This is a genomic window from Pseudomonas sp. NFPP12 (assembly GCF_900103205.1).
Classification (GTDB): domain Bacteria; phylum Pseudomonadota; class Gammaproteobacteria; order Pseudomonadales; family Pseudomonadaceae; genus Aquipseudomonas; species Aquipseudomonas protegens.
The window spans coordinates 224,096-281,766 of sequence record NZ_FMWW01000004.1; the positions used below are offsets into that span (position 1 = coordinate 224,096).

Consider the following 57,671-nt stretch of genomic DNA (forward strand, 5'->3'; position numbering starts at 1 on the left):
AAGATCCTCGACCTGATCCGCGAGCACCAGGTCACGCACCTGTGCGGCGCGCCCATCGTGCTCAATGCCCTGGTGAACATGCCCGACACCGCCAAGGCGGCCATCGACCACCCGGTCAACGCCATGGTGGCCGGGGCCGCGCCGCCGGCCAAGGTGATCGGCGCGGTGGAGGAAATGGGCATCAAGGTGACCCACGTCTACGGCCTGACCGAGGTCTATGGCCCGGTGACCCTGTGCGCCTGGCACGCCGCCTGGGATGAACTGCCCCTGGAACAGCGGGCGCAGATCAAGTCGCGCCAGGGCGTGCGCTACCCGACCCTGGAAGGGGTGATGGTGGCCGACCCGAAAACCCTCGAACCCACGCCCCGGGACGGCCAGACCATCGGCGAGATCTTCATGCGCGGCAACACCGTGATGAAGGGCTACCTGAAGAACCCCACGGCCACCGCCGAAGCCTTCGAGGGCGGCTGGTTCCACACCGGCGACCTGGGGGTGACCCACCCGGACGGCTACGTGGAGATCCGCGACCGGCTCAAGGACATCATCATTTCCGGGGGCGAGAACATTTCCACCATCGAACTGGAAGGCGTGCTCTATCGCCACCCGGCGGTGCTGGAAGCGGCGGTGGTGGCCCGGCCCGATGAAAAATGGGGTGAGACGCCCTGTGCCTTCATCACCCTCAAGGCCGACCACCAGCAGGTGCGCGAAGCCGAGATCATCGCCTTCTGTCGCGAGCACCTGGCAGGCTTCAAGGTGCCGCGTACCGTGGTATTCAGCCCGTTGCCCAAGACCTCCACCGGCAAGATCCAGAAGTTCGTCCTGCGCGACATGGCGAAAAACCTCTAGCCTGAATACACCGACCCAGCCCTTGTAGGAGCTGGCCGGGCGACGCTTCGCTTGCCAGCGAAGGCGTCAGCCAGGGCGATGCATGGCTTGCGGGCCTCTTCGCCGGCAAGCCGGCTCCTACATGGTGGCGGGGTTTTCGTTGTCGATTCATGCGGCCGAGGCCGCTCAACCTCCACTTTTGCCCGAGGTTCCTGCAATGCCCGAATTCAACGCTCCGCTGCGCGACATGCGCTTTGTCCTGCATGAAGTGTTCAACGCACCCAAGCTCTGGGCCCGCCTGCCGGCCCTGGCCGATACCGTGGACGGCGACACCGCCGACGCCATTCTCGAAGAAGCGGCCAAGGTCACCGGCAACCTGATCGCCCCGCTCAACCGCAGCGGCGACGAGGAAGGCGCCAGCTGGCACGCCGGGCAGGTGCGCACCCCGGCCGGTTTCAAGGAGGCCTACAGCACCTATATCCAGGGCGGCTGGGTCGGCCTGAGCGGCAACCCGGCCTACGGCGGCATGGGCATGCCGAAGATGCTCGCGGTGCAGTTCGAGGAAATGCTCTACGCCGCCAATTCCAGTTTCGCCCTGTACTCGGCCCTGAGTTCCGGGGCCTGCCTGGCCATCGATGCCCACGCCAGCGAAGCGCTGAAACAGCTGTACCTGCCGCCGATGTACGAAGGCCGCTGGGCCGGTTCCATGTGCCTCACCGAGGCCCACGCCGGCACCGACCTGGGGATCATCCGCACCCGCGCCGAGCCCCAGGCCGACGGCAGCTACCGCATCAGCGGCAGCAAGATCTTCATCACCGGCGGCGAGCAGGACCTGACCGAGAACATCATCCACCTGGTGCTGGCCAAGCTGCCGGACGCCCCGGCCGGGCCCAAGGGCATCTCGCTGTTCCTGGTGCCGAAGATCCATGTGGACGCCAACGGCAATCTCGGTGCGGCCAACGCGGTGAGCTGTGGTTCCATCGAGCACAAGATGGGCATCAAGGCCTCGGCCACCTGCGTGCTGAACTTCGACGGCGCCAGCGGCTGGCTGATCGGCGAGGCCAACAAGGGCCTGGCGGCGATGTTCACCATGATGAACTACGAGCGCCTGTCCATCGGCATCCAGGGTATCGGCTGCGCCGAGAACTCCTACCAGAACGCCCGCACCTACGCCCGCGAGCGCATCCAGAGCCGCTCCCCCGCAGGCCCGGTGGCCAAGGACAAGATCGCCGACCCGATCATCGTCCACCCCGATGTGCGGCGCATGCTGCTGTCGATGAAATCCATGACCGAGGGCGGCCGGGCCTTCGCCAGCTATGTCGGCCAGCAACTGGACCTGGCCAAGTTCGCCGACCAGCCCCATGAGCGGCACAACGCCGAGGCCCTGGTGGCGCTGCTGACCCCCGTGGCCAAGGCGTTCTTCACCGACACCGGCCTGGACAGTTGCGTGCTGGGCCAGCAGATCTTCGGCGGCCACGGCTACATCCGCGAATGGGGCCAGGAGCAACTGGTGCGGGATGTGCGCATCGCCCAGATCTACGAGGGCACCAACGGCATCCAGGCCCTGGACCTGTTGGGGCGCAAGGTGGTGGGCAACGGCGGCGTGGCCCTGCGCCTGTTCACCGGCGAGATCCGCGACTACGCCTACCTGCCCGGCGCCGCCTACGCCGCCGAGCTGCTGGATGCGGTGCAGCGCCTGGAAGACCTCAGCGACTGGCTGCGTGAACAGGCGGCGCAGAACCCCAACGCGGTGGGCAGCGCCTGCGTCGAATACCTGCAACTGTTCGGCTACGTGGCCTATGCCTATCTGTGGGCGCGCATGGCCCAGGTGGCCGAGCACAAGCGTTCCGAGGACGACGGTTTCTACGGTGCCAAGCTGGCCACCGCGCGCTTCTACTTCAGCCGCATGCTGCCGCGCATCCTCAGCCTGGAGCAGAGCATCCGCGCCGGCAGCGCCTCCTTGTTCGGCCTCGACGCCGAGCACTTCTGAGCCCCTGGGCAGGGCGCCCGGCGCCCTGCCCCGTGCCGGTAAAAAAACCGCCGCCCGCAGGTGCAAAACCCCGGGCGGCCCGGCATACTCCGCGCACCCGAGCACCGCCCAAGGAAGAAACGTGTTGGCCCCCGCCCTGATCATCGCCAGCTCAGCCATCGTGCTGCTGCTCGGCACCCTGCACCTGATCTACACCTTCGCCACCGACAAATTCCAGCCCCGTGACCCGGCCCTGGCCGAACGCATGCGCCAGGTGTCACCGATGATCACCCGCCAGACCAGCCTGTGGCGGGCCTGGGTCGGCTTCAACGCCAGCCACAGCCTGGGCGCCATGCTGTTCGGCCTGGTCTATGGCTACCTCGCCTGGCTGCACTCGGCCCTGCTGCTGGAGGCCCGTGGCTTGCTGCTGATCGGCCTGGGGTTTCTCGCCAGCCTGTGGGTGCTGGCCATCCGTTACTGGTTTCGCATTCCCCTGGCGGGCATCAGCATCGCCCTGGCGCTGTTCGCGGTTGCCTGCGGTTTGCCGTTGGTTTGAACCCAGCCCACCACACACTCTCATCGGCCCTGTTTTTTTCGAGTCTCTGCATGTCGCCCCTGCACACCTTCTGGTCCCGGCTCTACTACCTCCTGTGCTGGATCGCCGTGGCCGCACAATTGGCCACCATGATCCGTTGCAACCTGCACCTGATCGTCCCCCGGGAAGTCGGCGGCACGCTGTTCGGCGGCTCCATGGGTTTCATGCTGTACCTGGGCGGCTGGGCCTTCAGCGTCATCGGCCTGGGCCTGGCCGTGCTGACCCGGGTGCCCGGTGCCCGCCTGGCCTGGATCATCGGTGGGCTGGTGCAGTTGCTGCTGGGCCTGTGGTGGCGGATCCACTACCCGGATGATTTCGACGGCAACCTGATCTTCAGCATCCAGGCCCGGGAGCTGGACTATGTGATGGTCTTCGGTTTCGCCCTGGTCTACAGCGGCATCTACCTGATGCACCAGCAGCGGCTCAAGCCGAGAGCCCCCGCCACCCTCCGTGAGCTGTCGTTGCGGATTGCATGGGCGGTGTTGCTGGGGGGCTTCTTCATCCCCCCCTTGGTCAATGCCAGCAAGGCGCCCCTGCCGTACTGCGCCTTCAACCGGGCCGGCGAACAGTTGAGCCTATGCCTGGGCCCTGGCACCCGGGTCATTGTCGACTGACCGTCAACCCCGCCTCTTTCTTGCTTCACCAAACCTCGATGAGTGTGCCCATGTCTCGCCTGTTTACCCTGTGGTTGTGGCTCTACCGCCCTCTGTGCTGGATCGTCGTTGCCGCGCCCTTGTCGCTGATGCTGCTGTGCGACGTGCAGATGATGCAGCCGCGGGATGTCAGCAGCACGCTGTTCGGTGGAGCCATGGGCTTTCAGCTGTACCTTTTTGTCTGGGTGCTGTGCCTGATCGGCCTGGCCGTGACCCTGCTGACCCGGATGCCCGGCGCGCGCCTGGCCTGGCTCCTGGCCGGGCTGGTGCCGCTGCTGCTGGGCGCCTGGTGGCGGCTCGACTACCCGGATGACCAGGACGGCAGCCTGGCCATCAGCCCCCAGAAGTGGGAGCTGGAGTACATGATGGGCATCACCTGTGTGTTCGTGGTCAGCGGCCTGTACTTCTACTGGCGCCGCCGCCTCGCCCCGCGGCCCGCCGCCGACAACGCCGATGAGCTGTTTCTGCAGACCCTGTGGGCACTGGCCCTGGCTGCAGCCTTCATCCTCCCGCTGCTGAGTTTCATGCAGCCGTAATTGCGCCCCGCTGCGCCCTCGCCCCGTCCGGCCATGCCCCCGGCCGGGCATAAAAAAGCCCCGAACCGGTCGGGGCTTTTTTCCTGCCTGGGCGCTAGCCACCGGTGGCGGCCGGTCGTTGCCTGCGCGCCGGCAGGGCGGCGGCAAAGGCCATGGCCTCTTCCCGGGTGCCGAAGGTAGCAAGCCGGTCACCCGGCGTGCAGACCTTCCAGGGCCCGTGGTTGACGCTCAAGACCTGATAGCCGTTGATCTGCAGTTTGTTCAGCAGCGGCGTGCTCATGGACACCTCCTTTTTCCTCGGCGAGCCTGGGGCTTGGGCGTTTTACCTTACACCCGCCACACCGCCCGGCGACTGCCGCATGTCGGCGCGCCGGGTCATTTCTTCAGGTTGGCCAGGGGATCGTAGGCCCGCGAGCGCTTGCGCCGGTGCTCGGGTTCAGGGCGGTCCAGGGGTGCCCTGGCCGGGCCTACCGGGTCTACCTGGGGGTCGGCCAGGTCTGGCGAATCGGGGTCGAAACCCGGGTCATGATGATTCGAGGCATGCTCGGACGAGCGCGGCCCCGTGGGGTTCTTGGCAGTCATGGGCAGCTCCTGTGCCAGCCTGGAAAAGACCGGATACAGGGGTTGGATCACGATTCGTGGCCAGGGTGCCGCCGAGCGGACCAGCGGCCAGCGGCAAATTGCATTGTGCTGCCGGGCGTCGCAGGATGGCGCCTGGCCCATAACCGCTCAAAAGGACGTGTTCATGACGATTCGTGCCGTGGTTTTCGATTTTGGTGGCGTGCTGTTCGACTGGAGCCCGCACCACCTGTACCGCCAGCTGATCCCCGACGATGAGCGTCGCCAGTGGTTCCTCGACACCATCTGCACCCAGGCCTGGAATACCCGGCAGGACGCCGGCCGCAGCCTGGCCGAGGCGACCCGCAGCCTGGTGGCCGAGTACCCCGACCATGCCCCCTTGATCGAGGCCTATTACGGGCGCTGGCCGGAAATGCTCAAGGGTCCACTGGATCAGGGCGTGGCCCTGCTAGAAGAACTGCACCAGGCGCAGGTGCCCCTGTTCGGGCTGACCAACTGGTCCCGGGAAACCTTTCCCTATGCCTGGGACAATTACCCGTTTCTGCAGCGCTTTCGCGACATCGTCGTGTCGGGGCAAGAGCGCCAGATCAAGCCGGATGCCGAGATCTATCACACGACCCTGGGGCGCATTCGTGCGCATTTGCCGGGGGTGGCCCCCGAGGAACTGGTGTTCATTGACGACCATGCGCCCAATATCGTCGCCGCAACGGCGCTGGGGTGGCATGCGATTCATCATGTGACGGCGGCTGAGACGCGGCGCCGGCTGGAGGAGTTGGGGGTGGTCCGAGCGCACTGACACCCCGTAGGGGCTGGCTTGCCAGCGAAGGCGCCGGCCAGGGCGATGCATGGCTGTCGAGGGCCTCTTCGCCGGCAGCCGGTGCCTACGCTCGCCCCCCTTTCTCACCCTCTCCTATCGCCATCCGCAATCACCTCCCGCCTGCATATCGCCCTTTGGAATGTCTCCAAAATCAACCCTTTACCGACCGTGAATCCACCGGTCGGAAACCCACAAAATCAATGTGCCATTACCCTGCCAATTCCACCCGCGCTGCTTAACTGCAAAAGCTGCCGAGTAGCGCAGCACCCCATCCACACCCACGGAAGGCAAACGCCATGAGCAATGCATCCCAACATGTGATCCCCCCCTACGGAGTCGCAATCCAGTCGGCCATCAGCGAAGGCAAGCTGCCGGAGATGAAAGCCCTGCTGGCCAAGCGCGATCCGGCCAGGAACGAACCCAAGGATCTGCACAACGCCTACGAACAGCTGGCCAAGGAAGTCGCCCGCCTGGAACGCCGCTGATCGCGGTTCCCCTGTCATTGAATGGAGGCAAAGCAAATGTCCGGCAACTACTCGCAAGCCGAAGGCCTGTTCCCCCTGAGCTACCGCATCGGCACCTCGCAACCCGGCGCACCCACCCTGATCCTCAACCTGCTGGTCTATACCCCGGAACACAGTGTGCGCGGCACTTCCAGCATCACCCAGGCGGTCAACCCGCCCCTGGACCTGCACAGCGATGTCTGGGGCCAGTACACCTACCTCACCGTCATGCCGCCCAGCACCAGCAAGATCCTCATCACGGCCCAGGGCAACCAGGGCGGCCCGGGGTCGAACTCGGTGATCAACTTCAAGCTGCACCTGGTGGTCAGCGACGACTGGAAGGAAGGCGTGGCCAACTATCAGTACTACAACGGCCACAGCTGGGTGACGGTCAACCAGGTGCCCGCCCACCTGCAGGAAACCGTGCAGTCCAGCACCCTGTCGGCCCCTCTGCACCGCGGCCAGCCCAACCACCCGCTGCCGCCGATCTCGGCGCTGTACGGGGCGCCGATCCACGGTGCCATCGCCAGCGGTGACCTGGCGCAGATGAAGAGCCTGCACAAGGTCGCCACCCAGCAACTGGAACAGCTGCCGCTGATCCGCACCGCACTGGTGGCCGCCAAGGCCGAGATCAGCCAGCAGGAGCGGCGCTGAGCCCGGCCGTCCATCGAACCTGATGTCTTCAAGAAGATAAGGAGTTGCAGCATGACAATCGGACTGTTCCATACCCGCCTCATCGTCGCCAACCCCGTGATCGGTGGGCCGGTGCTGACCCTCGACCTGCTGGTCGATACCCCGAAGAAACGCGTCAGCGGCGTTGCCCGCGTGACCCAGAGCACCTCGCCACCGGTGCAGTTCCATGCCGACGTGTGGGGCGACTACTCCCAGGTCAAGCTCGACCCCTCCAGCGAGGGGCACATCATCCTCAGCCTGGCCGGCAACCCCAGCGGCCCCACCAGCCAGATCGCCGAGACCTTCCATCTGCAGGGCATCCTCGGCCTGGACTGGGCCAGCGGTTTCGCCAGCTACAAGTACCAGTTCCAGGGGCACTGGCACGTGGTGCAACACGCCGCCGTGAGCCCGGCCCCGGTGGAGCAGGCACAGACGGCGGACTACGCCAGCCAGGCCGGCCCGGCCGCCGAAGTGCGCCACCCGCTGTATGCCGTGGCGCTGCAGCAGGCCCAGGCCAGCGGCGACCTGGCGCGGCTCAAGGCACTGGTGGCCCAGGGCGAGCAGCAACTGGCCAACGCTGACAGCCTGACCCAGGCGGTGCAGCAGTTGCAGGCAGAAATCAGCCGCCTGGAACAGCGCTGACCACCAGCCCCCGGGGCCGCCCGCCGCGGCCCCGGGGGCTGCCACAAAACGACCGCGCCATTGCGACACAAGGAAGGCGCGCCTATTTCGATGGGTTGGTGCCGCGCACCGCCGGGTGCGCAAGGAACTCTCATGTCAGACCGTCTCCCCGCCCGCTACCTCAGCGAAACCGACCTCAAGCGCTTTGTCCCGGTGCATGTGGTCTGGGAAATCACCCTCGCCTGCGACCTCAAGTGCCTGCATTGCGGCTCCCGCGCCGGGCATCGGCGCCCGGGCGAACTCAATACCCAGGAATGCCTGTCGGTGATCGATTCGATCGCCGCCCTGGGCACCCGGGAAGTCACCCTGATCGGTGGCGAAGCCTATCTGCGCAAGGACTGGACGCGGCTGATCCAGGCCATCCACGTCCACGGCATGTACGTGGCGATCCAGACCGGCGGGCGCAACCTGACCCCGGCCAAGATGCAGGCCGCGGTGGACGCCGGGCTCAATGGCGTCGGCGTCTCCCTGGATGGCCTGGCGCCGCTGCATGACGCGGTGCGCAATGTCCCCGGCTCCTTCGACAAGGCCCTGGATACCCTGCGCCGGGCCAAGCAGGCCGGGCTCAAGGTCAGCGTCAACACGCAGATCGGCGCCGCCACCCTGCCCGACCTGCCGGCCCTGATGGAGCTGATCATCGATGCCGGCGCCAGCCACTGGCAGATCCAGCTGACCGTGGCCATGGGCAACGCCGTGGATCACCCCGAGCTGCTGCTGCAGCCCTACCAGTTGCTGGAGGTGATGCCGCTGCTGGCGCGCCTGTACCGCGAAGGCGCCGAGCGCGGGCTACTGATGAATGTGGGCAACAACATCGGCTACTACGGCCCCTACGAGCACATGTGGCGCGGCTTCGGCGACGACCGCGTGCACTGGAGCGGCTGCGCCGCCGGGCAGACGGTCCTGGCCCTGGAGGCCGACGGCACGGTCAAGGGCTGCCCGTCCCTGGCCACCGTGGGTTTCTCCGGTGGCAACGTGCGCAGCATGAGCCTGCACGACATCTGGCACTACAGCGAAGGCATCCACTTCGGCCGCCTGCGCTCGGTGGACGACCTGTGGGGCTACTGCCGCACCTGTTACTACAACGATGTCTGCCGCGGCGGCTGCACCTGGACCTCGCACTCGCTGCTGGGCAAGCCGGGGAACAATCCCTACTGCCACTACCGGACCCTGGACCTGGCGAAAAAGGGCCTGCGCGAACGCATCGTCAAGCTCGAAGACGCCGGCCCGGCGTCGTTCTCGGTGGGCCGTTTCGACCTGATCACCGAACGCATCGACACCGGCGAGGCGGTATCGAGCGTCAACGACAGCGGCCAGGTGATCAAGCTGGCCTGGGTCAACCAGGGCCAGGCGTCGCCCGAGGAAGGCCGCATACCGCCGCGCCTGGCCCTGTGTCGCAGTTGCCTGGAGTACATCCACGCCCATGAAAGCACCTGCCCGCACTGCAACGCCGATGTCGCCGCCGCCGAAGCCCGGCACCAGGAAGACCGGCTGCGCCAGCAGGCGCTGATCAACACCCTGCACCAGTTGCTCGGCACGCCCCAGGAGCAGCCACGCCTGTAACCCCCGCCCGCACCGCCGCCGCGCCCCCAATGGCGCGGCGACGGTTATATCGCCACGGGCGAGCATGGAAAAACCATCTATAAAAAAACCTCCGCGCAGGGCCGATAGCGGCTTTGCTATGGAAGTTCGTCCACAGGCCCGCGTGCCTGCCCGTTACCTGCGACCGGAGCACAGCATGAAAATCAACCCCTACCTGGTGTTCAACGGCACCTGCAAGGCCGCCTTCACCTTCTATGCCCAATGCCTGAACGGCACCCTGGAAATGATGATGACCTTCGGTGAAAGCCCGGCCCGTGATCACATCTCTGCCGACTGTCACGAACGCATCATGCACACCCGCCTGAGCGTCGGCGACCAGGTGCTGATGGGCTCGGACACCACCCCTGAGCTGCCCTACCTGGGCATCCACGGCTGCTCGATCTCGCTGAACATCGACAACGCCGCCGAAGCCGAACGGGTATTCGCCGCCCTGGCCGAACAGGGCAACGTGCAGATGCCCCTGGAAGCCACCTTCTGGGCCGAGCGCTTCGGCATGCTGGTGGACCGCTTTGGTGTGCCATGGATGGTCAATTGCGAGAAGCGCCAGTAACCCGGCCCACCTGCAAGCCCGGCCCCGGTGCTGTGCAACGCAGCACCGCACCGCTGCGCCCGCTGTGAAAGATTTTGCGCACTTCATCAAACAGCCACCGCCACCCTGTACTAGGATACGAGGCGACCCTTTGTCGCCCAGAGCAAACAGGAGGTAAATCAACCCTGACCCAAACTCGTTGCTATAAGGCAGCCCCCTCCACACCTTCACATTCATGGATGAAATGATGAACTCACAAATACTGTTTCCACACATTGGTAAGGTCATCGCCAGCACCGGCAGCCGCAACTTTCCGCGCATGCTGCACGACCTGATACTCACCCAGCTGGCTGTGGACGCCACCCATATCACCCAACTGCGGGCCGACCCGGAACAGGCCGTCGGCAGAACCGGCAACACCCTGATGCAGACCCGCCACCCGCTGTACAGCGATGCCCATGCCAGCAATGACCCGCTGCTGCTCACCGGCTTTCCCGAACAACCCGGCGAACCGGCCCCGGGCCCGTCGCTGCAACGCCAGCGCGGCCACGCGGACCCGGCACAACTGCACCTGACCGGGCGCAAGGACTCCTACCACTACGTGCTCTCGGTGTACCGCAGCAGCCAGGACCGGAGCTTTTCCCCCCAGGAACGCCTGCTGCTGGAGGACATCTCGCCGTTGCTGCTGCCCATGGTGGAAAAACACATCAGCGCCCTGCAGCCCCGGGGCGATGCCGCCGAGCAGGACAGTGCCGCCATCGAGGGCCTGGCAAGCCTGCGCCTGCGCTTTGCCGCGCGCCTGGAACAGTCCGGGCTGCGCCTGTCCAACCGCGAGCTGGAGGTCTGTGTCGGGCTGCTGGCCGGGCGCACCGCGCCGCAGCTGGCCGAGCAGCTCAAGCTCAAGGTCAATACCGTCGAAAGCTACTTGAAGCGCGCCGCCATCAAGCTCGGCATCAGTGGCCGGCACTCGCTGCTGCGCTGGATGTACTCGCCCGAGGAACAAGCGCCGCACAGCAGCGAAACCCCGACGGCCTGATCCGGCCTTGGCCCTGTAACCTCCGCCGGCCCCAGCGCCGGCGGTTCGGCCTACGGCCTGTCAATCCCGGGCCAGGGCCTCGATGGGATCCAGGCGCGCGGCGTTGCGCGCCGGAACGAAGCCGAAGACGATGCCGATCAGGGTCGAACAGGCGAACGCGGTAATGATCGACCCCATGGAAAACACCATCTCCCACTCCTTGATGAACAGGGTGAACAGGTAGCCGATGGCGAACGACAGGCTGATGCCGATGGCCCCGCCGATCAGGCAGACCATCACCGCCTCCACCAGGAACTGCTGGCGGATATCCGACTGCCGGGCCCCCACCGCCATGCGGATGCCGATCTCCCGGGTCCGCTCGGTGACCGACACCAGCATGATGTTCATCACCCCGATTCCCCCCACCACCAGGGAAATCACCGCGATCAGCGACAGCAGCAGGGCCAGGGAGCGGCTGGTGCGCTGCACCGTCTGCATGATGCTGTCGAGGTTGTTGGTGAAAAAATCCTTGGTGCCGTGGCGCTGCTCCATCAGCTTCTTCACATGCTCCTCCACCACCTTGCTCGGCTGGCCGTCCTTGATCCGCACGCTGATGCTGTCCAGGTGGCGCTGGCCGAGCACCCGCCCGGCGGCGGTCTCGTAGGGCAGCCAGACGTTCAGCAGGTTGCTGGCGGCGAACATGTTCTTGTTCTCCCGGGTCACGCCGATCACCGTGCACGGCAGGTTGCCCACCAGGATCACCTGCCCCAGCGGGTCGACATCCGGGCCGAACAGGCGGTTGCGGGTGTTGTGGTCGATCACCACCACCTGGGCCTGGCGCCGCGCGTCGTTCTCGCTGAAGGAAATACCGCTGGCCAGCTTGATGTCGCGAACCTGGAAATACAGGTGGCTGACGCCGTTGACCGTGGCGTTGAGATCGATGTTGCCGTAGCGCAGCAACAGGCTGCGGCCGACCATGGGCGTGGCACTGTCGACGTAGTACAGCTGGTTCAGGGCCGTCACGTCGGCGGGCATCAGGGTCTGGATCGCCGCCGCCCGGCTGTCGCCGAAACTGGCCCCGGGGAAGATGTCGATGGTGTTGCTGCCGATGGCCTGGATGTCCTTGAGCACGTAGCGCTTGGCGCCCTCGCCGATGGCCACGATGGACACCACCGAGGTGATGCCGATGACGATCCCGAGCATGGTCAGCAGGGTGCGCATGCGGTGCGAGACCAGCGCCACCCAGGCCATCACGAAGGCCTCCTTGAACAGCCCCAGACTGGCCACCAGGCGCCGCGCACCGGCGGGCCGCACGCTGACCGGTGGCTCGCTCGGCGCCTCGTCCGCCGGGCGCGGGTTGGCCCGGTCGCTGACGATCTCGCCGTCGCGCACTTCGATGATGCGCTGGGCGTTGGCCGCCACCTTGGGGTCGTGGGTGACGATGATCACCGTGTGCCCCAGGCCGTGCAGTTCCTGGAGGATGTTCATCACCTCCTTGCCGCTGGCGGTGTCCAGGGCACCGGTGGGTTCGTCGGCGAGTATCACTTCGCCGCCGTTCATCAGCGCCCGGGCGATGCTCACTCGCTGCTGCTGGCCGCCGGAGAGCTGGTTGGGCCGGTGGCCCAGGTGCCCGGACAAACCCAGGCGCGCCAGCAGTTCCCGGGCCCGGCCATGGCGCCTGACTTGCGGGGTGCCGGCGTAGATCGCCGGCATCTCGACGTTGTGCATGGCGCTCAGGTGCGGCAGCAAGTGGTAGCGCTGGAAGATGAAGCCGAAGTAGTCGCGGCGCAGTTCCGCCAGGGCCTGGTCGTCGAGGTCGCGGGTTTCCCGGCCGTTGACCTTGTAGCTGCCGGCGGTGGCGTAGTCCAGGCAGCCGAGGATGTTCATCAGGGTCGACTTGCCCGACCCCGAGGCCCCGGTGATCGCCACCATTTCCCCGGCCTGGATGCTCAGGTCGATGTGCTTGAGGGCCAGGAACTCCCGATCCCCGGCGGTGAAGCTGCGGCTGATGCCGGTGAGGTGCAGCAGGGGCTCGCTCATGCTCAGGCCCCTGCCGTGCCGGGCAGCGGATCACCGATCACCACCCGGTCACCCTCCGCCAGGCCGTCCTTGATCTGCACCTTGACGTTGTTGTTGATCCCGGTGCTGACGTTGCGCGCCTGGGCATGGCCCTTGGCGTCCAGCACCCGCACCGCGAAGCTGCCGTCGGCATTGCGCGGGCCCAGGGCCGCCACCGGTACCATCAGCACGTCCTTGGCGGTATCCAGCACGATACGCACCTGGGCAGTCATGGAAATGCGCAGCCGATGGTCCGGGTTGGGCACGTCGAACAGCGCGTTGTAGAACACCGCGGTGTTCTGCTTGGGGGTGCCGGCGGTCTGGGTTTCGAGAAAGTTCTGCGGCGCCGGCTCAGTGCCCCGCAGTTTGGCGTAGTAGCGTTTTTCCGCCTCGCCGAGGATGGTGAAGTACACCTGTTGGCCGGGGGCGATATGGATCACATCGGCCTCCGAGACCTGGGCCTTGACGGTCATGGTGTCCAGGTCCGCCAGTTTGAGCAGCACCGGCGCCAGCTGGTTGGCGATCACCGTCTGGCCTTCCTGGGTCACCACCCCCACCACATCGCCATCGATCGGCGCGACGATGCGGGTGTAGGCCAGGTTGACCTTGGCGGTGTCGATCTGGATGTGCGCGCTCTTGATCTGCGCGTCCAGGGACAGCAGGTTGGCCCGCTGCACCTCGTAGTTGGATTCGGCTGTCTCGTAATCCTGCTGGGAAATCGAGGCGTCGGACTGCAAGTCACGGTAGCGCTCGTAGATGGCCTTGGTTTCCTTGAGCTGGGCCGCGGTGGCGCGGCGCTTGGCCTGCAGGTTCTCCTCGTCCACCTGGGCCTGGCGCAGGGTGTTCTGCAGCACCAGCGGGTCGATTTCCGCCAGCCACTGGCCCTTTTTCACCTTGTCCCCGACCTTGACCTTGAGCGACTTCAACTGCCCGGAGACCTGGGCCCCGACATCCACCTGCTTGATGCCTTCGAGCAGGCCCGAGGCCAGGACCGCGTTCTCGATATCCCCCCGTTCGACCTTGGCGGTCAGGTACTGCGGCGGCTCCGCCGGCGCCTGCACCGTATAGAAAATCAACCCGGCCACAACCACCAGCAACAGCCCCATACCGATTTTGCGAAACTTCGACTTTTCCATAGATGACCACAAGTCCGTTGAGGGCGGGCTGCACCGGCCAGCGGCGAGCCCCCTTACAGAACACCGTGCTGCCGTAGTGAGCGGTGTTCCAGATGAATGAAACCGGGTGTCCAGGCGCCGGCAGGGCCAGCGCCTGTGTTGCCCCGCGCCCTATGACATGACCTCCCCCTGGGGCAGCGCCAGGCCGTCATGCCACCAGGCCGCCAGGTGGTAGACGTTGGGCGCCTTGAGCAGGCTGAAGTGGTTGCCCGGGCCGTACCACACCTGCAGGTGCGCAGCCTGCCGGCGCCAGCCCTGGACCATCCCCTGCTGCTCCCGGCGGTTGCCGGCGGCGTCCAGGCTCGGGTCATCCGCCAGCACCAGGCGCACCTTGCCCTGGTACGGGCGCAGAGGCTGGTAGCGGGTGCGCAGGGCGCTGGCGAAGGTTCGCGCCGGGCCGTGCATGGCCCGCGGGTCGGCGCGCGGGGACAACAGCCCGACCCGTACCATGCCGGCATGCAGCAGGTGCATCTGCATGCCGTCGTCCTCGGCGGCGAAGCGCTCGGGGTCGATGCCCATGTCCTGGCCTGCTGCCAGTTGCATGGATTCGATCAAGCGCCACAGCGCCGCGGTGGTGGTATAGGGCCGCCCTAGCGCGCCATTGCCTCCGGGAGCCTCACTGTCGATCAGGGTCAGCGACACCACTTCGCGACCGGCGGCCTGCAGGGCCCCTGCCATCTCGAATGCCACCCAGCCGCCGAAGGAATGGCCGATCAGGTGCAGCGGCCCGTCGGGGTACTCGGCGGTGATCGCCTCCAGGTAATGCCGGGCCGCCACTTCGACCTGGCCATGGGGCACCCCGCAGCCGTCCAGGCCCCGGGCCTGCAGGCCGAGGATCGGCCATTCGGCCCCCAGGGCCTCGCTCAGGCCGATAAAGCCGGTGATGCTGTCGCCGGCCCCGGGCACGCAGAAGATCGGCGTGTGCCCGGGGCGCCCGCTCTGGATCCGCAGCAAGGGCTGGTGCGGCACAGCGCTCACCGCGCCCTTGGCCCTGACCGCCGCCAGGGCCTGGCCCAGGGCGTGCCCCAGGGCCTGGATATGCGGCGCCTTCATCATGCTCAGGTGGTCCCCGGGTACGCTGGTGCAGTGCAGTTCGCCCGCCGGCAGGATCTCGCCCCAGCCCAGGGTCGGGCTGCGCCGGGACAGCTCGGTGGGCCGTTCGGCGGCGCAGAACAGATGCACCGGCATGCCCAGGGGATGGACCCGGTAATGGGCCAGGGCATGGCCGTGGGCGACCTCGCGGTCCAGGTAATGGCCGAGCGCTTGCGGCGGCGCCGTAGCCAGTTGCTCGAACAGCAGCCCCCGGTCGCGGCAGCGTTGCAGCAGGTCGGCAAAGTCCAGTGGCTCCAGCAGCGCCTCCAGTTGTTCCAGGTGCGCCAGGGGCTGCACCCCGGCCGCGCCCTGGGCGCTCCAGTAGGCGCGGCACTGCAATAGCAGGTGGCACTTGTGCGCGTGCTCGCCAGACCAGCGAGCCTTGCCCTGGTCGGTCAGGCGCGGCACGTAGCTGTCGATCAGGCCGAGGAACTCCACCTCCTGGTCCAGGCCCAGCAACTGCTGGGCGATCTCATAGGCCAGGACCCCACCGAAGGACCAGCCGGCCAGGCGATACGGCCCCTGCGGCTGGGCCTTGCGCATCACGTCAAGCAAGCGTGTGGCCAGGCATTCCAGGGTGCGCAACTGCGGCTCGCCGACCGCCACGCCGGGCAGGCCGTAGATCGGGAAATCGCCGTCCAGGTGCTGGCCCAGGGCCGGGAAATACACGTCCAGCCCGGTGAACTCATGGACCAGGAACAGCGCCGGGCCACTGCCGCCGGTGCGCACCGGGATCAGCTCGGTGGAGCGCGGCGCGGCCGTGCGCTCGCTCAACAGGCGCGCCATGGCCGCCACCGTGGCGTGCTGGAACAGCTCCGCCAGGGTCACGTCGAACGCCGCCTGTTGCAGGCGGTTGAGCAACTGGATGGCCGAGAGCGAATGCCCGCCCTGTTCGAAGAAGTGGTCGTGGCGCCCTACTTGCTCGAGCTTCAGCACCGCCGCCCAATGCCCGGCCAGGGCCTGCTCCAGCGCGCCCTGGGGCGCGGCATAGGCCTGGGCGAGCTGGGCCGCGCTGCCGGGCGCCGGCAGCGCACGGCGGTCCAGCTTGCCGTTGCGGGTCAGGGGCAAGGCCTGCAAGTGCACATAGGCCAGGGGCACCATGTAGTCCGGCAACTGCTGTTGCAGGTGGCTGCGCAGTTGCTCCGCGTCCGGCGCCGGGGTGTGCTCGTGCAGGGTGTAGTAGGCCACCAGGCGCTTGTCCCCGGGGCTGTCTTCACGCACCACGACCACGCCGTCCCGCAGGCCGGGGAAGCGGGCCAACTGCGCCTGGATTTCCCCGGGTTCGATGCGCAGGCCGCGGATCTTCACTTGCTCGTCATTGCGCCCGATGCATTCCAGAAGACCATTTTCCAGCCAGCGGCCCAGGTCGCCGGTGCGGTACATCAGGGCCGGCGCAGCGGTGCCCTGGGTTTGCTGGTGAAACGGGTCGATGAGGAACTTCTGCGCCGACAGGTCCGGACGGTTGAGGTAGCCCAGGGCCACGCCATCACCCCCGATGTACAGCTCCCCCACCACCCCCACCGGCAGCGGCTGGCCCAGGGCATCGAGCACGTACACCCGGGTGTTGGACAGCGGCCGGCCAATGGGCACGCTGTCGGCATCCGCCGCCAGCTCACCGGGCTCATGGGTCACGGCAAAGGTGGTGGTCTCGGTGGGCCCGTAGCCGTTGACCAGGCGCAAGTGCGGCAGCTCGGCCTGGATCCGCCGGAAGGCCGTGGCATCCGCCCGTTCGCCGCCACAGAGCAGCATGCGCAGCCCCTTGAAGGCCTGGGGAATCAGTTGCACGTACTGGTTGAACAGGCTGGTGGTGAGGAACAGCAGGCTGACCCCGGTGCGTTCCAGCAGCGAGCCGAAGGCGTGCGGGTCCAGCAATGTCGCGTGGTCCACCACCACGACCCGGCCACCGTTGAGCAGCGGCCCCCAGACCTCCAGGGTGCTGGCGTCGAAGGCCGGGTTGGAGGCGAAGGCCACCCGGTCCTCGGGGTTGAAATCGGCATAGCCGTTGTTGATCACCAGCCGGGTGATGGCCCGGTGCGGCACCCGCACGCCCTTGGGCGCTCCAGTGGAACCGGAGGTGTACATGACGTAGGCCACCGCCTCGGACGACAGCGCCAGGTTCGGGTTGTGCCCGGCCAGCCGGTCGAAGCGCAGGCGGTCCAGGTCGACCCGTTGCACCGCGGCTTCCAGCACCCGCTCGCTGTGGCTGAGCAGCACCGGCGCCCCGCTGTCGGCCAGCATGAACCCCAGGCGCTCGGCCGGGGCGTTGACGTCCAGCGGTACATAGGCGGCGCCGCACTTGCTCACCGCCAGTTGGCTCACCAGCAGGTCCAGGGAGCGCGGCAGCAGCAGCGCCACGTGATCCCCGGGCTGCACCCCCAGTTGCAGCAGATGCTGGGCCAGTTGGTTGGCCCGGGTGTTGAGCTGGATATAGCTGAGCTGTTCGGCGCCCTGCACCGCTGCCACCTGCTGCGGCCGGGCCAGCACCTGCTCCTCGAAACACTGGTGCAGGACCTGCTCGCGCGGGTAGTCGCGCACCGTGTCGTTGAAGCCCTCCAGTACCTGTCGGCGCTCGGCCTGCGGCAGCACCGGCACCTGGCCGATAGCCTGTTCCGGTTGCTGCTCCAGGGCCAGCAGCAGCTGTTCCAGGGTGCCGTGCAGGTAGTCGCAAATGCGCCGGGCATCGATCCCGGCGGCCACGGCGGTGAGCATGAAGCCGTCCCCCAGGTCGTCGATGCTCAGGGTCAGCGGGTAGTTGCTGCGCTCCTGGGCATTGAGCAACTGCATGCCCTCCCAGGCACTGCCGGCCTGCCCCGCCTGGTTTGCCGCCGGGGCACTGTGGCGGTAGTTGAGCAGGCTGCTGAACAACGGTGTACCCGGCTCCACCCCACTGCAACGCTGGACCAGGGCCAGCGGCGCCTGTTCGTGGCCAAGCAGCTGCGCCAGCCGCTCATGGGTGGCCAGCAGGGCGTCGCGCACCGGCAACTCGCCCAGATCGACCCGCAGCGGCAAGGTGTTGATGAACACTCCCAGGGCCCGTTCGGCGCCCTCGCCGCCCTGCATCCGCCCCAGCAGCACGGTGCCGAACACCACCTGCTGCTGCCCCGCCAGGCTGCCCAGCACCCGGCCCCAGGCCAGGTGCATCAGGCTTGCGGCACTGACCCCCAGTTGCCGCGCCTGCAAGCGCAGGCGCCGGCTCAGCAGGCGGTCCAGGGGCTGGCGCGCTTCGCTGAGTTCGGCGCTGCCTCCCGGTACTTCCTGCAGGCCCAGCGGCAGGGTCGGCTGGTCGATATCGCCGAGCATCTGGCGGAAGAACGCCTCATGCTCGGCCTCGCCGATGCCCAGGCGCGCCTGGGCCACGTAGTTGCGGTACGGCACCGCTTCCCCCAGGCGCTGCTGCTGGCCCAGGAGGAAGGCTTGCAGTTCGTGCTGCAGCACCTCCAGGGCCACGTGGTCCATCACCAGGTGATGGAACAGCAGCAGGGCCACCACTCGCTGGTTCACCGGGTCGGCGGCATGCACCAGGCGCAGCAGCGGCGCCTGGGCGATGTCCAGGCGGTAGCGACGGCTGTCGAAGCGCGCCTGCAACTGGCCCAGCACCTCGCCGTCGCCAGGCTCCAGGGCGATCTCTTCGCAGCACAGCGGCGCCTGGCGCCAGACCACTTGCAGCGGCTGCTCCAGGCCTTCCCAGAGCACCGCGCTGCGCAGGATGTCATTGCGTTCGATCACCCCCTGCAAGGCCTGGGCGAAGGCCTGCAGGCGCTCGGTGCTGGCAAAGGCGAACTGCGCCTGCAACACGTAGGGGTCACCCGCTCCAGCCGCCAGATGGTGGAACAGGATGCCGGCCTGCAACGGCGCCAGCGGGTAGATGTCCTGCACATTGGCGGTACCGCCGGGCACCGTGGCCACCACCCGGTCGATGGCGGCCTGGTCCAGTGCCAGCAGCGGCAGCAGGTCCGGGGTGATGCGCGGGCAGTCGCGGTAGATCAGGTTGGCCGGTACCTGCACCTCGCGACCGCGGCCCACGGCAGCGGCCAGGGCCGCCAGGGTCGGCTGGCCGAACAGCACCCGCACATCCGCCGAGAGCCCGGCCCGGCGCATGCGGCCGATCAGGCTCACCGCCAGCAGCGAATGGCCGCCCAGCTCGAAGAAGTGGTCGTGGCGCCCCACCCGCTCGACCTTGAGCAGTTCGGCCCAGAGTTGCGCCAGGAGGATCTCGGTGTCGCCCACCGGGGCCTCGTATTCGCGCACCTGGGCCGCCTCCAGCCCCGGGGCCGGCAGGGCCTTGCGTTCCAGCTTGCCATTGGGGCTCAGGGGCAGCGCCGCCAGGTGCACGAACAGCGCCGGCACCATGAACTCCGGCAGGTGTTCCAGCAGCGCCCGGCGCAGTTGTTCCACCGCCAGGGCCGGCTGCCCGGCAACGGTGGTGTAGTAGGCCACCAGGCGCTGGTCGCCCGGCGCATCTTCCCGGGCCAGCACCACCGCTTCCTTGACCCCTTCGAGCTGGGTCAGGCGCGCCTGGATTTCCCCCAGCTCGATGCGCAGGCCGCGGATCTTCACCTGGTCGTCGTTGCGCCCCAGGTACTCGATAGTGCCGTCGGCCAGATAGCGGGCCAGGTCGCCGGTGCGGTACAGGCGCGCGCCCGGTTCCTGGCTGAACGGGTCCTTGAGGAAGCGTTCGGCGCTCAGTTGTTCGCGGTTCAGGTAACCCCGGGCCACCTGCACCCCACCGATGTACAGCTCGCCCACCACGCCCCGGGGCACCGGCTGCATCTGCCCGTCCAGCAGGTAGATGCGGGTATTGGCGATGGGCTTGCCGATGGGGGTGTTGTCCGGGGTCTGTGCCAGCGGGCCGGCGCAATCCCAGGCGGTGACGTCCACCGCCGCTTCCGTGGGGCCGTAGAGGTTGAGCAGCGCCACCTGCGGCAACTGCTGCTTGAAGCGCCGCACCAGGCTGCCCGGCAGCGCCTCGCCGCTGCACATCACCTGGCGCAGGCCGGCGCATTCGCGGGTGTCGCCATAGGCCAGGAATACATCGAGCATCGAGGGCACGAAGTGCAAGGTGCTGATGCGTTCATCACGGATCACCTGGCGCAGGTAGGCCGGGTCCTTGTGCCCATCGGGGCGCGCCATCACCAGCCGTGCGCCGGTGAACAACGGCCAGAAGAACTCCCAGACCGAGACGTCGAAACTGAACGGGGTCTTCTGCAATACCGCGTCCTCGGCAGTGAGACGGTACTGCTCCTGCATCCACAGCAGGCGGTTGACCACGGCCCGGTGCTCGTTCATCGCGCCCTTGGGCCGGCCGGTGGAACCGGAGGTGTAGATCACATAGGCCAGGTGGCTCGGGGTCAGGCCGTTGAGCCGCGGGTTGACCCGGGGCTGGCGGTGCCATTGCGGCTGGTCGAGATCCACCAGGGGCAGCGCCAGGTTGCCCAGCAGCGGCCGAGTCGCGCTATCGGCCAGCAGCGCCTGGGGCGCGCTGTCGTCGAGCATGAAGGCAATGCGTTCGGCGGGGTAGCCCGGGTCGATGGGCACGTAGGCGCCGCCGGCCTTGAGGATGCCCAGCAGGCCCACCACCATGGGCAGCCCGCGCTCGACGCAGATCGCCACCCGGCTGTCGGGGCCGACGCCCAGGTGCAGCAGGTGCCCGGCCAGCTGGTTGGCCTGCTGGTTGAGCTCGCGGTAGCTCAGCTGCTGCTCGCCGGCCTGCACGGCGATGGCCTCGGGGCTGCGCAGCACCTGGGTCTCGAACAGCCCGTGCAGGGTCTGTTCCAGGGGGTAGTCGCGGGCGGTGGCATTGAAGCCGTGCAGCAGCTGTTCGCGCTCGGCGGCATCCAGCAGCGGCACCTGTGCCAGCAGCATCTGTTCATCGGCCACCATGGCCTGCAGCACCCGCTGCAGGTAGCCGGCATACCGCAGCATGGTGGTTTCATCGAACAGCGCCGTGGCGTATTCCAGGCTGCCTTCGATGCGGTCCTGCACCTCCCCCAGGCTCAGGGACAGGTCGAACTTGGCGAAGTGGCTGGCCTCGTGGATGCCCTCCAGTTGCAGGTCCCCCAGCTCCAGCTGCGGGCCGTCGCCGTTCTGCCAGGTGAACAGGGTCTGGAACAGCGGGCTGTGGGACAGGCTGCGCAACGGCCGCAGGATCTCCACCACCTGCTCGAACGGCAGGTGCTGATGAGCCTGGGCCTCCAGGGTGCGGGCGCGGACCTGGGCCAGCAGCGCCTGGACCCGGGGCGCCGCCTCCAGGTCCAGGCGCAGGGCCAGGGTGTTGACGAACAGCCCGATCAACCCTTCCACCTCGGCGCGCATGCGGTTGGCCACCGGGGTGCCGATCACCACCTCGGCCTGCCCCGAGAGCCGCCCCAGCAGCAGCGCCCAGGCGCCCATCAGGGTCATGTACAAGGTGGTGCCATGGCGCTGGCTCAGGGCTCGCAGGCCGGCGGTCAATTGCGCATCCAGGCGCACCTCGACGCTGCTGCCGGCGTAGTCCTGCTGGGCCGGCCGTGGCCGGTCGGTGGGCAGCATGAGCAACGGCGGCGCCCCCTCCAGGGCCTGGCGCCAGTACTGCGCCTGCTGCTCCAGCACCGCGCCACTGAGCCAGTGCCGCTGCCAGTGGGCAAAGTCGCTGTACTGCACCGCCAGCGGCGCCAGGGGGTCGGGCAGGCCACGACTGAAGGCCTGGTACAGCGCCACCAGTTCCCGGGTCAGCACGCCCATGGACCAGCCGTCGCTGACGATATGGTGCAGGGTCAGCAACAGCACATGGTGGTCGTCCGCCAGGCTGACCAGGCGCCCGCGGATCAGCGGCCCGCGTTGCAGGTCGAACGGCGCCGAGGCCTCGCCCTGCACCAGGGCCTGCAAGGCGTCGCTGGCCTGGGGGTGGCCCCGCAGGTTTTCCAGCAGCAGCTCCAGCCCGGATTCGGCCGGGGCGATCAGCACCTGGGCTTCGTCACCGTACTGGGCAAAGCGGCTGCGCAGGGTTTCATGGCGCGCGACGATGCGCTCCAGGGCCTGCTGCAGGGCCGCGCCGTCCAGTGGCCCGCGCAGGCGCAGGCCGATGGGAATGTTGTAGGCGGTGTTGGCCCCTTCCATCTGCGCCAGGAACCACAGGCGCTGCTGGGCGAAGGACAGCGCCAGCGGCTGGTTGCGCGGCGCCGGCAGCAGGTCCGGCAGGCTGCTGCGCTCGGCCCGGGCCAGGGCCGCGGCCACGGCGCACAGTTCGGCATTGGCGAACAGCTCGCCCAGGGCCAGCTCCACCCCCAGGCGCTGCCGCACCTGGGACAGCATGCGCATGGCCAGCAGCGAATGGCCGCCCAGTTCGAAGAAGTGATCGTGGCGCCCTACCCGCTCGACCTGCAGCAGCTCGCTCCAGATCTGCGCCAGGGCGATCTCGCTGTCGCCCTCGGGGGCCACATAGTCCCGGCTCAGCAGCGCCTCCAGCGGCGGTTGCGGCAACGCCCGGCGGTCGAGCTTGCCGTTGGCGGTCAGGGGCAAGGCAGCGAGGTGCACATAGGCCGCCGGCACCATGTACTCCGGCAGTTGCTCCAGCAGGCGCCTGCGCAGCTCGGCCGGGCTCGGCTCGGCGCCGGGGATTGCACTGAAATAGGCCACCAGCCGGGTCTGCCCCGGCTGGTCTTCCCGGGCCAGCAGCACCGCCTCGCGGATGCCCGGAAGGCGGTTGAGGCAGGTCTCGATCTCCCCCAGCTCGATGCGTACGCCACGCACCTTCACCTGGTCGTCGTTGCGCCCCAGGTAGTCGATGCGCCCGTCCGCCCGCCAGCGCGCCAGGTCGCCGCTGCGGTACATGCGTGCGCCCGGCACGGTGCTGAAGGGGTCTTCAAGAAAGCGTTCGGCCGTCAGCTCCGGGCGGTTGAGGTAGCCCCGGGCCACCCCGGCGCCGCCCACATACAGCTCACCGGCGACGCCGATGGGCACCGGCCGCTGCTGCGGGTCCAGCAGGTAGATCCGTGCATTGGCGATGGGCCGGCCGATGTCCAGGGGCCCGCCGGCCAGCAGCCGCCCGGAGCTGGCCACCACCGTGGTTTCGGTGGGGCCGTAGTTGTTGACCACGGCAAAGCTCGGCTCCTGGCTGAACTGGCGCAGGCGGTCGCCGCCGATCAGCAGGGTGCGCAAGGTCGGGTGGCCCTGGCCCTGGCTGAAGGCGTATTCGGCCACCGGGGTCGGCAGAAAGCTCAGGTCCAGGGGCTGGGCCTGCCACCAGTGCAGCAGTTGGTCGAGGTCCTGGTGGCCGATACCGGCCGGCGGCAGGTGCAGGGTGGCGCCGCCGCAGAGCGTCGGCCAGAGCTCCCAGGCCATGGCGTCGAAGCCGAAACCGGCGACGCTGGAGGCATGTCGCCCCGGCCCCAGGTCGAAAGCCTGGCAATGCCAGTCCAGCAGGTTTTCCAGGCTGGCATGCTCCACCATCACGCCCTTGGGCAGGCCGGTGGAACCGGAGGTGTAGATCACATAGGCCAGGTGCGCGCAGCTCATGCCCGGCACCTGCAGGTTGCCCTCGGGGCGGGCCTGCCACTCGGGCTGGTCGAGGTCCACCCGGGCCATGGCCGGTTGGCCCACCAGGGCCCGGGTGCTGCCCTGCACCAGCAGCGCCAGCGGCGCGCTGTCCTGCAGCAGGTAAGCGATGCGTTCCGCGGGGTGACCCGGGTCGATGGGCACATAGGCGCCACCGGCCTTGAGAATCCCCAGCAGGCCGATCACCATCCCCGGCCCGCGCTCGACGCAGATCGCCACCCGCTGATCCGGGCCCACCCCCAGCTCCCGCAAGTGCCAGGCCAGTTGGTTGGCCCGGGCATTCAACTGGCCATAGCTCAGGCGCTGCGCTCCCACCTGCAGGGCCGTGGCCTCGGGCTGCCGAGCGGCAAAGGCCTCGAAGCGCTGGGCCAGGGTCCGGCCCCGTGGGTAGTCCACGGCGCTGGCGTTGAAATCCTCCAGCAGTTGCCGGCGCTCGGTCTCATCCAGCCACTGCACCTGGGCCAGGCATTGCTGATCGTCGGCCACCATGGCCCGCAGCACCTGCACCAGGTAGGCGGCATAGCGCTGCACCGTGGCCTCATCGAACAGCGCGGTGGCGTAGTCCAGGGTTCCGCGGATCTGCCCCTGGCTTTCTCCCAGGCTCAGGGTCAGGTCGAACTTGGCCACCGCGCTGGCCCCGGCCACACCTTCGAGTTTCAGGTCCCCCAGTTGCAGGTCCTGGGCGAAGTTGTCGACCCAGGTCAGCACCACCTGGAACAGCGGGCTGTAGGACAGGCTGCGCTGGGGCCGGACGATTTCCACCACCTGCTCGAACGGCAGGTCCTGGTGCGCCTGGGCCTCCAGGCTGCGGGCCCGGACCTGGGCCAGCAGCCCGCTCACGCTCTGCCCCGGGTCCAGGTCCAGGCGCAGGGCCAGGGTGTTGACGAAGAGCCCGATCAGCCCTTCCACCTCGGCGCGCATGCGGTTGGCCACCGGGCTGCCGATCAGCAGATCGTCCTGCCCCGAAAGGCGGCTCAGCAGCAGCCCCCAGCCGGCCAGCAGGGTCATGTAGAGGGTGCAGCCATGGCGCTGGCTCAGGGCCTTGAGCTGGTCGCTCAGGGCCCGGTCCAGCAGCAGCTCGATGCTGCCACCGCTGAAATCCTGCTGCTGCGGCCGCGGCCGGTCGGTGGGCAGCATCAGCAGGCTGGGCGCGCCGGCCAGGGCCTGGCGCCAGTAGTCGCTCTGCTGCTGCAGCACCTCGCCGCTGAGCCAGCGCCGTTGCCACAGGGCAAAGTCGCTGTACTGCACCGCCAGCGGCGCCAAGGGATCGGGCCGGCCCTGGCTGAAGGCCTCGTACAGGGCCACCAGCTCCCGGGTCAGCACGCCCATGGACCAACCATCGGCAACGATGTGGTGCAGGGTCAGGAGCAGCACATGGTGATCGTCCGCCAGGGCCAGCAGGCGCGCGCGGATCACCGGCCCCTGCTCCAGGTCGAAGGCCTGGGCGGCTTCGGCACGCACCCGCCCGGCCAGGGTCAGCGGCGCCTGGCGCAGGTCTTCCTCGTGCAGTTCCAGAGCGCTGTCCAGGGGCCCGATCAGCACCTGGGGCTGATCCTCGACGCGCACGAAACGGCTGCGCAAGGTGGCGTGGCGGCTGACGATGGCCTGCAGCGCCTGGCGCAGCGCCGAGCGATCGAGCTGCCCGCGCAGGCCCAGGCCGATGGGAATGTTGTAGGCGCTGGCGGCACCGTCCATCTGCGCCAGGAACCACAGGCGCTGCTGGGCGAAGGACAGCGGCAGGTCGTGATCCTGCACCGCCGGGAAGATCTCCGGCAGATGGCTGCGCCCGGCGCGCTCCAGCACCGCGGCCACCGCGCTCAGCTCGGCATTGGCGAACAGCTCGCCCAGGGCCAGTTCCACCCCCAGGCGCTGGCGTACCTGGGACACCATGCGCATGGCCAGCAGCGAATGGCCGCCCAGCTCGAAAAAGTGATCCTGGCGCCCGACCCGCGGCAGGTGCAGCACCTCCTGCCAGATCGCGGCCAGGGTGGTTTCGGTAGCGCCTTGCGGGGCCTGGTATTCACGGCCAAACAGCGCCGCCTGATCCGGCGCCGGCAGGGCCTTGCGGTCGAGCTTGCCATTAGCGGTCAGGGGCAAGGCGTCGAGCCGTACATAAGCCACCGGCACCATGTAGTCAGGCAACTGCGCCAGCAGGTGGGCGCGCAACTGCGCCACGTCCAGGGCGACGTCCTGCTGCTGGGTGAAATAGGCCACCAGCCGCGGGTTGCCCGGCTGGTCCTCGCGGGCCAGCAGCACCGCTTCCTGGATACCGGGGAACTGGCAGAGGCGGGTCTCGATTTCCCCCAGCTCGATGCGCACGCCGCGGATCTTCACCTGATCGTCGTTGCGCCCCAGGTAGTCGATGCGCCCGTCCGCCAGCCAGCGCGCCAGGTCGCCGCTGCGGTACATGCGCGCCCCAGGCTGGTCGCTGAAGGGATCGTCGAGAAAGCGTTCGGCGGTCAATTGCGGGCGGTTGAGGTAACCCCGGGCCACCCCGGCGCCGCCCACATACAGCTCACCGGCGACGCCGATGGGCACCGGGCGCTGCTGGGAATCCAGCAGGTAAATGCGCGCGTTGGCCACCGGCCGGCCGATGTCCAACTCGCCACCAGCGTGGATCGGCCCGGAACTGGCCACCACCGTGGCTTCGGTGGGGCCGTAGTTGTTGATCAGGGCAAAGCCCTGGTCGTGGCTGAACTGGCGCAGGCGGTCGCCGCCGATCAGCAGGGTGCGCAGACTCGGGTGGCCCTGCTCCTGGCTGAAGGCGTACTCGGCCACCGGGGTCGGCAGGAAGCTCACGTCCAGGGGCTGGGCACGCCACCAGGCGAGCAAGGCATCCAGGTCCTCGCTGCCGTCCTGGGCCGGTGCCAGGTGCAGGGTCGCGCCCACACACAGCGCCGGCCAGACCTCCCAGGCCATGGCATCGAAACCGAAGCCGGCCAGGCACGAGGCCTGGCTGCCGGGACGCAGGTCGAAGGCCTGGCAGTGCCAGTCCACCAGGTTGCCCAGGGTCCGGTGCTCCACCATCACCCCCTTGGGCAGGCCGGTGGAGCCGGAGGTGTAGATCACATAGGCCAGGTTGGCCGCGCTCAGCCCCGGCACCTGGGCATTGTCCGCCGTCTGATCGAGCCACAACCGCTGGTTGAGTTCGATCACCGGCACCGCCAGGGCCGGCAGGCGCCCCAGCAGCTCGGCCTGGGTCAGCACCGCCCGCGGGCCGCTGTCCTGAAGCAGGTAGTTCAGACGCTCGGCCGGGTGGGCCGGGTCGATGGGCACATAGCAGGCCCCGGCCTTGAGAATCGCCAATAGGCCCACCACCGTTTCCAGGCTGCGCCGGGCAACGATGGCCACCCGGTCATCGGGCTGCACCCCCAGCCCGCGCAGTTGCCGGGCCAGGACATTGGCCTGTCGGTTGAGCTCGGCATAGCTCAGCGAGCGGCCCTGGTAGCAGGCCGCCAGGGCGTCTGGGGTGCGCTGCGCCTGGGCCTCGATGCGGCCATGGATAGCCTGCCCCGGGGGGTAGTCCACCGCGCTGCGGTTGAAGCCTTCCAGCACTTGCTCGCGCTCCGCCACCGGCAGGATCGGCAACTGCTCCAGGGCCAGTTGCGGCGTCTGCTCCAGGGCCTGGGCCAGGTTCTCCAGGGTGCACAGCAGGTAGCCGAGGATGCGCCGCGGGTCGACCTGGGTGCTGGCCAGCAGGGTCAGGCTGAAATCCTGCCCGAGGTCGTCGACGCTCAGGGTCAGGGGGTAGTTGGTGCGCTCCTCTGAGCTCAGGGTGCTGATCCCGGCCCAGGCGGCCTGGGCCGCGGCACTGGCCCCGGCAGCACTGTGCCGGTAGTTGAGCAAGGCGCTGAACAGCGGGGTCGGTGCGCTCACGCCGCTGCAACGCTGGGCCAGGGCCAGGGCCGCGTGTTCGTGGCGCAGCAAGGTGGTGAGCCGGGCATGGGTGGCCTTGAGGGCCTCGCCCAGGCCCTGGCTGTCCACATCCAGGCGAAACGGCAAGGTGTTGATGAAGATCCCCAGGGCCCGCTCGGTGGCTTCGGCGCCTTGCAGGCGGCCCATCAGCACAGTGCCGAACACCACCTTGTGCTTGCCCGCCAGGGTGCCCAGCACCCGGCCCCAGGCCAGGTGGAACAGGCTGGCCGCGCTGACCCCGGCCAGCCGGGCCCGGGTCCGCAGGCGCTGGCTCAACTCGATTGGCAGGGCCTGGGTGCATTCCTCGATGGCCCGGCCATCGCCCTGCACATCCTGCAGGCCGTAAGGCAGGGTCGGCTCGTCGATATCGCCGAGCATCTGGCGGAAGAACGCTTCGTGCTCCTGCTCGCTGATGCCCAGCCGCGCCTGGGCCACGTAGTTGCGAAACGGCATGGCCGGCCCCAGGCGCTCGGCCTGCCCGGTGAGGAAGGCCTGCATCTCGTGGCGCACCACATCCAGGGCGCTGTGGTCCAGGGCCATGTGGTGGAACAGCAGCATGGCGACGATGCGCTGCCCGGCTTCATCCCGGGCATGCACCAGGCGCAGCAGCGGCGCCTGGCTGACGTCCAGGCGATAGTGGCGGGCGTCGAAACGCGCATGCAACTGGGCCAGAACCTCACCGGCCGCAGGGTCGGTCTCGACCTCTTGCAGCTCCAGCCCGGCCTCGCGCCAGACCACCTGCATCGGCTGCTCCAGGCCATCCCAGAGCACCGCGGTGCGCAGGATGTCGTGCCGCGCAATGACCCCGCGCAGGGCTGCGGCAAAGGCTTCCAGGCGTTCCTCGCTGGCGAAGGCGAACTGCGCCTGCATCACATAGGGGTCGCCCTGCTGCGCACTGACGTGGTGGTAGAGAATGCCTTCCTGCAGGGGCGCCAGGGGGTAGATGTCCTGCACGTTGGCGACCCCGCCCGGGACGCTGGCGACAATGCGCTCGATGGCCTCCTGGTCGAGGTTGGCCAGGGGCAGCATCGCCGGGGTGATGCGGCTGATGCCCGGGGTGATGCCATTGGCCGGCACCTGCACCTGCCCGGCCTTGCTCGGCGAATACTGGCCGGCGCGGATCAGCTCGATCAGCTCCGGCTTGTGCTCGCGCAAGCGGGCCAGCAGCTGCGGCTCGCTCAGAGCCTGCTTGTTGCCCTGGACCACCAGCTGGTCGTCCTTGAGCACCAGTTGCACATCCTTTTCCTTCAGTGTCGCCAACAGTTCGATCACGCTCACAGGACGATCTCCATTCGTTCGGTCATGGCCGCGTAGGCCGCCAGGGTCGGCTGTTCGAACAACGCCCGGACATCGGCTTCCATGCCTAGCTCACGCATGCGGCTGATCAGGCTGACCGCCAGCAGTGAGTGCCCACCCAGTTCAAAGAAATGATCGTGACGCCCCACCCGCTCGACATTGAGCAGTTCGGCCCACAGCCGCGCCAGGGCGATTTCGGTGTCGCCCACCGGGGCCTCGTACTCGCGCACCTGGGCCGCCTCCAGCCCCGGGGCCGGCAGTTCCTTGCGCGCCAGCTTGCCGTTGGCGCTCAGGGGCAGCGCCGCCAGGTGCACGAACAGCGCCGGCACCATGAACTCCGGCAGGTGTTCCAGCAGCGCCCGGCGCAGTTGTTCCACCGCCAGGGCCGGCTGCCCGGCAACGGTGGTGTAGTAGGCCACCAGGCGCTGGTCGCCGGGCACATCCTCGCGGGCCAGTACCACCGCCTCCTTGACCTCCTCCAGCTGGGTCAGGCGCGCCTGGATCTCCCCCAGTTCGATGCGCAGGCCGCGGATCTTCACCTGGTCGTCGTTGCGCCCCAGGTACTCGATAGTGCCGTCGGCCTGATAGCGCCCGAGGTCGCCGGTGCGGTACAGGCGCGCCCCCGGTTCCTGGCTGAACGGGTCCTTGAGGAAACGTTCGGCGCTCAACTGCTCGCGGTTCAGGTAACCCCGGGCCACCTGCACCCCGCCGATGTACAGCTCGCCCACCACCCCCAGGGGCACCGGCTGCATCTGCGCGTCCAGCAGGTAGATGCAGGTATTGGCGATGGGCTTGCCGATGGGCGTGTGGTCCGGGGTATCGGCCAGCGGGCCGCTGCAATCCCAGGCAGTGACGTCCACCGCGGCCTCCGTGGGGCCGTAGAGGTTGTGCAATGCCACCTGTGGCAGTTGCTGCTTGAAGCGCCGCACCAGGCTGCCCGGCAGTGCCTCGCCGCTGCACATCACCTGGCGCAGGCCCAGGTCCTCGGCGCCCTCGCCCTGGGCCAGGAACACATCGAGCATCGAGGGCACGAAGTGCAAGGTGCTGATGCCCTGCTCGCGGATCACCTGGCGCAGGTAGGCCGGGTCCTTGTGCCCGTCGGGGCGCGCCATCACCAGGCGCGCGCCGGTGAACAGCGGCCAGAAGAACTCCCAGACCGAGACGTCGAAACTGAACGGGGTCTTCTGCAACACCGCGTCCTCGGTGCCAAGGCGGTACTGCGCCTGCATCCACAACAGGCGGTTGACCACGGCCCGGTGCTCGTTCATCGCGCCCTTGGGCTGGCCGGTGGAACCGGAGGTGTAGATCACATAGGCCAGGTGCCCCGGGGTCAGCCCCTCTACTTGCGGGTTGCCCGGCGCCGGCCCGCTCCAGGCCAGCTGGTCGAGGTCCACCAGGGGCCGCGCCAGTTCGCCGAGCAAAGCCCGGGTCGCGCCCTGGGCCAGCACCGCCAGGGGCGCGCTGTCGTCGAGCATGTAGGCGATGCGTTCGGCGGGGTAGCCCGGGTCGATGGGCACATAGGCGCCGCCGGCCTTGAGGATCGCCAGCAGGCCGACCACCATTTCCAGCCCGCGCTCGACACAGATCGCCACTCGGCTGTCGGGGCCGACGCCCAGTTGCAGCAGGTGCCCGGCCAGCTGGTTGGCGCGCCGGTTGAGTTCGCCGTAGCTCAGCTGCTGCTCGCCGGCCTGCACCGCAGTGGCCTCGGGGCTGCGCCGTACCTGAGCCTCGAACAGCCCGTGCAGGGTCTGCTCCAGGGGGTAATCCACGGCCGTGGCGTTGAACCCTTGCAGCAGGTGCTGACGCTCCTGCGGCGGCAGGATCGGCACCTCGCGCAGGGGCCGCTGCGGCGCCGTCTCCAGGTTCTCCACCAGGGCCAGCAGGGCCTGCTGCATGTAGCCGCAGATACGCTCGGCACCGATCCGCGCCAGGGTCATGGCGGTGAGACGGAACCCCTGGCCCAGGTCGTCGACGTTGAGGCTCAGGGGGTAGTTGGTGCGCTCCTCGCTGTGCAGGGTCTCGATGCCCTGCCAGGCCTGTTGCACGGCCTGGTTCGGCACCCCGTCGCTGCCGTGGCGGTAGTTGAGCATGGCACTGAACAGCGGCAGCGGCGCGGCCACCCCGCTGCAACGCTGGGCCAGGGCCAGGGAGGCGTGTTCATGACCCAGCAGGGCACTGAGCCGGGCGTGGGTGTCCTTGACCGCGGCACGGCTGCCACGCGCATCCAGGTCGACCCGCAGCGGCAAGGTGTTGATGAACATGCCCAGGGCCCGGTCGGCGCCCTGCCCGGCGCTCAGGCGCCCCAGCAGCACGGTGCCGAACACCACCCGGTCCTGGCCCGAGGTGACGCTCAGGACCCGGGCCCAGGCCAGGTGGAACAGGCTCGCCGCACTCACCCCCAGCAACCGGGCCTGGGTCCGCAGGCGCGCACTCAGTGACGGCTCCAGGGCCTGCTGGCGCTCTTCGATGGCATCGCCATCGCCCTGCACGTCCTGCAGGCCGAACGGCAGGGTCGGCTCATCGATATCGCCGAGCATCTCGCGAAAGAATGCCTCGTGCTCTTCACGGCTCACACCCAGGCGCGCCTGGGCCACGTAGTTGCGATAGGGAATCGCCGTGCCCGCGGGCGACTGCCCCAGCAGGCAGGCCTGGATTTCCTCGCGCACCACCTCCAGGGCGGTGTGGTCCAGGGCCATGTGATGGAACAGCAGGATGGCGACGATGCGCTGGCGGGCCGGGTCCTGGGCATACACCAGGCGCATCAGCGGCGCCCGGGTCAGGTCCAGGCGCAGGTGCCGGGCGTCGAAGCGCGCCTGCAGTTGCTCCAGGACCTCGCCCTGGGCGGGGTTCGCTTGCACCTCTTGCACCTGCACACCTGCCTGGCGCCAGACCACTTGCAGCGGCTGCTTCAGGCCTTCCCAGAGCACCGCGGTGCGCAGGATGTCGTGGCGCTCGACCACCCGCTGCAGGGCTGCGGCGAAATCATCCAGGCGTTGCCGGCTGGCGAAGGCCAGCTGCGATTGCAGCAGGTAGGGGTCGCCCTGCCGGGCACTCAGGTGGTGATAGAGGATGCCCTCCTGCAACGGCGCCAGGGGGTAGATGTCCTGCACGTTGGCCACGCCGCCGGGCACGCTGGCCACCACTCGGTCGATGGCTTCCTGCTCCAGTTCCACCAGCGGCAGCAGGTCCGGGGTGATGCGCGGGCAATCCGCGGTGATCCGGTTGGCCGGGACCGCGACCTCGCGGCCACTGCCCACCGCAGCCGCCAGCGCAGCCAGGGTCGGCTGGCCGAACAGCACCCGCACGTCGGCGTCCAGGCCGATCTGGCGCATGCGTTCGATCAGGTTCACCGCCAGCAGCGAATGCCCGCCCAGTTCGAAGAAGTGATCATGGCGCCCCACCGCCTCCACCTGCAGCACCTCGCTCCAGATCCGCGCCAGGGCCTGTTCCACCTCGCCTTCGGGGGCCACGAATTCCCGGTTCAGCCAGGCCTCTTCCCCCGGCGGTGGCAGGGCCTTGCGGTCGAGCTTGCCGTTGGCGGTCAGGGGCATGGCCGGCAGGCGCACATAGGCCACCGGCAGCATGTAGTCCGGCAGCCGGCCTTGCAGGTGGTCGCGCAGGTCTTCGGCGGCGGCTTGCACACCCTCGGTACGGGAAGTGAAATAGGCCAGCAGGCGCCCCTCGCGGACCAGCACCAGGGCTTCCTTGAGGGCCGGATGGGTGAGCAGCGCCGCCTCGATTTCCCCAGGTTCGATGCGCATGCCGCGCACCTTCACCTGGTCGTCGTTGCGCCCCAGGTAGTCGAGGTTGCCGTCGGCGCGCCAGCGGGCCAGGTCACCGGTGCGGTACATGCGTGCCTCGGGCTCGGCGCTGAAGGGGTCGTTGAGAAAGCGTTCAGCGGTCATTTGCGGGCGGTTGAGGTAACCCCGGGCCACCCCGGCGCCGGCCACATACAGCTCGCCACTGACCCCCTGGGGCACCGGGCGCTGCAGTTCGTCCAGCAGGTAGAGCCGCGCATTGGCCACGGGCCGGCCGATATGCAGGGCGCTACCGGCCTCGATCCGCCCGGAGCTGGCCACCACCGTGGCTTCGGTGGGGCCGTAGTTGTTGATCACTGCAAAACCCGGGTCGGCGGCGAACTGGCGCAGGCGGTCGCCACCGATCAGCAAGGTGTCCAGTGTGGGGTGGCCGAGCCCCTGGCTGAAGGCGTATTCGGCCACCGGGGTCGGCAGGAAGCTGACATCCAGGGGCTGGGCGCGCCACCAGTGCAGCAGCGCTTCGATATCCTGGCTGCCCACTTCGGCGGGCGGCAGGTGCAGGGTCGCGCCGCTGCACAGGGTCGGCCAGACCTCCCAGGCCATGGCGTCGAAGCCCAGGCCGGCGACGCTGGAGCTGTGCCGCCCCGGGCCCAGGTCGAAACTCGCGCAGTGCCAGTGCACCAGGTTTTCCAGGCTCTGGTGCTCCACCATCACGCCCTTGGGCAGGCCAGTGGAACCGGAGGTGTAGATCACATAGGCCAGGTGCGCCGGGGTCAGGTGCGACAGCAGCGGGTTGCCCTGCTCGGCCTCCTGCCAGGCAACCCCATCGAGATCGATCGACACCACCGCAAGGCTGCCCGGCAGCTCGCGGGTGGCGCTTTGCACCAGCACCGCCAGCGGCGCGCTGTCCTGCAGCAGATAGGCGATGCGTTCGGCCGGCAGTCTCGGGTCGATGGGCACATAGGCCGCCCCGGCCTTGAGGACCGCCAGCATGCCCCGCAGCAAGTGCGGCCCGCGTTGCAGGCACAGGGCCACGCGATCGTCTGGGTGCACGCCCAACTCCAGCAGTTGCCGGGCCAACTGATTGGCCTGCTGGTTGAGCTGGCGGTAGCTCAGGCGCAACGGCCCCTGCACCAGCGCCACGGCGTCGGGAGCCTGTGCCGCTCGCGCCTCGAACAGCCCGTGCAGGGTCTGCCCGCGGGGGTAGTCGGCGGTGCTGGCATTGCAGCCCTCCAGCAGTTGCTCGCGCTCTTGTGGCGGCAGCACCGAGCACTGTTCGAGGGCCGCCTGCGGGTTGTGTTCCAGGGCCTGGGCCAGTTGCTCCAGGGCACTTTGCATATAAGCGCCGACACGCTGCGCACCGATTCCGGCCTGGGCCAGCAGCGCCAGGCTGAAGCCTTCGCCCAGGTCATCGACGCTGAGGCTCAGCGGGTAGTTGCTGCGCTCCTCGCCCCCCAGCAGTTCGACGCCCTGCCAGATATCCAGGCCGTCCGGCGCCGCCGTGTTCGGCACGCTGTGACGGTAGTTGAGCAAGGTGTTGAACAGCGGCGCGCCGGCCGCCACCGCGCTGCAGCGCTGGGCCAGGGCCAGGGAGGCGTGCTCATGGCCGAGCAAGGCGCTGAGCCGGGCGTGGGTGGCCTTGACCGCGGCACGCACGCTGCCCTGCACATCGACCCGCAGCGGCAGGGTATTGATGAACACCCCCAGGGCGCGGTCGGCGCCCGCGCCGCCCTGCATGCGGCCCATCAGCACGGTGCCGAACACCACCTGGCGACGGTTGGCCAACTGCCCCAGCACCAGGCCCCAGGCCAGGTGCATCAGGGCCGCGGCGCTCACCCCCAGGTGCCGCGCCTGTTGCCGCAGGCGCTGGCTCAGGGCCTCGGGCAGCACCAGCTCGGCCTCTTCGATACCCAGGCCGTCACCCTGTACATCCTCTACGCCGAAGGCCAGGGTCGGCTCGTCGATGTCCCCGAGCATGTCGCGAAAGAACGCCTCGTGTTCCGCCTGCCCGGCACCCAGGCGTGCCTGGGCCACATAGTTGCGGTACGGCACCGGTGTGCCCAGGTGCTGCGCGCGGTCGAACAGCAGGTCGCGCATTTCCTCGCCGATCACCTCCATGGCGGTGTGATCCAGGGCCAGGTGGTGGAACAGCAGGATCGCCGGCACCCGCTGCTGCCCGGGCTCTCGCGCATAGACCAGGCGGATCAGCGGCGCCTGGGCCAGGTCCAGGCGCCAGTGACGGGCGTCGAAGCGCTGCTGCAACTGCGCCAGCAGGTCACCCTCGGCCGGGTCCAGGTGCTGTTCCTCGACCCGGAGCTCGGCATGGCGCCAGACCACTTGCAGCGGTTGCGGCAGGCCTTCCCAGAGCACCGCGGTGCGCAGGATGTCATGGCGCGTGATGACCTGCTGCAGGGCCCCGGCGAAACGCTGCAGGCGCTCCAGGCTGTCGAAGGCCAGGCGCGATTGCAGCAGGTAGGGGTCGCCCTGCCCGGCGCTCAGGTGGTGATAGAGAATGCCCTCCTGCAACGGCGCCAGGGGGTAGATGTCCTGCACATTGGCCACACCGCCCGGCACGCTGGCCAGCACCCGGTCGATGGCCTCCTGGTCCAGTTCCACCAGGGGCAGCAGGTCCGGGGTGATGCGCGGGCAATCAGCGCTGATGAGGTTGGCCGGCACCTGCACTTCCCGGCCGCTGCCCACGGCATCGGCCAGGGCGGCCAGGGTCGGCTGGCTGAACAGCACCCGCACATCGGCGCTCAGGCCGATCTGGCGCATGCGCTCGATCAGGCTCACCGCCAGCAGCGAGTGCCCGCCCAGTTCGAAGAAGTGGTCGTGGCGCCCCACCTGCTCCACCTTGAGCAGCTCGCTCCAGATCCGCGCCAGGGCGATTTCCACCTCGCCCCGGGGGGCGACGAATTCACGGCTGAGCAGGGCCGACGGGGCCGGCGCCGGCAGCGCCTTGCGGTCCAGCTTGCCGTTGTTGGTCAGGGGCAAGGCCTGCAACTGCACGTAGGCCAGGGGCACCATATAGTCCGGCAGTTGCTGCTGCAGGGCCGCGCGCAGGGCTTCGGCCGGCAGCGGCGCGGCGTCCGCCTGCAGGGTGTAGTAGGCCACCAGGCGCTTGTCCCCGGGCTCGTCTTCCCGGGCCAGGACCACGGCCTCCTTGACCCCGGCGCAGGCAGTGAGGCGCGCCTCGATTTCCCCCAGTTCGATGCGCAGGCCACGGATCTTCACCTGATCGTCGTTGCGCCCCAGGCATTCGAGCAGGCCGTTGCCCAGCCAGCGGCCAATGTCCCCGGTGCGGTACAGCAAGGCCCCGGGCTGTTCGCTGAAAGGGTCGCGGATAAATTTCTCGGCATTGAGTTCGGGGCGGTTGAGATAACCCAGGGCCACTCCGTCGCCGCCGATCACGATCTCCCCCGGGGCACCGATGGGCAGCGGCCGCTGTTGGGCGTCCAGGACATACACCCGGGTGTTGCCGATCGGCCGGCCGATGGGCACGTGCTCGGCGTCATCGGCCAGGGCAGTGACTTCATGGGTGGTGGCGTAGGTGGTGGTTTCGGTGGGGCCGTAGCAGTGCACCAGGCGCAGCCGCGGCGCCAGCGCCAGCAGGCGGCGAAAGGCCGCCGGGTCGGCACGCTCGCCGCCGCAGAGGAGAATCCGCAGGCCCTTGAGGGCCTCGGGAATCAGTTGCACGTACTGGTTGAACAGCGCCGTGGTGACAAACAGCACCGTGGCCCCGGCCGTGCTCAGGGCCTGGCCGAAACGCGCAGGCTCCAACAGGGTGTAGTGATCGATCACCAGCACCCGGCCGCCATTGAGCAAGGCGCCCCAGACATCCATGGTGCTGGCGTCGAAGGCCGGGTTGGAGGCGAAGGCCACCCGGTCCTCGGGGTTGAAATCGGCATAGCCGTTGTTGAGCACCAGGCGGCTGATGGCCCGGTGCGGCACCCGCACGCCCTTGGGCACGCCGGTGGAGCCGGAGGTGTACATGATGTAGGCCACGGTCTCGGACGACTGCGCCAGGTCCGGGTTGTGCCCGGGCAATGGCGCCAGTTGCAGGCGGTCCAGGTCGACCCTTCTGGCCGGGCACGCAAGCACCTGGTCGCTGCGGCTGAGCAGCAGCACGCTGGCGCTGTCTTCCACCATGAAGGCCTGGCGCTGGGCCGGGGCGTTGATATCCAGGGGCACATAGGCCGCGGCGCATTTGCAGACGGCCAGTTGGCTCACCAGCAGGTCCAGGGACCGGGGCAACAGGATCGCCACCCGGTCGCCGGGCTGCAACCCGAGCTCCAGCAGGTGCCGGGCCAACTGGTTGGCCCGGGTATTGAGCTCGCCGTAGCTGAGCTGCGCCTGGCCTTCGACCGCCGCCACCCGCTGCGGGTGGGCCTGGGCCTGGGCCTCGAACAGCCGGTGCACGGTGTGCTGGCGCGGGTAGTCGCGGGTGCTGGCATTGAACTCCAGCAATACCTGGCGGCGCTCGGCCGCCGGCAGTACCGGGATGTCCTCCAGGGCCAGGGCCGGGGTCTGCTCCAAGGCCTGGGCGAGGTGTTCCAGCACGCACTGCAGGTAGCCACAGACCCGATCGCCGTCCACCTGCGCCACGGCCTGCACGGTCAGGCGCAGGCCCTGGGCGTCATCGTCGATATTCAGCGCCAGGGGATAATTGCTTCGCTCCCGGGACTCGAGCACGCGGATCCCCTCCCAGCTCGCCGGCCCCTGCTGCGCGGTGTCGGCAGCGCTGTGGCGGTAGTTGAGCAGGCTGTTGAACAGGGGCAGCGATGCCGGCACGCCGCTGCAGCGCTGGGCCAGGGCCAGGGAGGCGTGCTCGTGGCCCAGCAATCGGGCCAGCCGGGCATGGGTGGCGCGCAAGGCCTCGGCCACGCCCTGTTCCCCGACACTGACCCGCAACGGCAAGGTGTTGATGAACATGCCCAGGGCCCGGTCGGCACCGGCGCCGCCCTGCATCCTTCCCAGCAGCACGGTGCCGAACACCACGTCATCGCGGCCCGCCAGTTGCCCCAGCACCCGGCCCCAGGCCAGGTGCAGCAGGCTGGCCAGGCTCACTCCCAGGTGCCGCGCCTGCTCCCGCAGGCGCCGGCACAGCGCCGGGTCTAGGCGCAGTTGACGCTCCCGGATGCCGCTGCCGTCGCGCTGCACGTCCTGCAGGCCGAAGGCCAGGGTCGGCTCGTCGATGTCCGCCAGCATCTCGCGAAAGAACGCCTGGTGCTGCTCCTCGCCATGGCCCAGGCGCGCCTGGGCCACATAGTTGCGGTACGGTGCCGGCGCCGGCAACTGCGCGGCAGCGCCCTGCAGCACCGCGCTGATCTCCTCCACCAACACCTCCAGGGAGCTGTGGTCCAGGGCCAGGTGGTGGAACAACAGCAGGCCCAGCCAGCGCTGCTGCCCCGGGTCCGCGGCGCAGGCCAGTTGCAGCAGCGGCGCCCGGCTCAGGTCCAGGCGGTAGCGACGGGGGTCGAAACGCGCCTGCAGCTGCTCCAGCACCGGGCCCTGGGCCGGGTCCGCCTCGACCACCTGAATGTCCAGGGGCGCCTGGCGCCAGACCACCTGCACCGGCTGTTCCAGGCCTTCCCAGGCCATGCTGCTGCGCAGGATGTCGTGGCGCGCGATAACCTGCTGCAAGGCCAGGGTGAAGGTTTGCAGGGCGTCTTCGCCGGCAAATTCGAACTGCACCTGGAGCACATAGGGATCGCCCTCGGCGCTGCTCAGGTGGTGATAGAGGATCCCCGCCTGCAAGGGCGCCAAGGCATAGATATCCTGGACGTTGGCGGCGCCGCCGGGCACCCGCGCCAGCAGCCGGTCGATGGCGGCCTGATCGAGGTCCGCCAGGGGCAGCAGGTCCGGGGTGATGTGGCGGCAATCGGCGGCGATGCGGTTGGCTGGCACCTGCACCTCGCGCTGCCCGCCCACGGTCGCCGCCAGCGCGGCCAGGGTCGGCTGGCCGAACAGCACCCGCACATCGGCGCACAGGTCCACCTGGCGCATGCGCTCCATCAGCTTGACCGCCAGCAGCGAGTGCCCGCCCAGCTCGAAGAAGTTGTCCTGGCGCCCGACCTGCGGCAAGCCCAGCAGCTCTTGCCAGATCGTCGCGATGGCCTGTTCCACCTCGCCCTGGGGCGCTGCATATTCACGCCGCGCCAGGGCCTGGCCGTCCGGCGCCGGCAGGGCCTTGCGGTCGAGCTTGCCGTTGGGGGTCAGGGGCCAGGCCTGCAACGTCACAAAGGCGCTGGGCAGCATGTGCTCGGCCAGGCTCTGTTGCAGTTGCTCGCGCAGTTGCGCAGCGCTGGCAGCGGCCCCCGGCCGGGGGATCACATAGGCCACCAGGCGCTTGTCCCCCGGGGTGTCTTCCCGGGCGATCACTACCGCTTCGCGCACGCCGTCGCAAGCCGCCAGGCGGGCCTCGATCTCCCCCAGCTCGATGCGAAAGCCGCGGATCTTCACCTGGTCATCGTTGCGCCCCAGGTACTCCAGGCTGCCGTCGCTGCGCCAGCGCGCCAGGTCGCCGGTCTTGTACAGCCGCGCCCCCGGCTCGTGGCTGAAGGGGTCGGCGATAAAGCGCTCGGCGGTCAGCTGATCGCGGTTGAGGTAGCCCCGGGCAACCCCGGCGCCGCCCACATACAACTCACCCACCACGCCGCTGGGCAGCGGCTCGCGGTGAGCATCGAGCACATACAGTTGCAGGTCGGGAATGCGCCGGCCGATGGGGCTGCTGCCCACCAGTTGGGCGTCCGCCGCCTGCAACGGGCGATAGGTCACGTGCACCGTGGTTTCGGTGATGCCGTACATGTTCACCAGCTGGGTGCCGACGTTTTCCAGGTGGGCATACCAGGGCTTGAGCATCCCCGGTTCCAGGGCCTCGCCGCCGAAGATCACCTGGCGCAGGGAGTGCTTGAGGGGGCTCTGGTCCTGGGCCGCGATCAGCGAACGGAAGGCGCTGGGGGTCTGGTTGAGGATGCTCACCCGGGCTTCGCAGAGCAGCCGGTAGCAGTCATCCGGCGAACGGCTGACGGCCTGGGGCACCACCAGCAACTGGCCGCCATGCACCAGCGCCCCCCAGATCTCCCACACCGAGAAATCGAAGGCGAAGGAATGGAACAGCGCCCACACGTCCCGCCAGTTGAAGTCGAACCAGTCACGGGTGGCGCTGAACAGCCGGGCCACGTTGCGGTGCTCCACCATCACCCCCTTGGGCAGGCCGGTGGAGCCCGAGGTGTAGATCACATAGGCCAGGTGGGCCGGGGTCAGCCCCGGCACTTCGGGGTCGTCCTGGGCTTCATGGGCCAGGGTGCGGCTGTCGAGGTCGATCAGCGGCACCCGCAGGTCGGCCACCAGGGACTGGGTGCCGGCCTGCACCAGCAGCGCCACCGGGTCGCTGTCCTGCAGGGTGTAGGCGATGCGCTCGCGGGGGTAGGCCGGGTCGATGGGCACGTAGGCGCCGCCGGCCTTGAGGATGCCCAGCAGGCCGACGATCATTTCCACGCCGCGCTCGACACAGATCGCCACCCGCTGGTCCGGGCGTACGCCCAGCGCCAGCAAACGGTGGGCCACCTGGTTGGCGCGCCGGTTGAGCTCGCCGTAGCTCAGCCGCAGCTCGCCGAACAGCAGCGCCGGGGCCTCGGGCTGGACCCGGGCCTGGGCTTCCACCTGCTGGTGGATCAGCGGGCTGTCCGGGTAGTGCCCCAGCGGCGTGTTCAGGCCCTGCAACAGGTAGCGGCGCTCGCTGGCCGGGAGCATCTCCAGGCTGTACAGCGGTGCCTGCGGAGTGCTCTGCAAGGCCAGGGCCAGGCTCTCCAGGGCGGTCAGCAGGTAGCCGGCGATGCGCTCGGCGCCCAGTTGCCGATCCACCAGGGCGGTGATGCAAAAATCCTCTCCCAGGTCATCGATGTTGATGGTCAGCGGGTAGTTGGTGCGTTCTTCGGCGCCCAGCACCTGGATGCCCGGGGCCACCTCCTGCACCTGGGCGCCATCGGCGGCGTGGCTGTGGCGGTAGTTGAGCATGGCGCTGAACAGCGGCGTCGGCGCACTGACCCCGCTGCAGCGCTGGGCCAGGGCCAGGGACGCATGCTCATGGGCGAGCAAGGCACTGAGCCGCTGATGGGTGGCCAGGACCCCGGCGCGCACGCCCTGGGCGCCGACATCCACCCGCAGCGGCAAGGTGTTGATGAACATGCCCAGGGCCCGCTCGCCGCCTTCGCCGGCCTCCATGCGGCCCAGCAGCACGGTGCCGAACACCACCGCTTCGCGCCCCGACAGCTGGCCCAGCACCCGGGCCAGGGCCAGGTGCATCAGGCTGGCGCTGCTCACCCCCAACTGCCGGGCCTGGGCCCGCAGGCGCTGGCTGAGCTCGCGGTCCAGGGTCAGCCGGGCCTCTTCGATCACCCGTCCGGCGCCCTGCACATCCCCCAGGCCGCACGGCAGGGTCGGCTCGTCGATATCGCCGAGCATCTCGCGAAAGAAGCGTTCGTGGGCCGCCTCGCTGCGGCTTGCCAGGGCCTGGGCCAGATGGTTGCGAAACGGTACCGGGGCCGGCAGGCGCTCGCTGTGCCCTTGCAGGCGGGCGTGGATTTCCTGGCGTACCAGGTCCAGCGCGGAGTGATCCAGGGCCAGGTGATGGAACAGCAGCAGCGCCACCTGGCGCTGGTTGGCCGGGTCCTCGGCGTGCACCAGGCGCAGCAGCGGCGCCTGACGCAGGTCCAGGCGAAAGTGCCGGGAGTCGTAGCGGGCCTGCAGCTGGCCGAGCACATCGCCGTCGGCCGGGGCCAGCGCCACGGCCTCGATCACCAGCGGCGCCTGGCGCCAGACCACCTGCAACGGCTCATCCAGGCTTTCCCAGGCTATGGCGGTACGCAGGATGTCGTGGCGGTCGATGACCCATTGCAAGGCTTCGGCGAAGGCTTGCCGTCGCTCGGCACTGGCAAAGGCGAAGCGCGCCTGCAGCACATAGGGGTCGCCCTGGGCGGCGGACAAATGGTGATAGAGCATGCCCTCCTGCAGCGGCGCCAGGGGGTAGATGTCCTGCACGTTGGCGGCGCCACCGGGCACTGCGGCGACGATGCGCTCGATGGCGGGCGGGTCCAGCTGCACCAGGGGCAGCATGTCCGGGGTGATCCTGAAGGCCGGGCTCAGCCAGCTGCCGCCCTGGCCGTCGAGCAGTTCCAGGAGCCGGGCCTTGTGCTGCACCAGACTGTCCCAGAGCCCGTCGTCCAGCGCCTCGTCATCGCCCTGGACGAGCAGGTCTTCCTGTTCCCGTTGAAGACGGATCGCCAGGGTCGAAAGCACTGCCATCAATTCGCTGAACTGCATCTTGTAACCTGCCTGAGAATTCGGAAACGGTTGAAGAGAACGTCCTTGTTTCAGATGCAACCTTTCACCGGCGCCCCGCTGCCCGGACGGGCGACAAGCGCCGCTGCCAGGCACCGCGCGGGGCTGTCGCGCCGTTGCGCAAAAAGCACCAGGGACAGTGAGCCCGCCAGGCTTGCTGGCAGCTCGCAGACGCTAAAACATCCGCCGCAGCGGGGCTGACATGGGAAGCCGGGACATGGCGCGGGGCCTGTCCCGCTGAGGCACCACGGCCCGCGCCGGCCCTGGGGCCGGCGCGGGGAAAAGCACTTGCAGCGGCCTCAGAGACGCCGCTGGCGCTTGAGCTGGGGGATGGTGGTGGCGGGGATTTCCAGGCGCTGCAACTGGCCCAGGGTATGGGCCGCCAGCGCCGCCAGGGTCGGCTGGCTGAACAACAGGCGGGCATCGGCGTGCAGGCCTTCCTGGCGCATCCGCGCCACCAGGCTGACCGCCAGCAGGGAATGCCCGCCCAGTTCGAAGAAGTGGTCGTGGCGCCCTACCCGCTCCACTTGCAGCACCTCGGCCCAGAGCCGCGCCAGGGTGGTTTCAAGCGGCCCCTGGGGCGGCTCGAAATCGCGGCTCAGCACCGCTTCCAGGCCCGGCTCCGGCAGTGCATCGCGCGCCAGCTTGCCGTTGGCGCTCAGGGGCAGCGCCGCCAGTTGCACATAGGCTGCCGGCACCATGTACTCCGGCAGACGCTCCAGGACATGGGCCCGCAGCGCCTCGATCCCCGGCGCCGCCACCCCGGGGTGCAGGCTGAAATAGGCCACCAGGCGCTCGCCACGCATCAGCACCGCCACCTCGCGCAGGGCCGGGTGGCTGGCCAGCCGCGCCTCGATTTCCCCCAGCTCCAGGCGCAGCCCCCGCAGCTTGACCTGGAAGTCGTTGCGCCCGAGGAACTCCAGGTCGCCGTCAGCGTTGTAGCGCACCCGGTCACCGCTGCGGTACAGCCGGTCGCCGACGACGAAGGGGCTGTCGATAAAGCGCTCGGCCTGCAACTGCGGCAAGCCCAGGTAACCCCGGGCAACCCCGACCCCGCCAATGTGCAGCTGGCCGCTGACGCCCTGGGGCACCGGCTGGTCATGGGCATCCAGCACATACAGCCGGGTGTTGGTGATGGCCTTGCCGATCGGCAGTTGTACCGGCGGCACCGCCGCCCCTGGCTCCAGGGTCCAGGCGCTGCTGTCCACGGTGGCCTCGGTGGGGCCGTAGACGTTGTGCAAACGGGCTCCGGGCAGGCGCTGGCGGAACAGCCGGGCAATCGCCTCGGTCAGCTCGCCGCCGCCGCAGAACACATCGGTCAGGCTGTGGCACTGGCCGGCCTCTTCCAGCTGCAGAAATTGCAGGAGCATGGCCGGCACGAACTTGATCATGCTCACCTGCTCCTCGCGCACCAATTGCGCCAGATACAGCGGATCGCGCTGGCCGTCGGGCCGCGCCAGCAACAGGCGCATGCCCGTGACCAGGGGCCAGAACAGCTCCCAGACCGAGCCGTCGAAACTGAACGGCGCCTTTTGCAGCAGGGTGCCCCGGGCCCGCTCGCCACACAGCTGCGAACTCCAGTGCATCAGGTTGCCCAGGCCGCGGTGCTCCACCATCACCCCCTTGGGGGTACCGGTGGAACCCGAGGTGTAGATCACGTAGGCCAGGTGCGAAACCGTCAGCCCTGCCACCACGGGATCATGCTGCGGCGCCTGCTCCCAGGTACTGCGGTCGAAGTCGATCAGCGACAGGGGCAGCGGGCCCAGCAGCTCGCGGGTCGGCTGGTGCACCAGCACCGCCAGTGGCTGGCTGTCCTGCACCAGGTAGCGCAGGCGCTCCAGCGGGTAGTCCGGGTCCAGGGGCACATAGGCACCGCCGGCCTTGAGGATGCCCAACAGGCCGATCAGCAGTTCCGGGCTGCGCTGCACGCAGAGCCCGACTCGCACATCCGGCCCCACACCCTGCTCGCGCAGGTAATGGGCCAGCTGGTTGGCGCGCTGGTTGAGCTGCCGGTAGCTCAGTTGCCGCGCGCCGGCCTGCAGTGCAATGGCCTCGGGCGTGCGCCGCACCTGGGCCTCGAACAGGGCATGCAGGGTCAGCTCCCGCGGGTATTGCGAACGGGTGGCATTGAGCGTTTGCAGCAGGTAGCGCGATTCCACCGGCGGCAGGATCGACAGGCTGTGCAACGGCGTCTGCGGCGCCTGCTCCAGGGCCAGCACCAGTGCTTCGAGAGCGGTGCTCAGGTAGCCCAGCAGGCGTTGCGCGCCGATCCGCCGCGGGGCCCGGCAGCCCAGGCGGAAATCCGGTTCCAGGTCGTCCACCGCCAGCATCAGCGGGTAGCTGAGCACCTCTTCGCTGCTCAGCAACTCGACCCCAGGCAAACCCTGCAACAGGTCGCCGCCGAGGCTGTGGCGATAGTTGAGCAAGGCATTGAACAGCGGGGTCGGCGCCGCCACCGCGCTGCAGCGCTGGGCCAGGGACAGCGGCGCCTGCTCGTGGGCGAGCAAGGCACTGAGGCGCTGCTGGGCCTGGCCCAGCCCCTCGGCCACCGTCAGCCCCGCCAGCTCCAGGCGCAGTGGCAAGGTGTTGATGAACATGCCCAGGGCCCGGTCGGCCCCCGCCCCGGCTTGCAGGCGGCCCAGCAATACGCTGCCGAAGAGCACGTCCTCACGGCCGCTGGTACGCCCCAGTACCAGGGCCCAGGCCAGGTGAAACAGGCTGGCGGCGCTGACCCCGAGCTGGCGCACCTGGGTCCGCAGGCGCTGGCCAAGCTCGGCTTCCAGCAGGCCGCTGGCGTGCTGCAGGTCCAGTTGTTCCCCGGGCCGTTCCTGCAGTTCGAAGGCCAGGGTCGGCTCGTCCACCGTGCCCAGGCCGGCCTCGAAGAACGCCTTGTGGGCGGCCTGCCCCTGGCGCGTGCGGGCCACGTAGTCACGGTAGGCATAGGCCGGCGCCAGGCTGGCTTGCCGGCCTTGCACATGGGCGGCGATTTCCGCCAGCAGCACCGCGGTGCTGGTGGCGTCGTTGACCAGGTGATGGAAGCGCAGCAGGCCGATCCAGCGCCCATTGGCCCGGTCCTCGGCCCAGGCCAGGGCCAGCATCGGCGCCTGGCGGATATCCAGCGGGTTGTGCTGCGGGTCGAAGTGCTCGCGCAGTCGCTCCGCTACATGGCCGCCGGGCCCGGCCTGCCACTCTTGCACCGTCAGCCGGGCCTGGCGCCAGACCACCTGCAGCGGCTGCTCCAGCACGTCCCAGACCAGGCTGGTGCGCAGGATGTCGTGGCGCTCGATCACTGCCTGCAGCGCCAGGGCGAAGGCGTCCAGGTCCTCGCGCCGGGCGAAGGCGAACAGCGCGTGCTGCTGGTAGGGATCGCGGTCGGCGGTCATGTGGTGATAGAGCAGGCCCTCCTGCAACGGCGCCAGGAGGTAGATGTCCTGCACATTGGCAGCGCCGCCGGGGATGCAGGCCACCACCCGGTCGATGCTGCCCTGGTCCAGCTCCACCAAGGGCAGCATCGCCGGGGTGATGCGCTGGCAGTCGGGCGGAACGCGGTTGGCCGGGACCTCGACGACCTGCCCGGTGCTCACCGCCGCAGCGAGACTGGCCAGGGTCGGCTGGCCGAACAGCACCCGCACATCGGCCTGCAGGCCGGCCTGGGCCATGCGCTGGATCAGTTGCAGGGCCAGCAGCGAATGCCCGCCCAGTTCGAAGAAGTGATCGTGGCGGCCCACCTGCTCCACCTGCAGCAGCTCGCTCCAGAGCCCGGCCAGGGTGATTTCCAGCGGGCCCCGGGGCGCCTCGTAGGCGCGGCTGATCAGGTCCTCGGGCCCCGGCGCCGGCAGCGCCCGGCGGTCCAGCTTGCCGTTGCCGGTCAGCGGCCAGGCGTCGAGCGGTACGTAGGCCATGGGCAACATGTACTCCGGCAACTGCTGGCGCAGAAATTCCCGCAGTTGCAGGGCCGTGACCGCCTGGCGCGGAATGAACCAGGCCAGCAACTGACCGTCCCGGGCCTGGACCAGCGCCTCGCGCACTGCCGGGTGATCCCCCAGGCGGGTCTCGATTTCCCCCAGCTCGATGCGCAGGCCGCGGACCTTCACCTGATCGTCGTTGCGCCCCAGGTATTCCAGGCTGCCGTCCTCCCGCCAGCGAGCCAGGTCGCCGCTGCGGTACATGCGCGCGCCGGGACGGTCGCTGAAGGGGTCCGCAAGGAAGCGTCCGGCATTCATCCCATCGCGGTTGAGGTAACCCCGGGCCACCCCGCCACCGCCCACATAGAGCTCGCCGGGCACGCCGATGGGCAGCAGTTGCTGCTGTTCATCCAGCAGGTAGATCCGGGTATTGGCGATGGGCCGGCCGATATGCAGGGCCTGCCCGGCCTCGATGGCACCGGAAGTGGCGACCACCGTGGCCTCGGTGGGGCCGTAGTTGTTGATCACGGCAAACCCGGGGTCAGCAGGCAACTGGCGCAGGCGGTCGCCGCCGATCAGCAAGGTGCGCAGGGTCGGGTGGCCCAGTTGCTGGCTGAGGGCGTACTCGGCCACCGGGGTCGGCAGAAAGCTCACCTCCAGCGGCTGGGCGCGCCACCAGGCCAGCAGGCGGTCCAGCTCCTCGGGGCCGTCGCTGACCGGCGCCAGGTGCAGGGTCGCCCCGGCGCACAGGGCCGGCCAGACTTCCCAGGCCATGGCATCGAAGCCGAAACCGGCAAGGCATGAGGTGTGGCTGCCAGCCTGGAGGTCGAAAGCCCGGCCATGCCAGTCCACCAGGTTCGACAGGCTCTGGTGCTCCACCATCACGCCCTTGGGTTGGCCGGTGGAGCCGGAGGTGTAGATCACGTAGGCCAGGTGCTCGGCGGTCAGCCCGGCGGCCTCGGCAATCTCGCCAGGGCCGTCCAGCCACTGGCCGTTGTCGAGGTCGATCAGCGGCACGTTCAGCGTCGGCAGGCACTGGCGCAGGGCGCCCTGGGTCAACACCGCCCGCGGCGCGCTGTCATGCAGCAGGAAGGCCAGGCGCTCAGTCGGATGGGCCGGGTCCAGGGGCACATAGCCCGCGCCGGCCTTGAGAATCGCCAGCAGCCCCACCAGGGTTTCCGGGCTGCGCCGGGCGACGATGGCCACCCGCGCATCCGGCCCCACTCCCAGCTCGCGCAGGTGCAGGGCCAGGGCGTTGGCCCGGCGGTCGAGCTGTTCATAGCTGAGGGCCTGGCCCTGGGCGACCAGGGCAATGGCCTGGGGCGTGCGCCGGGCCCAGGCTGCGACCCGGGCGTGAATCCGCTGTTCGGCGGCGGCTGGCTGTTCGTTGGCGTTCCAGGCCTGCAAGCGGCGCAGCTCGGCGGCAGGCAGCAGGGAGAAGCGGGCCACCGGCAGTTGCACATTGTCCAGCCCCTGCTCCAGCACATGCAGCAGGCGCGCGGCCAGGGCCTCGATTTCCTCGGGCTGGAAATACGCCGAGTCGTAGACGTAGTGCATCCAGGCGCTGTCATCGAAGCTGTTGCTGCGCAGGTGGATGGCCAGGGGCGTGGGCTCGTGGCGGTTGGAGACTTTCACCGACGAGGCCGCCGCCTCGCCGTAGCGGTAGTCCAGGTCTTCCAGTTCGTAGGACAGCGACAGCTCGAACAGCTGCGCGCGGTCTTCGCGCAGCAGGCCGAGGGCGCGGTTGAGTTCGCTCAGGGGAAAGCGCTGGTGGCGGAAGTCCTGTTTCAGTACATCGCGCACCGCCCCCACCAGGGCCTCGAAGCTCAGTTCGCGGCCGAAGTCCATGCGCACCGCGCTGACTTGGGTGAAGGAACCCAGGGTCACCTTGAAGGCCGCATTGGGGCGGTTCAGCACCGGCATGCCCAGGACCCATTCGTCCCGTTGCAGGGTGCGGGTGAAGTACACATGCAGCGCCGCCAGCAGCACATGAAAGGCCGAGGCCCCGGTGCTCTTGCCCAGGGCCTTCATGCGTTCGTGCAAGGCCGCGGGGAACGCCTGGACCAGGGTCGCCCCCGGGGTCGCGGCGTCGGCGGCGGGCCGGTAGCGCGGGCGCAGCACCGGCTCCGGCAGGCTCTGGTACTTGTCCAGCCAGTAGTCGCGGTCCCGGGCATAGCGGCTGGACTGGTGGTAGCGGGCGTCGTCCTCGATGAAGTCGACAAAGGACGGCGCCGTGGCCTGGGGTTCCTCGCCGCTGGCCAGGGCGCTGTAGAGCCCGCCCAGGGACTGGGACAGCTGGGCAAACCCCCAGCCGTCGAGGATCAGGTGATGGGCCTCGACTTCCATCAGGTGATGCTCGGGGCCCACCCGGAACAGCGAGAAGCGGCACAGCCGTTCGCCGTCGAGCTTGAACGCCTGCTGCATCTGCCGGCGGATCTGCGCCTGGGCCGCCGCCAGCGGATCGGCCGCCGCGGACAGGTCATGGAACACCAGCTCCACCGGCCACTGCCGGTCGAAGTGCTGCAAGGGCAGACCGTCGACGCTGCCCTCCAGGGACAGCACCGTGCGCAGCACGTCGTGCTTGTCCACCAGCAGCTCCACGGTGCGCTGCATCAGCTCGGGCCGGAACGGCCCCTTGAGCACGGCATAGCCGCCGATGTTGTACAGCGGCGAGTCGCCCCGGCTCAGTTGGTCGAGCCAGATATCGCGCTGCCCGGCGGTCAGCGGCAGGCCCCGGGCCTGTACCGGACCGGCGTTCATGCGCGCCCCCGGGCGGGGTGCCCGGCCCATGGCGGGCAGTGGCTGGCTGGGGTGACTGGCGCGACGAAAGCGCCCACGGCTGCGGCGGAAAAATGCGTCATAAGATCCTTCTCATGTGATGGGCCCGGGCACCGGCGTCCGCGGATTTAAGCATCGGCCCCAGGGCCTGTATGTCACCCGAAACCCGGACAGTTCCGGCCCCGGTCGGGCACCTCGGGCAGCACCGCGCCGGGCTGTTGCAGCAGCTCTGCTGATCAGCTGAATCGGCTGTAGGAAATTGGCTACGCGTGAACGACGCTCATGGCCTGCGGAGGGCTTTTGCGTTCCACCGCAGGCTTGCCCCTCGGGCAACCTTGACGCCGGGAAACACCCCGCCGGCGGGGGCGACGGGGCCGTCGCAAGGGCTTGACCCAGAGCCTTGGCGAGGCCCTGGCAGGGCCATGATGTCCCGGTTTCCCCCTACAGACGCCAGGCAAAGCCATAGGCTTAAATCAACGCCCGGGAACTGGATCAGGTTCATCGGGAATCTGCCACGGCATGCCGCGGCAAGCGCGCGTCGATCAGCGATTTGTCTCGATCAAGGATGATAAGGATATGAGTCTGACCAGCAGTATTGCGAACCTGGAAACCCCGCACTTCTACTTCGAACTGGGGCAGTTGATTTCCTGCTCCGGCCACCCGCAGTTCGCCAGCGAAATGCTGCAACTGGTGGACAAGCTGGTGCCACTGACCCAACTGGTGCTCAGCGAATGGACCCTGGACGAACGCCAGGCCAGCCCCCTGGCCATTACCCTGCTGGGGCGCGCCGGGCTGCACAAGGACCTGCCACTGCCGGAGCCGCCGCGACGCCATGACCCACTGCTGCAGCAGATGCTGGAAATGGACGACTCACTGCTGATTCAAATGAATGCCCAGGCCCGCAGCGGCCCTTCCCGCACCACCGCGCACCAATGCCACCTGGTCTCGCGCAAAGCCAATCGCCGCTGTGTCATCGCCCTCTACCGGGCTCCCGACCAGGGCGGCTTTTCCCTGTCCGAACTGTCGTTTCTCAAGAGCCTGTCGCAGACCCTGCTGCCGTTGCTGGAACGCCACGCCCAGCTGCACCGGCAACAGGCCCTGAAGAACCTGCGCAGCTGGAGTGCCAAGCCCGCCGATGCCTTGCAGCAGACACCGCTGCAACGGGAGTTCGATGAGCGCCTGTCCCTGGGCGACATCACCCTCTCGGCGCGGGAAAAGGAAGTCTGCCTGGGGTTGCTGACCGGCGGCACCGTGCCGGAAATGGCCCAGCGCCTGAGCGTCAAGAACAGCTCGGTGGAAACCTACCTCAAGCGCGCCGCCGCCAAGCTCGGGGTCAGCGGCCGTCACGGGCTGGCCAAGTGGATGGTCGGCGCCTGAAACCGCCCGCACGCCCCTGGCTGTCCGCCATCAGGATGTCCTTGTCACGAGGCTGATCAATGCGTAATTCCCCACTGACCCTGGCGGCCCTGGCCCTGGCCCTCGGCGGCTGCTCCCTGGCCCCGGACTACCAGCGCCCGACCGCTCCCGTGGCGCCCCAGTACCCACAGGGCGCAGCCTTCGCCCCCGCTGCCGGCAACCCGGGGGCCGACTGGCAGGGACTGTTCCAGGACCCGTTGCTGCAGCAATTGATTCACAGCGCCCTGCAGAACAACCGCGACCTGCGAGTGGCGGCGCTGAATGTCGCGGCCTACCAGGCCCAGTACCGCATCCAGCGTGCCGACCTGTTCCCGGCGGTGAGCGCCGGCGCCTCGGGCAAGCGCCAGCGCCTGCCGGAACGGATGACCGGCAGCAAGGCACTGATCAGCTCCAGCTACTCCGCCAACCTGGGCATCAGTGCCTATGAGCTGGACTTCTTCGGGCGCATCCGCAGCCTCAGCCAGCAGGCGCTGATGACCTACCTGTCCAGCGAAGAGGCACGGCGCAGCGCGCAGTTGAGCCTGGTGGCCAATGTCGCCACGGCCTACCTGAGCTGGTGTGCCGACCAGGAGCTGCTGGAGCTGACCCGCAAGACCCTGGCCGCGGACGAACAGAGCCTGCGCCTGACCGCCCGCAATGGCAGCGCCGGCAAGATCTCGGCCCTGGATGTGGCCCAGGCCCGCACCAGCGTCGACAGTGCCCGCGCCAGCCTGGCCCGTTACCAGCGCCAGGTGGCCCAGGACCTGAACAACCTGGCGCTGCTGGTGGGGGCGCCGCTGCCCGACGCCCTGCCCCGGCGCGGGCTGGCCGAGGGCATGCTGGCCCAGGTGCCTGCGGGCCTGCCCTCGGACCTGTTGCAGCGGCGCCCGGACATTCTCCAGGCCGAGTACCAGTTGCAGGCCGCCAACGCCAATATAGGCGCGGCCCGTGCAGCGTTCTTCCCCAGCGTCAGCCTGACCGCCAACGCCGGCAGCGCCAGCAAGGAGCTGTCCGGGCTGTTCAAGGGTGGTGCCGGGGCCTGGACCTTCCAGCCGCAGATCAACCTGCCGATCTTCAATGCCGGCAGCCTGCGGGCCAGCCTGGATTACGCCCGGCTGCAGAAGGACATCAGCGTCGCCCAGTATGAAAAGGCCATCCAGACTGCCTTCCAGGAAGTCGCCGACGGCCTGGCCGCGCGCCAGACCTTCCAGCAGCAACTGAGTGCCCAGCACAGCCTGGTGCAGGCCAGCCAGGACTACTACAACCTGGCCGAGCACCGCTACCGCATCGGCGTCGACAGCAACCTGGTGTTCCTCGATGCCCAGCGCTCGCTGTTCAGCGCCCAGCAAGGGCTGATCAACGACCGCCTGGCGCAGTTGCTGGCCGAGGTAAATCTGTTCCGGGCCCTGGGTGGTGCCTGGGAGGATGACGCGCAGGCACCGGGCCTGGCCCGCGCCCAGACCTTGCCCTGAGCCACTGGCGACGGCCGGGTATCAGGGGGCTGGGGCGATGAGATGTTGGGGGGATGCGGGGACCGGGGCCCTGAGTGCCCCACGCTGTAGAACCAACCCGGTCAGCCAGGGCAGTAGGCGAAACATGGACCGGGCAGGCAGGTACAGCCGTGTTGCAGCCCGCCCTGACCAACCACCGCCATTCAGCGTGTTGCCTGTGGTAGCTGGCCGGGCGAACGGGGAGCGAGTCTAGACAGCGCCCCCCACAGCGTCTGTAGGAAAATTCTGAATTCAGAACGTTCCGAATCTCGGAGTGGAATCGGATAAAGCACGCCCGTTCCACGGCCCTGCGAAGGGGGTTGGCCGCGAGTGCCTAACGGGTGCCCGGCACCAGGTCGAGGATCTCGTCGATGCCCAGGCATCGCGGCTCCACCTCCAGGGTCCGGCCATGCTCGAGAATCCCCACCGCCACATCACGCATGGCCATGTAGGCACTGCGCAGCATGTGGTTGGCGTAGATCACCGCGTTGAAGCCGGCCCCCTCAAGCTCGTCGAAACTCAAGTGAGCGTAGCTGGTGGGCACACAGATCAGCGGCACCCGCGGGCAGTGGCGGCGGAACAACCGGGCGAACTCGAGGATCTCCAGGCCGTCCTTCTTGCGGCTGTGGATCATGATCCCGTCGGCGCCGGCCGCGACATAGGCCAGGCAGCGCTCGATGGCATCGTCCATGCCCTTGTCGAGGATCAGGCTTTCACAACGGGCGATGATCAGCAGATCCTCGTGGCTGCGGTTGGCGCAGCCCACGCGGATCTTTTCGCAGAACTCCTCGATGGAGTCCTGGAGCTGGCTCACCGCGTTGCCGAACAGCGAGTTCTTCTTCAGCCCGCACTTGTCCTCGATCACCACCGCCGAGACCCCGGCCCGGTCCAGCATCTTCACGTGGATGGCGAAGTGCTCGGCCTTGCCCCCGGTATCACCGTCGAAAATCATCGGCAACGAACACACATCGAAGATCTCGCGGATGCCGTGCAAGCGGTTGCTCGGCGAGAGGATCTCGATGTCCGGCAGGCCCTTGTGGGTCGAGTCGGTAAGGGAGCTGGACCAGATGGCGTCGTAGACCAGGCTCGGTCCGCTGCCCCGCTCCAGCCTGGATTGCTCCGCCAGCAGGGCGGAGATCGGGCTGTGGGCTTCGAGCACGCGAAGGCAGCGCTTGCGGCGCAGCAACTGGCTCAGGTTGGTTCGGCGAATATCAGCTTCCTGCATGGGATTCACACGCCTCTTGTGGTTGGGGAACACCGGGTTCGCTCAGGGGTGGGTCATGTCCAGGGCCACCACGTAGCGGTCGAAATCCGCCGCCGAGACATAGCCCAGCTGCTGGGCCACTTCCCGCAGCGACTTGCCCTCGTGGTGGGCGGTCTTGGCGATGATCGCGGCCTTGTCATAGCCGATGTGGCGGTTGAGGGCGGTCACCAGCATCAGGTTCTTCTCGATATTGGCCTCGATGCGCGCCCGGTTCGGCTCGATGCCCACCGCGCAGTGGTCGTTGAAGGCCCGGCAGGACTCGGCCAGCAAGGTGATGCTTTCCAGCACGTTGTGCACCATCACCGGCTTGTAGACGTTGAGCTGGAAATTGCCCTGGCTGCCAGCGAAGGCCACGGTGGCGTCGTTGCCGAAGACCTGGGTACAGACCATGGTCAGCGCCTCGCACTGGGTCGGGTTGACCTTGCCCGGCATGATCGAGGAGCCCGGCTCGTTCTCTGGAATGTCGATCTCGCCGATGCCGCAGCGCGGCCCGCTGGCCAGCCAGCGCACGTCGTTGGCGATCTTCATCAGGGCCATGGCCAGGGTGCGGATCGCCGCCGAGGTGTTGATCAGCGCGTCATGGGCCGACAGGGCGAAGAACTTGTTGGCGCAGGACTTGAACGGGTAGCCGGTGAGCTCGGCGATGATTCGTGCGCACTCGTCGCCGAACTGCGGGTGGGAGTTGAGCCCGGTGCCCACCGCCGTGCCGCCGATGGCCAGGTCGTAGAGGCCGGTGAGGTTGTGCTGGATGGCCGCCAGGGCGTAGTCGATCTGCTCGACCCAGCCACCGATCTCCTGGCCCAGGGTGATGGGGGTGGCGTCCTGCAAGTGGGTGCGTCCGACCTTGACCACATCGCGGTACTGCTCGGCCTTCTCGAACAGCGTGTCGCGCAGCACCGAGACGCCCGGCAGCAGGGTTTCGAAGATCTCCGTCACCACCACCATGTACATCGCCGTGGGGAAGGTGTCGTTGGACGACTGGCCACGGTTGACGTGGTCGTTGGGGTGGATCGGCTTCTTGCTGCCCAGCTCGCCGCCGAGCATCTCGATGGCCCGGTTGGCGATCACTTCGTTGGCGTTCATGTTGGACTGGGTGCCGGAACCGGTCTGGAACACCACCAGCGGGAAATGCTCGTCCAGTTGCCCGCTGATCACCTCATCCGCCGCCTTGACGATGGGCAGCGCAATGGCTTCCGGCAGCTCGCCGAGCTTGAGGTTGGCCAGGGCCGCGGCCTTCTTCAGGATGCCCATGCTGCGGATCATCGGCGCCCCCCACTGGAAGCGTGCACGGCCGATGGGGAAGTTGTGGATGGAGCGTTCGGTCTGGGCTCCCCAGTACTTGTTGGACGGTACCGAAATGGAACCCATCGAGTCGGATTCAAGACGCATGTGGGTAGTTCTCCAATAAATGAATGAGGGTCCGGCCTGCGGTGCCGGGCAGGCGCCCTGCCCGGCCTGGTTGGCAGGCGCTTATTCCTTGAGTACGGAGGCCATCTTCTCCAGGTGCTGGCAGGCGCGCAGCACGTACTCATCGGACAGCGCTGCGATGCGCCGGTAGTTGACCTGCTGGCCGGTGGCCTGGGTGTAGAGCTTCAGGGCGTCGGTGGCGTGGCGGAAATGCCGGGCCTCGACGGCGCCGCAGTGAACGCTGAGGAAGCCGGCGATGCGGTTGGCTTCCCCGGCGGGGTAACCGCAGGATTCGCGCAGCCAGTTCTTCCACAGCGGTGTCATCAGGTTGTACTCGCCGGTGTTGAACAGCTCGGTCAGGGCCATCATCTCCAGGGCTTCCACCAGGTTCGGGGCCAGCGGGCGCTTCTCGCCGACCCAGGTGGAGAACTCCTTGGTGATGGGGTTCAGGTACTTGTCCTGCAGGCGCCAGTTGTCCGAGCCGCAGATGGCCGAGGCCATGCGGTGGTAGAGCTTGGAATGGTGGGGATGGCCGTGCATCTCACCCAGGCCGACGTCCTCGACGATGATCTCGCCGCAGTGCCGGGCCGCCTCCAGCAGCTTGAGCTTGTTGTCATCACCGGGCAGGTCCTCGGACTCCTGCAGCAGCCGCACGATGATGCTGGACACCGCATGGGCCGCGCCATCCGGGCTGCGCCAGCCGCAGAAAAAGGTGCACAGCGAGTCCTCGGACCACTTGCGCGAGGTCATGCGCTGGTAGGTCAGGCAGTAGCCGTCCAGCTTGTCGGGGTGGTTTTCAAAGCCCGTCAGCAGGGCCTCCACCAGGTTGCGGTCCTCGACATCCACCAGGGCCTGGTGCACGTAGCCGATGAACTCCTTGCGGGAACTCTCCATGTTTTTCTCCTGTAATTGTTCTTCACTTCACGGACAACAAGATGAACGACGCCGGCCCGGGCCACGGCGGGCTCGGGAACGGGCTTGATTCCCCTGGGGGCTGGGCTGCCGGGAGCCGCTTCAGTCGATGACGATCGCCGAGATGAACTGGGCGAAACGGCCCAGGCCCTCGATCAGTTCCTCATATTCCACGGCGTAGGAAATGCGGATGCAGTGGGGGTCGCCACAACCGGAGCCGGGCACCACCGCGATGTGCGCCTCGGTCAGCAGCAGGTCGGCCAGGTGATCCACATCGCGCACCGCTTCGCCGTGGTAGGAGCCGCCGAGCCGGGAAGAGACATCGATATACAGGTAGAAGGCGCCTTCCGGCGGCGCATAGCTCACCCCTTCCAGGCGGTCGAGGTAGGTGCGTGCGGCGTGCAGCTGGCGTTGCAGGAACGGGTTGACCAGGTCGGCAAAGTGCGACGAATCGGCGTTCAGGGTATTGAGCGCGGCGTACTGGGACAGGCTGCTGGGGTTTGAGGTGGTGTGCCCCTGCAGGTTGTGCATGGCCGCGATCACCGGCGCCGGGGCGCAGGCGTAGCCGACCCGCCAGCCGGTCACCGCCTGGCTCTTGGAGAAGGAATCGATCAGCACCGTCTGCCCTTTCAATGCCGGGCACAGCGCCAGGATGTTGTGGTGCTCGTGGCCTTCGCGCACCAGGCCGCGATAGCACTCGTCGAACATCACCCACAGTTGCCGCTCCTGGGCCAACTGGGCGATGGCCAGCAGTTGCTCGCGTTCATAGACGGTGCCGGTGGGGTTGTTGGGGGTGTTGATGACGATCATCCGGGTGCGCTCGGTGAGCGCGCCACGCACCGCGTCCACCGTCAGCCGGTAGTGGTCGGCGCGGGTCTGGACGCACACCGGGGTGGCGCCGGCCAGGCGGATCTGGGTGGGAAAGGTTTCCCAGTACGGGGTCGGCACTATCACCTCGTCCCCGGGGTTGAGCAGCACCATGCAGGCGTTGTAGAGCGCCTGCTTGGCCCCGGCGGTGACCGCCACTTCATTGGCGGCGAACTCCACCCCGGTGCGCTGGCTGACCCGTTGCGCGAGCTTCTCGCGCAGGGCCGGCAGGCCGATGGGCGGGGTGTAGCGGTTGCGCGCATTGGCGATGGCTTCGATGGCCCCGGCGCGCATGTCCTCGCAGGCATCGAAGGACAATTCGCCGGCGGCGAAATTGATCACCTTGATCCCGCTTTCCTTCAGGGCGTTGGCTTTGCTACGCATGCTCGAGGTGCCTGGAGCACTGAGGCCCAGCGCACGCTGGGACAAAGAAAAACGGACGGCCGTGGCTTCGCTGCTTGTCATTTTTGTACCTGCGAAAACAATCGGAAAACAGAGTGAACCGAGCCTGTACCCATGCGCCTCCGGCAACCTGGAAAGCTGGTCTAGGCTGGTCGTCTTACATTCTGATGACAGTCGCAAATAGCGGCCAATACTGTTTGCGTCGTGATTGATACTGGAAAAACAAGAAATGCTAGAGCTCCGTCGTCTGCGTTATTTCGTCACCGTTGCCGATGAATTGCACTTCGGCCGCGCCGCCCTGCGCCTGCGGATCGCCCAACCGCCGCTGACCCGGCATATCGCCGCCCTGGAGGCGCGCCTGGGCATCCGCCTGTTCGAACGCTCGACCCGCACCGTGTGCCTGACCCCGGAGGGCGAACTGTTCCTGCAGCAGGCCCGGGGGGTGATCAGTGCCGTCGGCGAGGCCGAGGCCACCGCGCGCAAGATCGCCCATGGCGCCATCGGCCGTATCGTCATCGGCTATGCCAGCTCGATTCCCCTGTCCAACGCTTTCTCCGAGATGATCCGCAACACCAGCCGCAGCCTGCCGGAGGTGGAGCTGGCGTTTCGCGAGGTGTCCACCGCCAGCCAGCGCCAGCAGTTGATCGATGGCAGCCTGGATATCGGCTTTGGCTGGGGGGCGCCCAACTTGCCGGCCCACGGTTTGCAGTCGCTGGTGAGTTCGCGCGATTCCCTGGTGGTGGCGGTGCCGTCGCGCAGCGCTTTCGCCGGCAGGAGCAGCCTGGGGTTTTGCGAACTGGCGGGGGAATCCTTCGTGACCTTTCCGAGCGCCTACGGATCGGCCCTGAACACCGCCCTGGAGGACCTCTGCGCCCACAGCGGGATCATCCCGCGCCTGGGGCCCACGGCGTCACAGATGACCACCCTGGTGTCCCTGGTGGCGGCGGAGCGCGGGGTGGCCGTGGTGCCCGACTACACCGCGACCCTGCAGCGTCCCGGGGTGGTCTATGTGCCGCTGGCCGAGCCCTATGTGCTGGAACAGACGGTCAGTTGGCGCACGCCCCTGGGGTCGCGCTGCCTGGAGCGCTTCGTCGAACTGGCCAGGACCCT

The 57,671-nt window shown here is 68.4% G+C and carries 26 protein-coding genes (2 of these 26 running past the window's edge); 15 read left to right on the plus strand and 11 right to left on the minus strand.

What is annotated here, in order from left to right:
* The 5 genes from BLS75_RS18185 to BLS75_RS18205 form a co-directional block, all read left to right on the plus strand.
* On the plus strand, positions 1–846 hold the 3' portion of the coding sequence (locus tag BLS75_RS18185; protein ID WP_072451497.1) for an acyl-CoA synthetase. It extends 777 nt beyond the left edge of the window; the window shows 846 of its 1,623 coding nt (coding positions 778–1,623); its start codon lies beyond the left edge, outside the window; the stop codon is at positions 844–846.
* Positions 847–1,042: 196 nt separating this feature from the next.
* A complete protein-coding gene (locus BLS75_RS18190; protein WP_072451498.1) occupies positions 1,043–2,815 on the plus strand; it encodes an acyl-CoA dehydrogenase C-terminal domain-containing protein in 1,773 nt (590 codons plus the stop codon).
* Positions 2,816–2,936: 121 nt separating this feature from the next.
* Complete coding sequence (locus BLS75_RS18195; RefSeq protein ID WP_072451499.1) at positions 2,937–3,350, plus strand: LIC_13387 family protein; 414 nt, start codon at positions 2,937–2,939, stop codon at positions 3,348–3,350.
* A gap of 50 nt (positions 3,351–3,400) precedes the next feature.
* Positions 3,401–4,003 (plus strand): hypothetical protein, encoded by a 603-nt coding sequence (locus tag BLS75_RS18200; RefSeq protein WP_072451500.1) that lies wholly within the window; start codon positions 3,401–3,403, stop codon positions 4,001–4,003.
* 50 nt (positions 4,004–4,053) lie between these two features.
* Positions 4,054–4,578 (plus strand): hypothetical protein, encoded by a 525-nt coding sequence (locus BLS75_RS18205; protein WP_019095111.1) that lies wholly within the window; start codon positions 4,054–4,056, stop codon positions 4,576–4,578.
* 94 nt (positions 4,579–4,672) lie between these two features.
* Here BLS75_RS18205 and BLS75_RS18210 read toward each other — a convergent pair whose 3' ends face one another.
* A complete protein-coding gene (locus BLS75_RS18210; RefSeq protein ID WP_011060459.1) occupies positions 4,673–4,858 on the minus strand; it encodes a DUF2188 domain-containing protein in 186 nt (61 codons plus the stop codon).
* Positions 4,859–4,953: 95 nt separating this feature from the next.
* Entirely contained in the window at positions 4,954–5,160 is a 207-nt protein-coding gene (locus BLS75_RS32415; RefSeq protein ID WP_015634945.1) for a DUF6021 family protein, read from the minus strand.
* Between the two features lie 163 nt (positions 5,161–5,323).
* Between BLS75_RS32415 and BLS75_RS18220 the strand changes: the two genes are divergently transcribed.
* From BLS75_RS18220 to BLS75_RS18250, 7 genes are all read left to right on the plus strand, one after another.
* Positions 5,324–5,953 (plus strand): HAD family hydrolase, encoded by a 630-nt coding sequence (locus BLS75_RS18220; protein ID WP_072451720.1) that lies wholly within the window; start codon positions 5,324–5,326, stop codon positions 5,951–5,953.
* Positions 5,954–6,270: 317 nt separating this feature from the next.
* Positions 6,271–6,459, plus strand: a complete 189-nt coding sequence (locus BLS75_RS18225) for a DUF1843 domain-containing protein (RefSeq protein ID WP_015634943.1) — start codon at positions 6,271–6,273, stop codon at positions 6,457–6,459.
* Positions 6,460–6,495: 36 nt separating this feature from the next.
* Entirely contained in the window at positions 6,496–7,131 is a 636-nt protein-coding gene (locus tag BLS75_RS18230) for a DUF1842 domain-containing protein (protein ID WP_065363504.1), read from the plus strand.
* Between the two features lie 51 nt (positions 7,132–7,182).
* Positions 7,183–7,791, plus strand: a complete 609-nt coding sequence (locus BLS75_RS18235; RefSeq protein WP_019095114.1) for a DUF1842 domain-containing protein — start codon at positions 7,183–7,185, stop codon at positions 7,789–7,791.
* 132 nt (positions 7,792–7,923) lie between these two features.
* Positions 7,924–9,390, plus strand: coding sequence for a GDL motif peptide-associated radical SAM/SPASM maturase (locus tag BLS75_RS18240; RefSeq protein WP_072451501.1), 1,467 nt, complete (start codon positions 7,924–7,926; stop codon positions 9,388–9,390).
* A gap of 175 nt (positions 9,391–9,565) precedes the next feature.
* Positions 9,566–9,979, plus strand: coding sequence for a VOC family protein (locus BLS75_RS18245; protein WP_041117105.1), 414 nt, complete (start codon positions 9,566–9,568; stop codon positions 9,977–9,979).
* 226 nt (positions 9,980–10,205) lie between these two features.
* Positions 10,206–10,994 (plus strand): helix-turn-helix transcriptional regulator, encoded by a 789-nt coding sequence (locus BLS75_RS18250; protein WP_072451502.1) that lies wholly within the window; start codon positions 10,206–10,208, stop codon positions 10,992–10,994.
* A 60-nt stretch (positions 10,995–11,054) separates the two neighbouring features.
* Here BLS75_RS18250 and BLS75_RS18255 read toward each other — a convergent pair whose 3' ends face one another.
* From BLS75_RS18255 to ofaA, 5 genes are all read right to left on the minus strand, one after another.
* Positions 11,055–13,013: a MacB family efflux pump subunit gene (locus tag BLS75_RS18255; RefSeq protein WP_041117091.1), complete on the minus strand. Its 1,959-nt coding sequence runs from the start codon at positions 13,011–13,013 to the stop codon at positions 11,055–11,057.
* Positions 13,014–13,015: 2 nt separating this feature from the next.
* Positions 13,016–14,167, minus strand: a complete 1,152-nt coding sequence (macA, locus tag BLS75_RS18260) for a macrolide transporter subunit MacA (RefSeq protein ID WP_011060449.1) — start codon at positions 14,165–14,167, stop codon at positions 13,016–13,018.
* Positions 14,168–14,317: 150 nt separating this feature from the next.
* Positions 14,318–29,023 carry an orfamide A non-ribosomal peptide synthetase OfaC gene (ofaC, locus tag BLS75_RS18265; protein WP_072451503.1) on the minus strand — a complete coding sequence of 4,902 codons (14,706 nt, stop codon included), beginning with the start codon at positions 29,021–29,023 and terminating at the stop codon, positions 14,318–14,320.
* Positions 29,020–42,123: an orfamide A non-ribosomal peptide synthetase OfaB gene (gene ofaB, locus BLS75_RS18270; protein ID WP_072451504.1), complete on the minus strand. Its 13,104-nt coding sequence runs from the start codon at positions 42,121–42,123 to the stop codon at positions 29,020–29,022. The genes ofaC and ofaB overlap by 4 nt, the downstream gene beginning before the upstream one ends.
* 317 nt (positions 42,124–42,440) lie before the next feature.
* On the minus strand, positions 42,441–48,806 hold the full coding sequence (gene ofaA, locus BLS75_RS18275) for an orfamide A non-ribosomal peptide synthetase OfaA (protein WP_072451505.1): 6,366 nt from the start codon (positions 48,804–48,806) through the stop codon (positions 42,441–42,443).
* 594 nt (positions 48,807–49,400) lie between these two features.
* Between ofaA and BLS75_RS18280 the strand changes: the two genes are divergently transcribed.
* Positions 49,401–50,201 carry a helix-turn-helix transcriptional regulator gene (locus BLS75_RS18280; protein ID WP_072451506.1) on the plus strand — a complete coding sequence of 267 codons (801 nt, stop codon included), beginning with the start codon at positions 49,401–49,403 and terminating at the stop codon, positions 50,199–50,201.
* Positions 50,202–50,260: 59 nt separating this feature from the next.
* The gene (locus BLS75_RS18285; RefSeq protein WP_072451507.1) at positions 50,261–51,691 is read left to right on the plus strand and encodes an efflux transporter outer membrane subunit; all 1,431 of its coding nucleotides are present in this window, start codon (positions 50,261–50,263) and stop codon (positions 51,689–51,691) included.
* Positions 51,692–52,043: 352 nt separating this feature from the next.
* On the opposite strand, the gene aepX is transcribed toward BLS75_RS18285, so the two are convergent.
* From aepX to BLS75_RS18305, 4 genes are all read right to left on the minus strand, one after another.
* The gene (gene aepX, locus BLS75_RS18290; protein ID WP_011060442.1) at positions 52,044–52,934 is read right to left on the minus strand and encodes a phosphoenolpyruvate mutase; all 891 of its coding nucleotides are present in this window, start codon (positions 52,932–52,934) and stop codon (positions 52,044–52,046) included.
* A 42-nt stretch (positions 52,935–52,976) separates the two neighbouring features.
* The gene (gene fumC / locus BLS75_RS18295) at positions 52,977–54,362 is read right to left on the minus strand and encodes a class II fumarate hydratase (protein WP_011060441.1); all 1,386 of its coding nucleotides are present in this window, start codon (positions 54,360–54,362) and stop codon (positions 52,977–52,979) included.
* Between the two features lie 81 nt (positions 54,363–54,443).
* Complete coding sequence (locus BLS75_RS18300) at positions 54,444–55,274, minus strand: hypothetical protein (protein WP_015634930.1); 831 nt, start codon at positions 55,272–55,274, stop codon at positions 54,444–54,446.
* A gap of 120 nt (positions 55,275–55,394) precedes the next feature.
* Positions 55,395–56,624, minus strand: a complete 1,230-nt coding sequence (locus BLS75_RS18305) for a pyridoxal phosphate-dependent aminotransferase (RefSeq protein ID WP_072451508.1) — start codon at positions 56,622–56,624, stop codon at positions 55,395–55,397.
* 166 nt (positions 56,625–56,790) lie between these two features.
* Between BLS75_RS18305 and BLS75_RS18310 the strand changes: the two genes are divergently transcribed.
* Positions 56,791–57,671, plus strand: the 5' portion of a protein-coding gene (locus tag BLS75_RS18310) for a LysR substrate-binding domain-containing protein (RefSeq protein ID WP_011060438.1). The gene runs 55 nt beyond the window's last position; 881 of the gene's 936 nt are visible here — the first part of the coding sequence; the start codon lies at positions 56,791–56,793; the stop codon falls past the right edge of the window.

Bases quoted from the DNA above. Each gene is read 5' to 3' on its own strand.
- ofaA (WP_072451505.1), bottom strand. From the start codon at position 48,806: ATGAACGCCGGTCCGGTACAGGCCCGGGGCCTGCCGCTGACCGCCGGG.
- BLS75_RS18210 (WP_011060459.1), bottom strand. From the start codon at position 4,858: ATGAGCACGCCGCTGCTGAACAAACTGCAGATCAACGGCTATCAGGTC.
- fumC (WP_011060441.1), bottom strand. From the start codon at position 54,362: ATGCGTCTTGAATCCGACTCGATGGGTTCCATTTCGGTACCGTCCAAC.
- ofaB (WP_072451504.1), bottom strand. From the start codon at position 42,123: ATGCAGTTCAGCGAATTGATGGCAGTGCTTTCGACCCTGGCGATCCGT.
- BLS75_RS18255 (WP_041117091.1), bottom strand. From the start codon at position 13,013: ATGAGCGAGCCCCTGCTGCACCTCACCGGCATCAGCCGCAGCTTCACC.
- BLS75_RS18280 (WP_072451506.1), top strand. From the start codon at position 49,401: ATGAGTCTGACCAGCAGTATTGCGAACCTGGAAACCCCGCACTTCTAC.
- BLS75_RS18225 (WP_015634943.1), top strand. From the start codon at position 6,271: ATGAGCAATGCATCCCAACATGTGATCCCCCCCTACGGAGTCGCAATC.
- BLS75_RS18250 (WP_072451502.1), top strand. From the start codon at position 10,206: ATGAACTCACAAATACTGTTTCCACACATTGGTAAGGTCATCGCCAGC.
- BLS75_RS18230 (WP_065363504.1), top strand. From the start codon at position 6,496: ATGTCCGGCAACTACTCGCAAGCCGAAGGCCTGTTCCCCCTGAGCTAC.
- macA (WP_011060449.1), bottom strand. From the start codon at position 14,167: ATGGAAAAGTCGAAGTTTCGCAAAATCGGTATGGGGCTGTTGCTGGTG.
- BLS75_RS18300 (WP_015634930.1), bottom strand. From the start codon at position 55,274: ATGGAGAGTTCCCGCAAGGAGTTCATCGGCTACGTGCACCAGGCCCTG.
- BLS75_RS18220 (WP_072451720.1), top strand. From the start codon at position 5,324: ATGACGATTCGTGCCGTGGTTTTCGATTTTGGTGGCGTGCTGTTCGAC.
- BLS75_RS18190 (WP_072451498.1), top strand. From the start codon at position 1,043: ATGCCCGAATTCAACGCTCCGCTGCGCGACATGCGCTTTGTCCTGCAT.
- BLS75_RS32415 (WP_015634945.1), bottom strand. From the start codon at position 5,160: ATGACTGCCAAGAACCCCACGGGGCCGCGCTCGTCCGAGCATGCCTCG.
- BLS75_RS18200 (WP_072451500.1), top strand. From the start codon at position 3,401: ATGTCGCCCCTGCACACCTTCTGGTCCCGGCTCTACTACCTCCTGTGC.
- BLS75_RS18305 (WP_072451508.1), bottom strand. From the start codon at position 56,624: ATGACAAGCAGCGAAGCCACGGCCGTCCGTTTTTCTTTGTCCCAGCGT.
- BLS75_RS18235 (WP_019095114.1), top strand. From the start codon at position 7,183: ATGACAATCGGACTGTTCCATACCCGCCTCATCGTCGCCAACCCCGTG.
- BLS75_RS18205 (WP_019095111.1), top strand. From the start codon at position 4,054: ATGTCTCGCCTGTTTACCCTGTGGTTGTGGCTCTACCGCCCTCTGTGC.
- BLS75_RS18285 (WP_072451507.1), top strand. From the start codon at position 50,261: ATGCGTAATTCCCCACTGACCCTGGCGGCCCTGGCCCTGGCCCTCGGC.
- BLS75_RS18240 (WP_072451501.1), top strand. From the start codon at position 7,924: ATGTCAGACCGTCTCCCCGCCCGCTACCTCAGCGAAACCGACCTCAAG.
- BLS75_RS18245 (WP_041117105.1), top strand. From the start codon at position 9,566: ATGAAAATCAACCCCTACCTGGTGTTCAACGGCACCTGCAAGGCCGCC.
- aepX (WP_011060442.1), bottom strand. From the start codon at position 52,934: ATGCAGGAAGCTGATATTCGCCGAACCAACCTGAGCCAGTTGCTGCGC.